Source organism: Photorhabdus tasmaniensis (assembly GCF_011189505.1).
Taxonomy (GTDB): domain Bacteria; phylum Pseudomonadota; class Gammaproteobacteria; order Enterobacterales; family Enterobacteriaceae; genus Photorhabdus; species Photorhabdus tasmaniensis.
Map to the genome: position 1 here is coordinate 1 of NZ_PUJU01000011.1, position 57,671 is coordinate 57,671.

Annotated in this window: 49 protein-coding genes, 1 tRNA gene, 1 other RNA gene and 1 pseudogene; 23 read left to right on the plus strand and 29 right to left on the minus strand. The window is 43.5% G+C overall.

What is annotated here, in order from left to right:
- From C5471_RS24270 to zapG, 4 genes and pseudogenes are all read right to left on the minus strand, one after another.
- The coding region (locus tag C5471_RS24270) for an IS110 family transposase (protein WP_166295733.1) at positions 1-95 on the minus strand (95 nt) is incomplete at its 3' end.
- Positions 96-582: 487 nt separating this feature from the next.
- Positions 583-1,488, minus strand: a pseudogene (locus tag C5471_RS06780) (filamentous hemagglutinin N-terminal domain-containing protein); the annotation flags it as partial.
- Between the two features lie 461 nt (positions 1,489-1,949).
- Positions 1,950-3,326, minus strand: coding sequence for a serine endoprotease DegQ (degQ, locus tag C5471_RS06785; protein ID WP_133815557.1), 1,377 nt, complete (start codon positions 3,324-3,326; stop codon positions 1,950-1,952).
- A 241-nt stretch (positions 3,327-3,567) separates the two neighbouring features.
- Positions 3,568-3,972, minus strand: coding sequence for a Z-ring associated protein ZapG (gene zapG, locus C5471_RS06790; RefSeq protein WP_133815556.1), 405 nt, complete (start codon positions 3,970-3,972; stop codon positions 3,568-3,570).
- 220 nt (positions 3,973-4,192) lie between these two features.
- On the opposite strand from zapG, the gene zapE reads away from it, so the two are divergent.
- The 5 genes from zapE to sspB all read left to right on the plus strand — a co-directional run bounded on the left by zapE (position 4,193) and on the right by sspB (position 7,859).
- The gene (zapE, locus tag C5471_RS06795; protein WP_133815555.1) at positions 4,193-5,323 is read left to right on the plus strand and encodes a cell division protein ZapE; all 1,131 of its coding nucleotides are present in this window, start codon (positions 4,193-4,195) and stop codon (positions 5,321-5,323) included.
- Positions 5,324-5,577: 254 nt separating this feature from the next.
- Positions 5,578-6,006, plus strand: coding sequence for a 50S ribosomal protein L13 (rplM, locus tag C5471_RS06800; protein WP_112878885.1), 429 nt, complete (start codon positions 5,578-5,580; stop codon positions 6,004-6,006).
- A 15-nt stretch (positions 6,007-6,021) separates the two neighbouring features.
- Positions 6,022-6,414 carry a 30S ribosomal protein S9 gene (gene rpsI, locus C5471_RS06805; RefSeq protein ID WP_021323578.1) on the plus strand — a complete coding sequence of 131 codons (393 nt, stop codon included), beginning with the start codon at positions 6,022-6,024 and terminating at the stop codon, positions 6,412-6,414.
- A gap of 290 nt (positions 6,415-6,704) precedes the next feature.
- A complete protein-coding gene (gene sspA, locus C5471_RS06810) occupies positions 6,705-7,346 on the plus strand; it encodes a stringent starvation protein SspA (RefSeq protein ID WP_133815554.1) in 642 nt (213 codons plus the stop codon).
- 3 nt (positions 7,347-7,349) lie between these two features.
- Complete coding sequence (gene sspB, locus C5471_RS06815; RefSeq protein WP_133815553.1) at positions 7,350-7,859, plus strand: ClpXP protease specificity-enhancing factor; 510 nt, start codon at positions 7,350-7,352, stop codon at positions 7,857-7,859.
- A 56-nt stretch (positions 7,860-7,915) separates the two neighbouring features.
- Here the strand turns inward: sspB and C5471_RS06820 are convergent, their stop codons facing one another.
- The 3 genes from C5471_RS06820 to gltB form a co-directional block, all read right to left on the minus strand.
- Complete coding sequence (locus tag C5471_RS06820; protein ID WP_133815552.1) at positions 7,916-8,428, minus strand: hypothetical protein; 513 nt, start codon at positions 8,426-8,428, stop codon at positions 7,916-7,918.
- 227 nt (positions 8,429-8,655) lie between these two features.
- Complete coding sequence (locus C5471_RS06825) at positions 8,656-10,074, minus strand: glutamate synthase small subunit (RefSeq protein WP_133815551.1); 1,419 nt, start codon at positions 10,072-10,074, stop codon at positions 8,656-8,658.
- Between the two features lie 9 nt (positions 10,075-10,083).
- Positions 10,084-14,541 carry a glutamate synthase large subunit gene (gene gltB / locus C5471_RS06830; RefSeq protein ID WP_166295736.1) on the minus strand — a complete coding sequence of 1,486 codons (4,458 nt, stop codon included), beginning with the start codon at positions 14,539-14,541 and terminating at the stop codon, positions 10,084-10,086.
- 745 nt (positions 14,542-15,286) lie between these two features.
- Between gltB and arcB the strand changes: the two genes are divergently transcribed.
- The 3 genes from arcB (at position 15,287) to mtgA (ending at position 19,249) form a co-directional block, all read left to right on the plus strand.
- Entirely contained in the window at positions 15,287-17,629 is a 2,343-nt protein-coding gene (arcB, locus tag C5471_RS06835) for an aerobic respiration two-component sensor histidine kinase ArcB (RefSeq protein ID WP_133815550.1), read from the plus strand.
- A gap of 236 nt (positions 17,630-17,865) precedes the next feature.
- On the plus strand, positions 17,866-18,519 hold the full coding sequence (elbB, locus tag C5471_RS06840) for an isoprenoid biosynthesis glyoxalase ElbB (protein ID WP_133815549.1): 654 nt from the start codon (positions 17,866-17,868) through the stop codon (positions 18,517-18,519).
- A 4-nt stretch (positions 18,520-18,523) separates the two neighbouring features.
- The gene (mtgA, locus tag C5471_RS06845) at positions 18,524-19,249 is read left to right on the plus strand and encodes a monofunctional biosynthetic peptidoglycan transglycosylase (protein ID WP_133815548.1); all 726 of its coding nucleotides are present in this window, start codon (positions 18,524-18,526) and stop codon (positions 19,247-19,249) included.
- A 98-nt stretch (positions 19,250-19,347) separates the two neighbouring features.
- Here the strand turns inward: mtgA and dolP are convergent, their stop codons facing one another.
- The 4 genes from dolP to C5471_RS06865 are packed head-to-tail and all read right to left on the minus strand — an operon-like array spanning position 19,348 to position 22,732.
- The gene (dolP, locus tag C5471_RS06850) at positions 19,348-19,923 is read right to left on the minus strand and encodes a division/outer membrane stress-associated lipid-binding lipoprotein (protein WP_133815547.1); all 576 of its coding nucleotides are present in this window, start codon (positions 19,921-19,923) and stop codon (positions 19,348-19,350) included.
- 10 nt (positions 19,924-19,933) lie between these two features.
- Positions 19,934-20,524 carry a DnaA initiator-associating protein DiaA gene (gene diaA, locus C5471_RS06855; RefSeq protein WP_036842149.1) on the minus strand — a complete coding sequence of 197 codons (591 nt, stop codon included), beginning with the start codon at positions 20,522-20,524 and terminating at the stop codon, positions 19,934-19,936.
- Positions 20,525-20,548: 24 nt separating this feature from the next.
- On the minus strand, positions 20,549-20,929 hold the full coding sequence (locus tag C5471_RS06860) for a YraN family protein (RefSeq protein ID WP_036842150.1): 381 nt from the start codon (positions 20,927-20,929) through the stop codon (positions 20,549-20,551).
- 60 nt (positions 20,930-20,989) lie between these two features.
- Positions 20,990-22,732, minus strand: a complete 1,743-nt coding sequence (locus tag C5471_RS06865; RefSeq protein WP_133815546.1) for a penicillin-binding protein activator — start codon at positions 22,730-22,732, stop codon at positions 20,990-20,992.
- A gap of 63 nt (positions 22,733-22,795) precedes the next feature.
- On the opposite strand from C5471_RS06865, the gene rsmI reads away from it, so the two are divergent.
- Both rsmI and rnpB read left to right on the plus strand, forming a co-directional pair.
- Complete coding sequence (rsmI, locus tag C5471_RS06870) at positions 22,796-23,662, plus strand: 16S rRNA (cytidine(1402)-2'-O)-methyltransferase (protein WP_133815545.1); 867 nt, start codon at positions 22,796-22,798, stop codon at positions 23,660-23,662.
- A 77-nt stretch (positions 23,663-23,739) separates the two neighbouring features.
- Positions 23,740-24,115, plus strand: an RNA gene (gene rnpB / locus C5471_RS06875) — RNase P RNA component class A.
- Positions 24,116-24,157: 42 nt separating this feature from the next.
- Here rnpB and C5471_RS06880 read toward each other — a convergent pair.
- Positions 24,158-24,859: a pirin family protein gene (locus tag C5471_RS06880; protein WP_133815544.1), complete on the minus strand. Its 702-nt coding sequence runs from the start codon at positions 24,857-24,859 to the stop codon at positions 24,158-24,160.
- Between the two features lie 110 nt (positions 24,860-24,969).
- Between C5471_RS06880 and C5471_RS06885 the strand changes: the two genes are divergently transcribed.
- The gene (locus tag C5471_RS06885; RefSeq protein WP_133815543.1) at positions 24,970-25,866 is read left to right on the plus strand and encodes a LysR family transcriptional regulator; all 897 of its coding nucleotides are present in this window, start codon (positions 24,970-24,972) and stop codon (positions 25,864-25,866) included.
- Positions 25,867-26,676: 810 nt separating this feature from the next.
- Here the strand turns inward: C5471_RS06885 and C5471_RS06890 are convergent.
- The 6 genes from C5471_RS06890 to C5471_RS06915 form a co-directional block, all read right to left on the minus strand.
- Positions 26,677-27,072: a DoxX family protein gene (locus C5471_RS06890; RefSeq protein ID WP_133815542.1), complete on the minus strand. Its 396-nt coding sequence runs from the start codon at positions 27,070-27,072 to the stop codon at positions 26,677-26,679.
- A gap of 215 nt (positions 27,073-27,287) precedes the next feature.
- A complete protein-coding gene (locus C5471_RS06895) occupies positions 27,288-27,560 on the minus strand; it encodes a YqjK-like family protein (protein WP_133815541.1) in 273 nt (90 codons plus the stop codon).
- Positions 27,553-27,954 carry a phage holin family protein gene (locus tag C5471_RS06900; protein ID WP_133815540.1) on the minus strand — a complete coding sequence of 134 codons (402 nt, stop codon included), beginning with the start codon at positions 27,952-27,954 and terminating at the stop codon, positions 27,553-27,555. Before C5471_RS06900 ends, C5471_RS06895 begins: the two co-directional genes overlap by 8 nt.
- A 1-nt stretch (position 27,955) precedes the next feature.
- On the minus strand, positions 27,956-28,261 hold the full coding sequence (locus tag C5471_RS06905; RefSeq protein WP_133815539.1) for an ElaB/YgaM/YqjD family protein: 306 nt from the start codon (positions 28,259-28,261) through the stop codon (positions 27,956-27,958).
- 191 nt (positions 28,262-28,452) lie between these two features.
- Complete coding sequence (locus C5471_RS06910) at positions 28,453-29,124, minus strand: DedA family protein (protein WP_133815538.1); 672 nt, start codon at positions 29,122-29,124, stop codon at positions 28,453-28,455.
- Between the two features lie 290 nt (positions 29,125-29,414).
- Entirely contained in the window at positions 29,415-29,645 is a 231-nt protein-coding gene (locus tag C5471_RS06915; protein WP_133815537.1) for a hypothetical protein, read from the minus strand.
- Between the two features lie 81 nt (positions 29,646-29,726).
- Between C5471_RS06915 and C5471_RS06920 the strand changes: the two genes are divergently transcribed.
- Together C5471_RS06920 and sstT are read left to right on the plus strand one after the other, a co-directional pair.
- Positions 29,727-30,689 (plus strand): TerC family protein, encoded by a 963-nt coding sequence (locus C5471_RS06920; RefSeq protein WP_133815536.1) that lies wholly within the window; start codon positions 29,727-29,729, stop codon positions 30,687-30,689.
- 289 nt (positions 30,690-30,978) lie between these two features.
- Entirely contained in the window at positions 30,979-32,226 is a 1,248-nt protein-coding gene (gene sstT / locus C5471_RS06925) for a serine/threonine transporter SstT (RefSeq protein ID WP_133815535.1), read from the plus strand.
- 131 nt (positions 32,227-32,357) lie between these two features.
- Here sstT and C5471_RS06930 read toward each other — a convergent pair whose 3' ends face one another.
- Complete coding sequence (locus C5471_RS06930; RefSeq protein WP_133815534.1) at positions 32,358-34,379, minus strand: oxidoreductase; 2,022 nt, start codon at positions 34,377-34,379, stop codon at positions 32,358-32,360.
- 570 nt (positions 34,380-34,949) lie between these two features.
- Here C5471_RS06930 and C5471_RS06935 point away from each other — a divergent pair.
- Positions 34,950-35,366 carry a DoxX family protein gene (locus tag C5471_RS06935; RefSeq protein ID WP_133815533.1) on the plus strand — a complete coding sequence of 139 codons (417 nt, stop codon included), beginning with the start codon at positions 34,950-34,952 and terminating at the stop codon, positions 35,364-35,366.
- A gap of 102 nt (positions 35,367-35,468) precedes the next feature.
- Positions 35,469-36,056 carry a GNAT family N-acetyltransferase gene (locus C5471_RS06940; RefSeq protein WP_242688608.1) on the plus strand — a complete coding sequence of 196 codons (588 nt, stop codon included), beginning with the start codon at positions 35,469-35,471 and terminating at the stop codon, positions 36,054-36,056.
- A 53-nt stretch (positions 36,057-36,109) separates the two neighbouring features.
- Here C5471_RS06940 and C5471_RS06945 read toward each other — a convergent pair whose 3' ends face one another.
- Positions 36,110-37,045 carry a VirK/YbjX family protein gene (locus C5471_RS06945; protein ID WP_133815531.1) on the minus strand — a complete coding sequence of 312 codons (936 nt, stop codon included), beginning with the start codon at positions 37,043-37,045 and terminating at the stop codon, positions 36,110-36,112.
- A gap of 520 nt (positions 37,046-37,565) precedes the next feature.
- Between C5471_RS06945 and idi the strand changes: the two genes are divergently transcribed.
- Positions 37,566-38,099 carry an isopentenyl-diphosphate Delta-isomerase gene (idi, locus tag C5471_RS06950; RefSeq protein ID WP_133815530.1) on the plus strand — a complete coding sequence of 178 codons (534 nt, stop codon included), beginning with the start codon at positions 37,566-37,568 and terminating at the stop codon, positions 38,097-38,099.
- A gap of 45 nt (positions 38,100-38,144) precedes the next feature.
- A complete protein-coding gene (locus C5471_RS06955) occupies positions 38,145-39,089 on the plus strand; it encodes an SAM-dependent methyltransferase (protein WP_166295740.1) in 945 nt (314 codons plus the stop codon).
- A 472-nt stretch (positions 39,090-39,561) separates the two neighbouring features.
- On the opposite strand, the gene nadS is transcribed toward C5471_RS06955, so the two are convergent.
- The 6 genes from nadS to rpsU form a co-directional block, all read right to left on the minus strand.
- On the minus strand, positions 39,562-39,858 hold the full coding sequence (gene nadS, locus C5471_RS06960; protein ID WP_113044380.1) for a NadS family protein: 297 nt from the start codon (positions 39,856-39,858) through the stop codon (positions 39,562-39,564).
- A 47-nt stretch (positions 39,859-39,905) separates the two neighbouring features.
- Positions 39,906-40,229 carry a type II toxin-antitoxin system RelE/ParE family toxin gene (locus tag C5471_RS06965; RefSeq protein WP_133815529.1) on the minus strand — a complete coding sequence of 108 codons (324 nt, stop codon included), beginning with the start codon at positions 40,227-40,229 and terminating at the stop codon, positions 39,906-39,908.
- A 903-nt stretch (positions 40,230-41,132) separates the two neighbouring features.
- Positions 41,133-41,209 (minus strand) — tRNA-Ile (locus tag C5471_RS06970).
- 323 nt (positions 41,210-41,532) lie between these two features.
- Entirely contained in the window at positions 41,533-43,383 is a 1,851-nt protein-coding gene (gene rpoD, locus C5471_RS06975) for an RNA polymerase sigma factor RpoD (protein ID WP_133815528.1), read from the minus strand.
- Between the two features lie 170 nt (positions 43,384-43,553).
- Complete coding sequence (gene dnaG / locus C5471_RS06980; protein ID WP_133815527.1) at positions 43,554-45,299, minus strand: DNA primase; 1,746 nt, start codon at positions 45,297-45,299, stop codon at positions 43,554-43,556.
- A 121-nt stretch (positions 45,300-45,420) separates the two neighbouring features.
- Entirely contained in the window at positions 45,421-45,636 is a 216-nt protein-coding gene (rpsU, locus tag C5471_RS06985; RefSeq protein WP_001144069.1) for a 30S ribosomal protein S21, read from the minus strand.
- A 307-nt stretch (positions 45,637-45,943) separates the two neighbouring features.
- On the opposite strand from rpsU, the gene tsaD reads away from it, so the two are divergent.
- Positions 45,944-46,957, plus strand: a complete 1,014-nt coding sequence (tsaD, locus tag C5471_RS06990; RefSeq protein ID WP_133815526.1) for a tRNA (adenosine(37)-N6)-threonylcarbamoyltransferase complex transferase subunit TsaD — start codon at positions 45,944-45,946, stop codon at positions 46,955-46,957.
- A gap of 69 nt (positions 46,958-47,026) precedes the next feature.
- On the opposite strand, the gene plsY is transcribed toward tsaD, so the two are convergent.
- Positions 47,027-47,677 carry a glycerol-3-phosphate 1-O-acyltransferase PlsY gene (gene plsY / locus C5471_RS06995; protein WP_133815525.1) on the minus strand — a complete coding sequence of 217 codons (651 nt, stop codon included), beginning with the start codon at positions 47,675-47,677 and terminating at the stop codon, positions 47,027-47,029.
- A gap of 106 nt (positions 47,678-47,783) precedes the next feature.
- Between plsY and folB the strand changes: the two genes are divergently transcribed.
- Together folB and bacA are read left to right on the plus strand one after the other, a co-directional pair.
- On the plus strand, positions 47,784-48,134 hold the full coding sequence (folB, locus tag C5471_RS07000) for a bifunctional dihydroneopterin aldolase/7,8-dihydroneopterin epimerase (RefSeq protein WP_133815524.1): 351 nt from the start codon (positions 47,784-47,786) through the stop codon (positions 48,132-48,134).
- A gap of 178 nt (positions 48,135-48,312) precedes the next feature.
- The gene (gene bacA / locus C5471_RS07005; RefSeq protein WP_133815523.1) at positions 48,313-49,131 is read left to right on the plus strand and encodes an undecaprenyl-diphosphate phosphatase; all 819 of its coding nucleotides are present in this window, start codon (positions 48,313-48,315) and stop codon (positions 49,129-49,131) included.
- Between the two features lie 93 nt (positions 49,132-49,224).
- Here the strand turns inward: bacA and C5471_RS07010 are convergent, their stop codons facing one another.
- Positions 49,225-50,451, minus strand: coding sequence for a multifunctional CCA addition/repair protein (locus tag C5471_RS07010; protein WP_133815522.1), 1,227 nt, complete (start codon positions 50,449-50,451; stop codon positions 49,225-49,227).
- A gap of 16 nt (positions 50,452-50,467) precedes the next feature.
- Complete coding sequence (locus C5471_RS07015) at positions 50,468-51,088, minus strand: TIGR04211 family SH3 domain-containing protein (protein WP_133815521.1); 621 nt, start codon at positions 51,086-51,088, stop codon at positions 50,468-50,470.
- Between the two features lie 266 nt (positions 51,089-51,354).
- Here C5471_RS07015 and C5471_RS07020 point away from each other — a divergent pair, with 266 nt between their 5' ends.
- From C5471_RS07020 to hldE, 3 genes are all read left to right on the plus strand, one after another.
- On the plus strand, positions 51,355-52,305 hold the full coding sequence (locus C5471_RS07020; protein WP_133815520.1) for a CYTH domain-containing protein: 951 nt from the start codon (positions 51,355-51,357) through the stop codon (positions 52,303-52,305).
- Positions 52,306-52,321: 16 nt separating this feature from the next.
- Positions 52,322-55,165: a bifunctional [glutamate--ammonia ligase]-adenylyl-L-tyrosine phosphorylase/[glutamate--ammonia-ligase] adenylyltransferase gene (gene glnE / locus C5471_RS07025; RefSeq protein ID WP_133815519.1), complete on the plus strand. Its 2,844-nt coding sequence runs from the start codon at positions 52,322-52,324 to the stop codon at positions 55,163-55,165.
- A gap of 95 nt (positions 55,166-55,260) precedes the next feature.
- Positions 55,261-56,685, plus strand: coding sequence for a bifunctional D-glycero-beta-D-manno-heptose-7-phosphate kinase/D-glycero-beta-D-manno-heptose 1-phosphate adenylyltransferase HldE (hldE, locus tag C5471_RS07030; protein ID WP_133815518.1), 1,425 nt, complete (start codon positions 55,261-55,263; stop codon positions 56,683-56,685).
- Positions 56,686-57,671 lie beyond the last annotated feature (986 nt).

Here is a 57,671-nt window from a genome sequence, read left to right on the forward strand (position 1 = left end):
TTTTTACGTAGCAGGGCTTTCCCCGAATGATCCTGACAATGGACATGAAAGGAATGCTTGCCGAGATCGATACCAATCAGTGCGATAGTGTTCATGATGATAACCGCTTAAAAAAATAAATCACACGGTTTAAAGCGAAAGACAGTTGCTCATTAGTGTGGGGCACTACATACATTGGTGTGTATGCCGTTATAGCCGAGAACTATCAACTGTACTGCCAGCTGGCCCATTAATTTTTGATGCTGAGATATCAACGTCCAAATTGCGTCTTTAGCTCACCATTCAGAACAGCCGTCCGGGGGAAGCATTTAAATGATTGCCCCACAGTTTTTTATGCTCTCCTTTAATATCACCGATAACAGGCACGAAGTCAGTACCAAAGCGGATAATCTCTCCGGCTTGCTTACACGCCTGCGGTGACTGCTGACAAAAGGCTCTCTTTTTCTCCTCGTAAGCTTTGATTGTACCCAGTCTTTCTTTTTCTGCCGCAGACAGAAGGTGTGCCAGCGAATTATAGACAATGATGGCTGTCATGGATAAATTATTTGATGACAGCAGTGCGGCATCATTAAGATTAATCTCTTTTTCCGAGATAATATTTAAGTCGGTTTTAGCATTGGTATTGCCTAATTCGATTTTACCGTTAGCGTTTAAAGTGATATCACGCTGGTCACTGGTTAACTCTTTCAAATTCACCCCAACACCATCTTCAGTAGCCACCAGCCGGATTTTATTGGCATACATGCCGCCCAGCGCTTTGGTATCAATGGCTAATTGTGGTTTAGCGCCTTCTCCGGCGAGAGAGTTAACCGTGCCGTCTTTTAAGCTGATGCGGTTGGCTCCCTGCGTCAGAGAGAGTGTGTTAGCCTGAATTTTTCCATTTAGTTCCGTTGCCCGGCTGATGATATCGACATAATCCGTCGCTTTGCCGTCCAGCCCTTTGCTACCAATGGTGATCTGGCCCTGTTTCACTTCGAGTGCTTCCAGCGCACCTTGTTTATCAAACTGGGGTTTACCGGTGGTCAGGGTGGCGCTGGCAGTATTGATAAAGCCACAGCCATCACAGGTGATACCGTTAGGGTTGGCAATCATCACGTTGGCTTTATTGCCGACAATTTCCAACTGACCTTGCAGTTCAGAGCGTCCGTTGCTGGTGACTTCGTTAATAATCAGTTCCGCCGCGTTGCCTTTGAGGTTAGGGTTGGCGTTAAGTTGCCCGGCCAGTTGTGATTGGGCCGCCTGAGTGGCGTTATTGAGTACGGCACCTTGAGTGGCAACGTTAAACTCTTGATAGGTGTTATGGGATATCCCGGCGTCATTCGGTGTGGCGATATTAACAACCGGCACATTACCCTGATTTTGTACCTGTGTTTGGCTGTTATCCGGTGTTATCCCAGCCGCCATAGCGGGATGAAGCGGATAGACGGCAGTCAGATAAATTAGAAGATAACTCGTGGCCCTGACCATCGAGTTGTTGCGTTGCTCCATCGTACTCTCTCTTTGCTTAAGTTAATTTGGCTTTGGTGATAAGACGATAATATTCCCATAGGAAATATTGATAATTTAATAGTGACTTAATTAAACTATTCTAATATGAAATTATTTGCCCGTCCGAATGGACAGTATAAAATGTGATCAGGATCGAGTTGTTTAATCCTGGCAATGGGGAATGAGGTATATTAAATGCTAGAAAATCGCGATAAGGTTGGAGGTACTCTCTTCTTACATCCAGCCCAAATTCTTTTAACTTCCGCGTTTAGGGGGAGAATTCCGCAGTTTCGTTAAAAAAACAGGAAAGCTCCCGGAATGATAATCGCCTTACAGGCTTATCATATTTTTAACATTGTTCATTTTTACTTTTTTGGCGATCGCAAACTCCTTTTGCATAAGACACAGTATTATGCTGTGTCTTATGCTGGAATGAGATCGCGTTTTTCAACCTAAACGTATTAATTTCTCAGTAATAGATAGATATTTTCGTCACCGCGAAGAATATTCAGCGCGATTACCGGAGGTTTAGAATCAATAAATTTGCGCAGTTCGTTAATGTTCTGTACCCGTTCATTATTGATCCCAACAATCAGGTCACTTTTCTGTAAACCAGACATCGCCGCAGGTGAGTTTTGCATGACACTATCGATTTTCACACCGAGAGTCCCTTTCACTTCACCATTACTGAGAGTTGCACCTTGCAGGGCAAGCGTTAGGTTTCCTGCTTTGGTGGTTTGACCTTCACTATTTTCCAGAATAACGGAAACGTCCATTGGTTTGCCTTTACGCAATAAGCCAATTTTAATTTCTTTACCTGGCACAGTCGTACCAATTTTAGCTTTCAGTTCAGCAAAGCTATTGATCTTCTTACCATCAACAGAAACCAGAATATCACCGGATTTAATGCCTGCTTTCGCTGCTGCGGATTTTGGCAATACTTCACTGACAAATGCACCGCGTTGAGCATCAATATTGAATGCCTTGGCGATATCGGCGTTCATTTCAGTACCTTTAATACCGAGAATACCGCGTTTGACTTCACCATGAGCGATAAGCTGCTCACTCAGGGTTTTTGCCATATTACTTGGAATGGCAAAGCCGATACCGATGTTACCGCCGCCTGGAGCCAGAATTGCTGTGTTGATACCAATTAATTCGCCGTTCAGGTTAACCAGTGCACCACCGGAGTTACCACGGTTTATAGAGGCATCGGTTTGGATAAAATTTTCTAACCCTTCCAGATTCAGACCGCTGCGTCCTAATGCCGAGATAATTCCCGAGGTTGCAGTTTGACCCAGACCGAACGGATTACCCACCGCGACAGCAAAATCACCAACTCGGAGCTTATCGGAATCGGCTATTGTAATTGCCGTCAAATTCTTGGCATCTTTCAGTTGCAGCAAGGCGATATCAGTTTGAGCGTCGCGACCTAACAGTTTAGCTTCATATTCACGCCCATCGTTCAATTGCACACGGATTTTATCTGCATTCTCAATAACGTGATTGTTGGTTAATATATAACCTTTGGCAGCGTCAATGATGACACCTGAGCCAAGCCCCTGAAATGGGCGGGTACTTTCACGGCCCATTGGCAGATTCGGGCCAAAGAAGAATCTGAACTCTTCCGGTATACTCTGCTCTTGTTGTACCTGAGTACCGGAAACATGTACGCTGACAACTGCCGGCAATACTTTCTCAAGCATCGGTGCAAGGCTTGGCAACTCCTGACCGGCAATAGCAGCAGGCAACGCAGCGCTACTGATAGCAGGAACGGAAGCTATGGATAACCCAATACTGATTGCTAACGCACTAAGGAATAAGTTTTTTCTTTTCATCTAATTTCGTTCTCTTGTATATCTAAACCAGAAGGCTAATAAGTTAATTCAGGCAAGGTGCCATGATTACTCTATGACTGTTAATTATTAAGTAAAGTTCATCTGACAAACAGACTTTGCACGATTTTTTACAGGGATTTACATGATTGAAGAATAAAAAGACAAAACTTTTTGTGAATAGAGAAGAGATCTTGCATTTGGAATTAATGCTGTGGCACAAAACATGCCACAGCAGAAATATTTACTGGTTTTTTTCATTAACCGGGCGGAACAGGCCGGAAGCACCATCAGAGTAATCTCTTGGTGGCATTTTAACCGGAGCCTGATCATTATCTGCTTCTGATTCAGTCAGTCGATAATTGAATGGATTTTCTTGTACTGGCATATTCGGCATCAGCTCATGGGAGCTTTTGACCATATGCTGATACAACTGACGATAATCGCGGGCCATATTATCGAGTAATTCTGCACTGTGGGCAAAATGGCCGACTAATTCTTTACGATACTCTTCCAGTTCTGATCTATTATTCTCCAGTTCAGTTTGTAAGGCTCCCTGCTGGCGCAGCTTGGTGTTACCAAAGCGCATGACCAGCGCTCCAATAACAAAACCAACTACTAATCCAATCAGTGCATACTCCCAAGTCATAGCTACTCCTTCATCAACATCGTTGTTCAGCAGAATGTTTCACTTAATTATCGTCACTATAACCGTTAATCTAGCTAGAGTGGAATATTGATCATGATTTACATATTGTTTGTAGACCTTATTCTGAACCTTATTGTAGACAATTGATCCGGTGATAAGGTCAATCTGAATCATAAAAACGATAAAAAACGGGCAATTATTTTTTAAGGATTTTTTTGTCATGCCATCATTGATTATCCCTTCGTCATTCTATCAGAAAGCCCTTTCTAAAGGGGAATACCAGCCAGATGATATCCAACGTCTTGTTGTCGCTCAATTGGATGTTATTCACTACGCCCTGATTAATACTTCTCCCGGCAATCCAGCGAAGCGAAAAAGCTTGAAAGGGTGCCTGAGTAAACTATTAGGCCAGCAGACTTCAACGACCTGTACACCTGTTCAAGGGCTCTATATGTGGGGCGGGGTTGGCAGAGGGAAAACGTGGTTAATGGATATGTTTTACCAGAGTTTGCCGGGTGAAAGAAAACTGCGTTTGCATTTTCATCGCTTTATGCTGCGGGTGCATGAAGAGTTAAAGGCGTTACAGGGGCATGAGGATCCGCTGGATATTGTGGCGGATGGTTTTAAAGCAGAAACCGATGTGCTCTGCTTTGATGAATTCTTTGTTTCTGATATTACGGATGCCATGATCCTTGGTACATTGTTGGAAGCTCTGTTTGTCAGGGGGATCACGTTGGTTGCAACATCCAATATTCCTCCTGATGAGCTCTACCGTAATGGTTTACAGCGGACTCGTTTTTTACCTGCTATTGAGCAGATTAAAAAATATTGTGACGTCATGAATGTGGATTCAGGTATTGATTACCGGCTGCGTACTTTGACACAGGCTCATCTCTATTTCACACCGCTGAATGAAAATAATGCACGGGCTATGGATCGAATATTTATCCGTTTGGCGGGTAAAAGCAGTGAGCAAGCACCGGTGTTGGAAATTAATCATCGGCAGATGCCGGCAATTCGCAGCGCCGATGGGGTATTGGCAATTGGATTTAAAGTTTTGTGTGAAGATGCCCGTAGCCAGGTGGACTACATTGTTTTATCAAAACTTTATCACACCGTTTTGTTATATCAGGTTCCGGCGATAATGCCTGGTAATGAAAATGCCGCCCGACGTTTTCTGGCGCTGGTTGATGAATTCTATGAACGTCGGGTAAAACTGATAATTAATGCTGCGGTGCCGATGGAACAGATTTATCAAGGGGTTTTGTTGACTTTCGAATACCAGCGTTGCTTGTCTCGTTTGCAGGAAATGCAAAGCGAAGAATATCTGAAATTACCTCATTTGCCTTAATCTTGAGCTTATTTCTGTATATTTCGGACTAAAGTTGATTTTAAATAATTCAAATTGGGGTCGATTTTTATTTGTGACTTCTCTATAATCTTGCGACCCCACGTTACAGCAATGTTTTTTTTCCCAAAAACTTGCATAGTGCCGGCATAGGCTATTCGAAGGGGTAGGTTTGCTGGACAAGAGTCGTGTGAACCTCAGCAGTTTTTGAACCTTGAGTGTTCACCAACGTGTAACTTATTATTGGGTAAGCTTTAATGAAAACTTTTACAGCTAAACCAGAAACCGTAAAACGCGACTGGTATGTTGTTGACGCAGATGGCAAAACTTTAGGCCGTCTTGCAACTGAAGTGGCTAGTCGTCTACGCGGCAAGCATAAAGCGGAATACACTCCGCACGTTGATACCGGTGATTACATCATCATTGTTAACGCAGAAAAAGTTGCTGTAACCGGTAACAAGCGTTCTGATAAAATCTATTATCACCACACTGGTCACATCGGTGGTATCAAGCAAGCGACCTTTGAAGAGATGATTGCCCGCCGTCCTGAGCGTGTAATTGAAATCGCGGTTAAAGGCATGCTGCCAAAAGGGCCACTAGGTCGTGCGATGTACCGTAAACTGAAAGTTTACGCAGGTAGCGAGCACAACCATGCGGCACAGCAACCGCAAGTTCTGGACATTTAATCGGGATCATAGGCAATGGCTGAAAATCAATACTACGGCACTGGTCGCCGCAAAAGCTCTTCCGCACGTGTCTTTATTAAGCCAGGTAGCGGTAACATCGTCATCAACCAACGTAGCCTCGAAGTTTACTTTGGCCGCGAAACAGCACGCATGGTTGTTCGTCAGCCACTCGAGCTGGTTGATATGTTGGACAAACTGGATTTGTACATCACCGTTAAAGGTGGTGGTATCTCTGGTCAGGCAGGTGCAATCCGTCACGGTATCACCCGTGCACTGATGGCATATGACGAAACTCTGCGTTCTGATCTTCGTAAAGCTGGCTTCGTTACCCGCGATGCTCGTGAAGTTGAACGTAAGAAAGTCGGTCTGCGTAAAGCACGTCGCCGTCCACAGTTCTCCAAACGTTAATTTTTTGTCTTTATGGCAATTACTTAATGTTCAAACCCGTCTTGATGGCGGGTTTTTTACTTAATTATCCATACACTTCCCCCAAAATGTACAAAATCTGGTAAACTAGTGCCAATTTTTGCCTCATCCATTTATCTGCTTACTATCTGAACGATAGCCATTGTGTCGAGTAGCGTGTTCCGTATTCACCGTTGCGGCGCAGAAACATAAGGGGTGAGAATGAATGAGTAGGAATAGTCGTTATAGCGTGGGACTATTCATTCCTTTTTTAGATAAACTTGGAGGTTTTCATGGCTGTCGCTGCCAACAAACGTTCGGTAATGACTCTGTTTTCAGGCCCGGCCGACATTTTTAGCCATCAAGTGCGAATTGTACTGGCGGAAAAAGGTGTCAGTGTTGAAGTTGAACAGGTTGAAGCAGGTCATTTGCCACAGGACCTTATCGATCTGAACCCTTATCAGACAGTTCCGACTTTGGTTGACCGTGAGCTGACGCTGTATGACTCCCGCATCATTATGGAGTATCTTGATGAGCGTTTTCCTCATCCGCCATTAATGCCTGTATATCCGGTTGCCCGTGGCTCCAGCCGTTTGATGATGCACCGCATTGAGAAAGATTGGTATTCCCTGATGCACACTATTGAGAAAGGTAATTCTCAGGAAGCCAGTGCTGCCCGTAAACGATTAGCAGAAGAATTGCTGGCAGTGGCACCAATATTTAAAGAAATGCCATTCTTTATGAGTGAAGAATTCAGTTTGGTTGATTGCTATCTTGCCCCTTTGCTATGGCGTTTACCAGAGCTGGGTATAGAGTTACCGAGTTCTGGTACCAAAGATTTACAAATTTACATGCAGCGTGTCTTTGAACGTGATGCATTCCTGGCTTCATTAACCGAAGCTGAACGTGAAATGCGCTTGCAATCCAGGAACTGATTTATGGAGCTGTCTCAAATGTCTCCTCGTCGCCCTTATTTGTTGCGTGCTCATTATGAGTGGTTACTAGATAATAATATGACTCCATATCTGGTTGTAGACGTGACTTTACGTGGAGTAAATGTACCAATGGAATATGCCCGCGATGGGCAAATTGTGCTGAATATCGCGCCGAGAGCTGTTGGTAATCTTGAGCTAACCAATGATGAAGTACGCTTCAATGCCCGTTTTGGCGGTATGCCCCGTCAAATTAATGTACCAATGGTGGCGGTTATCGCTATTTATAGCCGTGAAAATGGGGCAGGAATGATGTTTGAGCCTGAAGCAGCTTATAAAGATGAATATCTTTTTGAGTCCACTTCCGGGCATGATAAAGCTGGCGCTTCTGCGGCAGATAACTTGGTATTAGTTACGGATACCCTCCGCAATGCGGAAGACGATAGTGGAACTTCACCCGATGATGAGCCACCAAAACCGACAAGAGGGCGTCCTGCTTTACGGGTAGTAAAGTAGTAAAATAAGCGCTAAAAAGGGGGCAACTTGCCTCCTTATTTTTTCAAATTTATTGATTAAAATTCCGCATTGTAGGCTTTCTCTAACTCCCAAAAACATTCTTCTACCCTGTTTTTAGCTTCGTAGTCTGTGATAGACCCTAAGCTCTTTCTGACTTTATTGACAAACTCTATTTTATTCTCTCTGGTCTCAAGTTCTGGTGGGATTGTACAGATATCAGCCAATGATATGTTGTTTTCTTTATCGGCAGTAATAAGGACATCAACAGGATTATTAATTAATGCCATAGAGAGTGCGTAACGTATCTCTTTGGAAAAATCCAGATGTATACTTTGAGTTAATTTAAAAGCCAGTTTTATCCAGTCACGGTCACCAGTAGTAATTTTGTGAGTGATTTCTTGTCTGGCTCCTGTTTCCCCTAATTCGGCAACGACAGAGTTGATACCTCTATTGATAATCTCTTTGTTAATATTATCGGGTGTAATGTTTCGTGACAAAGCAAGCGCCGGAAGATTAGTGCCAGTAAGCAACGCCAAAGACAATAAAATTAGAGATTTAATTAATTTCATTAATGTTTCCAAAGTTTATAGTTGAACAAGTAATAGCGCTATCTGATCCAGATAGTTGGTAAAATCCACGATAACAAGATGAAATACACTTAAATGTTAATTATGACAGCAGTAAGTACGGAATGTTCATTAAATACATTCACTCTTTATATAAAAATAGTCTAGCTAATATAAATTATCGAGATGGTAATAGGAAGGTTTGGGAGCTGGAAAGCTCCCTTCGTTTATTAGATGTTGAGGTGGTCCAGAATGCCCTGTGCAGCTTTACGCCCTTCGGCAATGGCTGTTACAACCAGATCTGAACCGCGAACGGCGTCTCCGCCAGCAAATATTTGAGGATTGCTGGTCTGGAACGGTATGTCTGAGAACTCAGGTGCAACGATGCGCCCCTGCTTATCTAGTGCTATTTTATGATCATTTAACCAGCTCATTGTGTGTGGTTTAAAACCAAATGCCATAATCACGGCATCAGCTGCGAGTAGATGTTCGGAGCCGGTGATAATTTCAGCCTGGCGGCGTCCATTCTCATCAGGTTTACCTAATTGGGTCCGTACCATTTTTATGCCACAAACTTGACCTGAACTGTTGATTTCAATGCTGAGAGGTTGCAGATTAAACAGAAATTCTACACCTTCTTCCCTGGCATTTTTCACTTCGCGGCGGGAGCCTGGCATATTAACTTCGTCACGGCGATAAGCACAGGTAACTGAAGCCGCTTTTTGGCGAATAGACGTTCTGACGCAATCCATCGCCGTATCGCCACCACCGAGAACTACAACCCGTTTACCCTGCATATCAATGAAAGGCTGTGATTGCAAGGGGGGATACCCCATCAAGCGCCGGGTATTGGCAATCAGAAATGGCAGTGCATCATAAACGCCATCAGCATCTTCGTTTGCCAGTCCCCCGCGCATTGATTGATAGGTTCCTACACCAAGAAATATGGCATCAAATTGCGCTGTCAGTTCAGATAGGGCGATATCTTTGCCTATTTCAGTATTGAGCCGGAACTCAATTCCCATCTCAGAAAAAATTTTATGCCGGCGTACCATCACCTCTTTTTCCAGTTTAAATGCAGGTATGCCAAAAGTGAGTAATCCGCCGATTTCCGGGTGGCGATCAAAAACGATGGCTTGTACGCCATTACGGGCTAATACATCAGCACAGGCTAGCCCTGCTGGGCCTGCACCAATAATCGCAACTTGTTTGCCTGTTGGCTGAACTTGTGACATATCGGGCTTCCAGCCCATAGCAATCGCTTTATCGTTAATATAGCGCTCGATATTACCAATAGTGACGGCACCAAACTCATCATTCAGGGTACAGGCACCTTCACAAAGGCGATCCTGTGGACAAACGCGTCCGCAAACTTCCGGCAGGCTGTTTGTCTGATGGGATAAATCAGCGGCTTCCATGATGCGCCCTTCATTGGCAAGTTTAAGCCAATTGGGAATGTAGTTATGGACAGGGCATTTCCATTCGCAATAAGGATTACCACAGGAAAGGCAGCGATCTGCTTGGGTTTGTGCCTGAATTGCTGAAAATGACTCATAGATTTCCACAAATTCTATTTTGCGGATCTTCAACGGTTTTTTAGGCGGATCGACGCGTTGTAAGTCGATAAACTGATAGACATTCTGGCTCATCTGGGCTCCTTATTGCGCTTGAATTCGCAACTCTGCGGAAGAACGACTGCGATGTCCCAGCAGGGCTTTAACATCACTGGATTTGGGTTTCACAAGCGCAAATTTGTTCAACCACTGTTGCCAGTTAGCAAGAATATCTTCGCCGCGCTGAGAACCGGTCAGGAGAACGTGTTCAGTGATAAGTCCTCTCAAATGTTCTTCGTGAATAGCTAAGGTCTCTACTGCCAGAACTTCTACCAGCTCTGGGTTAACCCGTTTGCGGAAATCATTATTTTCATCCAGAACATAGGCAAAACCGCCGGTCATGCCTGCACCAAAGTTTATTCCGGTACGTCCGAGAATGCAGACGATACCGCCTGTCATATATTCACAGCCATTATCTCCGATACCTTCTACAACCGTAATAGCACCTGAATTGCGAACAGCGAAGCGTTCTCCTGCACGTCCAGCGGCGTACAGCTTGCCTCCAGTTGCTCCATACAGACATGTGTTGCCAATGATGGTTGCCTGATGGCTTTTGAAGGCAGAACCGACAGGAGGGTGTATGACGATGCGGCCACCAGCCATACCTTTACCAACATAATCATTGGCATCACCGATAAGTGTCAGCTCCAGACCGCCAGCATTCCAGACACCAAAACTTTGACCGGCAGTACCAGTGAAATGAATTTTTATTGGCGCAGCTGCGACGCCCTGATCACCATATCGGGCAGCGATAAAGCCGGAAAGAGAAGCCCCGACTGAACGATCGGTATTACGGATATCAAAATAGAAAGTTTTACTTTGTTGGCTCTCAATATAACAAGAGGCATGAGCCAATAAGTTTTTATTCAATGTACCATTATCAAATGGCGGGTTATTTTCAGTGCAATATAACGTTTTGCCCTGATGGGGTTCAGCTGTTGCCAATAGCGGCTCAAGGTTTAACTTGCTCTGTTTTGCTGAAATACCTTCCAATACTTCCAGTAGTTCAGTTCGGCCTATTAAGTCAGTCAGATTTCTGACCCCTAATTCCGCCATGATCTCTCTGGTTTCATGGGCGATAAAACGGAAGTAATTCATTACCCGCTCAGGCAATCCGTGGTAATGGTCGCGGCGTAATTTCTCATCTTGCGTTGCAACACCGGTCGCACAGTTATTTAAGTGGCAGATGCGCAGATATTTGCATCCAAGGGCAACCATGGGGCCGGTGCCGAAACCGAAACTTTCAGCACCAAGAATGGCCGCTTTGATAATGTCCACGCCGGTTTTCAATCCGCCATCGACCTGTAAGCGGATCTTATGGCGCAATCCGTTGGCAACCAGAGCTTGCTGGGTTTCCACTAATCCCAATTCCCAGGGGCATCCGGCATACTTCACCGATGACAGTGGACTAGCGCCAGTACCGCCATCATAACCTGCGATAGTAATTAAATCGGCATAAGCCTTGGCAACACCTGTTGCAACAGTACCAACGCCGGGCTCTGAAACCAGTTTTACTGAGATCAGCGCATTGGGATTGATCTGTTTTAGATCGAAAATCAACTGCGCCAGATCTTCAATAGAATAAATGTCATGATGCGGTGGTGGAGAAATCAGTGTTATGCCTGGTACGGAATAACGTAGTTTTGCAATATACGGTGTGACCTTATCACCCGGTAATTGTCCGCCTTCTCCAGGTTTAGCGCCTTGGGCCACTTTAACCTGAATCACATCAGCGTTGACCAGATAAGCGGGTGTCACACCGAACCGGCCGGAAGCAACTTGCTTGATACGGGAAACTTTTTTTGTACCATAACGTGCGGGATCTTCTCCACCTTCACCGGAGTTGGAAAAGCCACCCAATGTATTCATTGCTTCAGCCAGCGCTTCGTGTGCTTCAGGGCTTAATGCTCCAATCGACATCGCGGCAGTATCAAAGCGTTTAAACAGCGCTTCGGCGGGCTCCACTTCTTCAATGGGGATAGGTTCATCTTTTGTCTTTATCGCCAGCAAATCTCGGATTGTGGTTACTGGGCGCTGATTAACCAAGCGGCTATATTTCAAATAATCGTTGTATTCGCCACTGTGAACCGCAGACTGTAGAGTGCTGATGACATCTGGGTTATAAGCATGGTATTCGCCGTTATGCACATATTTCAGGGACCCTCCCTGATCAACTGGATGGCGGGGAAGCCATGCTCGCTTGGATAAGTTTCGCAGATCCTGCTCAAAATCGCTGAAGTTAGCACCGCCAATCCGGCTGACAACACCATTGAAGCAAAGCTCAGTTAATTCAGAATGTAAGCCGACAGCTTCAAACAGTTTAGAGCAACGATAGGAGGCGATAGTCGAGATGCCCATTTTCGACATGATTTTATATAGCCCTTTATTGATGCCATTGCGGTAGTTGAGCATGACATCAGCATAGGGTTTATTAATCGTGCCATTATCGACCATTTTGGCCAGTGATTCGTAAGCCAGATAAGGATAAATCGCTGTTGCACCAAACCCCAATAGCACAGTGAAGTGATGCGGATCACGGGCACTCGCGGTTTCTACTATCAGGTTGGTATCACAGCGCAGGCTTTTTTCTACCAAACGGTGCTGAATGGCCCCGACAGCCATAGGAGCCGGTATGGGTAACTTCTCTGGCGTAATATTGCGGTCAGATAATACCAGCAATACTGCACCATCTCTGGCGAGCTGTTCAGCCTGGTCACACAATACAAACAGTGCATCTTGCAGATGAGTTTCCTGCGGGTTGAAAGTTAAGTCTAAACGTTCTGCACGATAGTGCGGACTTTGTTGGGTTGTTAATTGATGAAAATCAGAGTAGAGCAGAATAGGGGATTTGAAACTTAACCGATGTGCCTGTCCCTCAGCTTCACAAAATACATTCATCTCCCGTCCAATACAGGTAGTGAGAGACATAACATGCGCTTCACGCAGTGGATCAATTGGTGGATTAGTGACTTGAGCGAATTGCTGGCGGAAGTAGTCATAAATAATCCGTGGACGGCTGGAAAGTACAGCAAACGGCGTATCATCACCCATTGAACCTGTTGCTTCCTGTCCATTCTCTCCCAGGACCCGGATAATTTGATCCAGCTCTTCATTACTGTAAGCAAATTGTTTGTGATAGACCGCCAGTGATTGATCGTTCAGATCCCGGTGGCCGGCTTGCTCTTCCAATAACGCTTCAAATGGGATTAGGCGTTTGACGTTTTTGTCCATCCATTCTTTATAGGGATGGCGGCTTTTCAGGTCATTGTCTGTTTCTTCTGCATGAAGGATGCGGCCTTGGCGGGTATCGATCACCATGAGTTCGCCGGGGCCGACTCGTCCTTTTTCTACGACTTCATCGGGCTGATAATCCCAGATGCCGACTTCGGAAGCACAGGTGATAAGCTTATCTTTAGTAATGACATAACGTGCCGGGCGTAAGCCATTACGATCCAGATTACAGGCAGCATAGCGGCCATCTGACATGACGATACCGGCAGGACCATCCCAGGGTTCCATGTGCATAGAGTTGAAATCAAAGAAAGCGCGCAGATCCTCATCCATATCAGGATTGTTCTGCCATGCAGGCGGGACCAGCAACCGCATAGCACGGATTAAATCCATTCCGCCATTGAGAAACAGTTCCAGCATATTATCCAGCGAGCTGGAGTCTGATCCTGTTTCGTTGACAAAAGGAGCGGCAGATTGCAGATCAGGGATAAGCGGGGTTTTGAATTTGTAAGCCCTTGCCCGTGCCCATTGGCGGTTACCGGTGATGGTATTTATTTCACCATTATGAGCGAGATAGCGGAAAGGCTGTGCCAATGGCCAACGTGGGACAGTATTGGTTGAGAAACGCTGGTGGAACAGGCAGATGGCTGATTCTAATCGTAAATCAGCCAGATCAGGATAGAAACGGGGCAAATCTGTCGCCATGCATAGCCCTTTATAGATAGTCACTAGATTGGACAAACTACAAACATAAAAATCACTGTCGCTGATGCGTTTTTCTATCCGGCGGCGGGCAACGAATAAACGACGTTCTAAATCACGAGCGCGCCAGCCAGCAGGAGCATTAACAAAAATCTGTTCGATACAGGGGAGGCTGGAAAGGGCTATTTCGCCCAGAATATCCCTATTAGTTGGTACTTCACGCCAGCCAACGACTGATAGCGTTTCATTTTGCAGCTCCTGTTCGACTATTTCCCGACAGTGTTGAGCAATCTGAGGGTCCTGGCTGAGAAATAGCATACCGACCGCGTAATTGCGGGCTAAACGCCACTCTTGCTCTTGTGCGACCATTTGAAAAAAACGATCGGGTTTTTGCAGCAATAAACCGCAACCATCACCGGTTTTACCATCTGCCAGGATTGCGCCCCGATGTTGCATTCGTGCCAATGCATGGATAGCGGTACGGACTACTTTGTGGCTTGGCTCCCCTTCAATATGGGCTATCAGTCCAAAACCACAGTTATCCTTTTCTTGAGATTTGTTATATAGCATAGTGTGAACCTCCCCAGGTTCTGTCCGACTCTCACAGAAACTCACAGAAATTTGTGAGATTAATATTTTTACCGGCGTCTGAATTGCGCCCTCAATCAACCGCCACTTGTTTATTGACTATGAACAGGCGGTACTGAAATGGTATTGTGTCACTGCATAATTATGGTTCAGATGAGGATCTGACGGATGGTTTCTAGTGACTTCCCAAGTTAACGAGAAATGTAGATCAGGTCAAATATAGCCGGGATAAGATAAATACAGGCAAAAAATAGAGTTAATCGCATGATTTTTCAATAAAAAAGGTAATATGAAAGTTGTGTGATATAGATCATGTTAGGATTTTAATGTGAGTTATATCACTAATATTAGTGTGATATCTGTTTTATATATACTGTTAAATGTTTATTTGTTGGATTTAAATTCTGACAAATTAAAACTAAATAGAATTAATATATATTTTTGTTTATTTATAAGAATAAAGTTTTATCTTTTTGTGGTTATCAACAGAGTGAAAAAGAATTTTATGCTTATTTTGTCAATGAATTTGATTATTTATTCATGCTTAGATTGTGCGAAAAGACCGGCAGGGGTAAAAAGCCAGAATAATGTTTGGGAAATTATCATCAAAACTATTAAATAATACTATTGTTCTATCAGATCAACAATTCCTGTATTCCTTCAACGAAGTAGCTGGCTTTTTACGGTATGATCTGGGTTGGTCATAATTAACGGGAATCTTTATGAAATGAAGCTGCTCAGGGGCCTGGCCCAATATTATGTTGATTTAATGATGAAATTGGGGTTAGTACGCTTCTCATTACTGCTTGCATCTGCGTTAGTTGTTCTTGCTATGGGTGTGCAGATGGTCGTCACTTTTTTGCTTCAAGGAGGAGTGCAAAGTATTGATTTAGTTCGCTCAATTTTCTTTGGTTTGTTGATTACGCCCTGGGCGGTCTATTTCCTTTCGGTTGTTGTTGAACAGCTTGAAGAATCCCGCCAACGATTATCCAAATTAGTTGAAAAATTAGAAGTGATGCGTCAGCGTGATCGGGAACTTAATCAGCAATTAAAAGACAACATCATCAAGCTGAATCAGGAAATTTCAGAAAGAGAAAAAGCTGAACAGGCGCATCTGATATTGTTGGATAAACTAAAAGAAGAGATGAAGCACCGTGAACAGGCTCAGATTGAATTGGAGCAGCAATCTATATTGCTGAAATCTTTTCTCGATGCTTCTCCTGATTTGGTTTATTACCGTAATGAAGATAATGAGTTCTCGGGTTGTAACCGGGCGATGGAATTGTTGACGGGTAAAAGCCAGAAACAACTTGTCGGGTTAACGCCAAATGAGGTTTATGACAAAGAAGTTGCCCGCAAAGTGATGAAAACGGATGAAAAAGTGTTCCGCCATAATGTTGCTCTGACTTATGAACAATGGCTAGTTTATCCCGATGGTCGAAAAGCCTGTTTTGAACTGCGGAAAGTTCCTTTTTATGATCGGGTAGGAAAAAGACACGGGCTTATGGGGTTTGGGCGCGATATAACGGAGCGTAAGCGTTATCAGGACGCTTTGGAGAATGCAAGCAGGGATAAGACAACTTTTATCTCAACGATTAGTCATGAGCTTCGTACGCCTTTAAATGGCATTGTTGGTTTGAGTCGTATTCTGCTCGATACTGAACTGACCTCTGAACAAAATAAATATCTGAAAACGATTCATGTCAGTGCTATCACGCTTGGCAATATTTTCAATGACATTATTGAAATGGACAAACTTGAGCGGCGCAAAGTCCAGATTGATAATCAGCCCATTGATTTTACTGGTTTTATGTCCGATCTGGAAAACCTCTCCGGGCTGCTGGTACAGCCGAAAGGGATTAAATTTGTGATGGACCCCGAATTGCCATTACCTGCCAGGATCATGACCGATGGTACCCGCTTGCGCCAAATTCTGTGGAACTTGATTGGCAATGCAGTGAAATTTACTCAAAAAGGCGAGATTAATGTTCGAATCTGGTATGAAAAGGGTGAACGTTTGTTGTTTGAAGTCACGGATACGGGGATTGGTATTCCACTTGATGAACAAGATAAGATCTTTGCGATGTATTATCAGGTGAAAGGCAGTCATGGAGGCTGTCCGGCAACGGGGACCGGTATCGGGCTGGCTGTATCCAAACGTTTAGCTCAAAGTATGGGAGGCGATATTTTGGTGGAAAGTGAGCCGGGACGAGGTTCTCGATTTACACTATCTATCACTGCTCCTGCTATGGAAGAGAGCCTCCCATACCAGGAAGAGTCAGAAGATTACCCACTGCCGGCTTTGCATATCTTGTTGGTAGAAGATATTGAGCTGAATGTGATCGTTGCTCGTTCAGTACTGGAAAAACTGGGTAACAGCGTAGAAGTCGTGATGAATGGTAAGGATGCTCTGGAGGTGTTCAAGCCAGGGGAGTTCGATCTGGTACTGCTTGATATTCAGTTGCCTGATATGACCGGATTAGACATCTCCCGGGAATTACGTAAGCGATACGCCAAAAAGGATCTGCCCCCACTTATTGCACTGACTGCAAATGTTTTAAAGGACAAAAAAGAATATCTGGATGCAGGCATGAATGGCGTGCTGAGTAAGCCGCTGTCTGTGAATGCCTTAACTGCCATTATTGAACAATTCTGGGGAGAACAGTCTGTGCATCATATGAAGCCGGTAGAAGAGGAGTCAGGATTGATAAAAGATGAAGATTTACTTGATACAGAAATGCTTAATCAATACATCGAGCTGGTTGGACCTCAATTGATTCGCGATAGCCTAAATGTGTTTGAGAAAATGATGCCGGGATACCTGTCTGTTCTGGAGTCAAACATGACAGCTAAAGACCAGAAAGGCATCACCGAGGAAGCACATAAGATAAAAGGCGCTGCGGGGTCGGTTGGATTGCGTCATGTACAACTATTGGCTCAACAAATTCAATCGCCTGACTTACCTGCATGGTGGGACAATGTTCAGGAATGGGTTGATGAGTTAAAGCAAGAATGGAGAAACGATACGGAAACTTTAAGGGAATGGTTGGCAGGTGCTGAAAAAAAATAACCCCAACCGAGGTTGGGGTGCGCGAATACTGCGCCAACACCAGGGAAAACTTTTTACCCGCCTATCTGATGCATCTTTGTTGCGGCGAGTAAATGGGGAATTCTCCGTACGTCATACAAGTACCAACATAGCAAAGATAAGATTTTTTGTTACAAGATTCATTAAAATCTGTGATGAAGATTGGTGTTTAACCCCCTAAAGGGTTAAGCAATAATCTACGACAAATGGAGTGAGCTATGAAATCAGTTGCGGTTGTCTTAAGTGGATGTGGTGTATTCGATGGTAGTGAAATTCATGAATCAGTATTAACTATGCTTTCCTTAGATCGTTTAGGTGCTAAAGTGAGCTTTTTGGCACCGGATGAGCCACAACTTCATGTTATTAATCATATTAGCGGTGAAGAAACAGGCGGAGAACGTAACGTCTTACAGGAATCAGCCCGTATTTCAAGGGGAAAAATCAAGTCTTTGTCACAAGCAAATGCAGATGAGTTTGATGCCCTGATAATTCCTGGGGGATTTGGTGTGGCAAAGAATTTATCTGACTTTGTGGTTAAGACAGTTGATTGCGAAATAAATAAAGATTTATTAAGTTTAGTGAGAGCTATGCACAAACAACATAAACCTATGGGGTTCATGTGCTTTGCTCCGGTCATGTTGCCAAAACTACTTAATAAGCCAGTGAAACTAACTATTGGCAATGATCCTGAAACGGCTGCTCAAGTGGAGGCAATGGGAGGCATCCATATAATTTGTAAGGTAAATGATGTTGTTGTTGATTTGGAAAACAAAATTGTTACAACTCCAGCTTACATGCTTGCTGAATCTATTTCTCAGGCGGAAGTGGGAATTGATAAACTTGTCAGAAAAGTATTGGAAATGACTGAGTAACTGGATGAGAAATCCTTTGCAATTTTTATGGCGCTGGCTTAAAAAAATCGTAATCTCAGTTATTATCTTGTGGATAGTTTCCGTTGTTGCGTTTTCATTTTTGCCAGTGCCATTTTCTATGATTATGGTTGAGCGTCAAATTAACGCCTGGTTATCAGTTAATTTTTCTTATGTATGCCATTCTGACTGGGTAGGGCATGAACAAATATCGCCAAATATCGTATTGGCTGTTATTGCTGCTGAGGATCAAAAATTTCCACAGCATTGGGGATTTGACTTTGATGCTATTGAAAATGCCCTTGAGCATAATCAAAATAACTCTGGAAGGTTGAGGGGGGCTTCAACGATTTCTCAGCAAACGGCCAAAAATTTATTTTTGTGGGATGGACGTAGCTGGTTAAGAAAAGGATTGGAAGCTGGAATGACCTTTGCCATTGAATTAGCATGGTCAAAAAGCCGAATTCTGACGGTTTATCTTAATATTGTCGAATTTGGTGAGGGTATTTTTGGTGTTGAAGAGGCATCCAGACACTATTTTCATAAATCAGCCAGTAAATTGACTGCATCAGAAGCGGCTTTACTCGCTGCTGTATTGCCTAACCCGCACCGCTATAAAGTTGACGCACCTTCGGCTTATGTTTTACGGCGTCAACAATGGATTTTGCGGCAAATGCGGTTGTTGGGTGGGGTGAATTACCTTAAGAAAAACGAGTTATTGAAGAATAATTGAGGGAAGAGTGGTAAAAAGGAAAAAGCGCCCGCGCCAAAGAATGACGCGGCTTAATATATCCAGGGTAGATTTATGGTGCTATCCCCCTCAGTATTGTGTTAATTCAGATAAGTAAACGCAGTTGTTACCCGCTTAACACCGTCAGTTTCGCTGGCAATTTTCGCTGCGGCGTTACCTTCTTGTTTAGTCAGAATACCCAGCAAAAAGACCTCACCGTTTTCTGTAACGACTTTTATATTGGAAGACTTAACAGTATCACTAGCCAGAATTTTTGAGCGTACTTTAGTGGTAAGCCAGGTATCTTTAGAGGCGGTGCTTAATTGAACGGGTTTCCCTTGACGAATTTCATTGTACACAACATGAGCGCCATCAACACGCGACGCTATCTGTTTTGCGCGGTCTGAAAGGCTTGAATCCGGGCTTTGGCCTGTCAGCAAAACTTTCCCTTGATAAGCAGTGGTAATAACACGGATACGCTCTTTGATCTGCTTATCTTTGTTAAGTGCATTACTGATACGTGCTTCCAGCGTACCATCGTCAACCTGTTGACCAATAGTACGGGGATCGGTTGCGGTTTTAGTTGCTACAGCAGCAGAACCTATCACCGCTGCGCCAATACATCCTTGTAACATTACAGCGGCACAAACCGTAGCTAATAGGGAGAAAAATCGCATTATTGGCTCCTTAGTCATCCTGATGGGGAAAAAGTGTATTATCGATTAAGTCACACAGGCAGTTAACTGTCAGCATGTGAACTTCCTGAATTCGGGTGCTGCGATGAGATGGGATACGAATCTCCACATCTTGTGGCCCTAACAAGCCAGCCAGTTCACCGCCATCATAGCCGGTAAGGGCGACAATCGTCATATCGCGGGTTACAGCTGCTTCAACGGCTTTAACAATATCCCGGCTATTTCCATGAGTGGAAATAGCCAATAACACATCGCCTGGCTGACCTAATGCCCGTACCTGTTTAGCGTAAATTTCATCATGTTGTTTACTGCTTGAAATCGCGGTTATTACCACATTGTCTGCGTTAAGTGACAATGCTGGCAGACTCGGGCGTTCAGTTTCAAACCGGTTGATCATATTGGCCGCAAACCGCTGGGCTGTTGCAGCAGAGCCACCATTACCACAGCAAAGGATTTTGTTACCATTCAGCAATGACTGAACCATCATTATTGCAGCCCGAGAGATAGCATCAGGTAATGCTTCTGCGGCTGCAATCTGAGTTTGAATACTTTCTGTAAAACAGACTTTAATTCTATCCAGCACGTTTATAACCTACCCAGTATCATTTTAGCGAGCGAACTCATCTTGATTGAAAGCATTTGGCAACCACACAAATTGTTGACCAGTAATAGCACAAATATCAAAGCGACAAGAAGTGGTTTCAAAACACTCACCTCGTTGAAACAGCCATACTGCGGCAGCGTGCAATAATTTTCTACGCTTGCTGCGGGTCACGGTCGCCAGTGCATCGCCATATTGCCCTTGTTTGCGAAAACGGACTTCAATAAAAACCCAAGTTTGTTTGTCTTTCATAATCAGGTCAATTTCACCGCCATGAACTTTCACATTCGCAGCGATAAAAGTTAGCCCCTGTTTTTGCAAAAACAACTTCGCCTGTGTTTCGTAGTTGCGTCCCAGCAAATAACTTGTTGGCTTTTTTATTTTCATCCTGAAAAACGTTATTTGAATTTAATTGCCGCCTGATGACAAGCGGCAATTAATGCTTAATTAAATGGCAGTGATTTGTCCCTGACGATATTGCATCCAGGAGAGTTGCCTGAAAATCGCGCAGTTATCCTGAACAGACAGCATCCCTGAGGCACCATTGAGATGGAAATCGTTTTGAAACTGCACCTGACTGAACTGATTTGCTAATGACCAGGCATCAATACCCATAGCGTAAAGGCGCATCAAAGAGTAATCATTGGCAAATTTACCGGCTGCTTGTTGCATCAGTGGCAAGTTAGCGCCAGCGATTAATGGAATGTCGCTGAATTGCATTCCTTCCATCTCCAGACGGAAATCAGGACCGGCACCAGCTTGATTACTGCGGGAGCTTGCATAAAAGGCTGGTTTATTACGGGAACTGATTGCCATATCAATCATCGGTTTAATCAGAGTCAATTCATCTAAAGTGGAAACAATATAAACTGCGTCCACTGAGCCGCCGGCAGAAGTAGGAACGACATCTGTATTTAGCTGGGGAATTTCCAGATCACCAATAGTGGTTGATACAGGTTGATTGTTTGTTGCACTGATGGCTGTTCCGGTCAGGCGAATACCTGTGCCTTTATTAATTAACTGTTTCAGTTCGGTGGAAGAGCCAAAGGTTTGTTGCAGAACAGTATGCCCACCTTGTTTTTGCCATTCCTGTGCAAATGCCTTGGCAATCCGGTCACCAAAGGTACCCCGGGGAACGAGTATCAGAGGATTCTGTTTCTGTTGTTGCCAAATATGCTCCGCGGCATTTTTCGCTTCATCTTCTGGTGATAAAGAGAAATAACAGACATTGGGCCGGGGTTGCGCATTATCTAACTCGTTCAGCACCAGCATGTTTAATGACGTATTCATATGAACCAGTTTAACCACATTTGGTTTCAGTAATGGCCCGACAACTAAATTCACGCCGTCTTGTTCAGCCTGAATCAATAAATTTTCCAGTGGCTGGCTTGCCGTATCATAGATTTTGACCTGTTGTGTGTTAACCGGCACATTGGCTATGACGGGCATTGACTGAACGGCTGGTGTTGTTGGTTCAACGGGAATCTCTGCATTTGGCAGGGCATCGGCAGAGACCACTGCATCTGACGTATTATCGTTGATTGCTGTAGATAAATTTGCCGGATTTTCTGTTGGCAGTAGTGGGGCTGGCAAACCAGCCTGAGCATCAAGAAAACCCTGGCGGATTGCTTCGCCGAATACTTTTGCCTGACCGCTTAATGGCAGGAACAGTGCAATATGGATGTCAGTGCTTTGCGATTGGATGGCGGCTGGTTGTAGCTGGGTTGGGAGTGACTGCGCGGCTGGGTTTTGTGGATAACGAATTTTCCAGTCACGGACAGCTGCTTGTAGTTTGTCAGAGTCCTGTTTGTTATCCTGATAGGTACTGAGTAAGTCCAGCCAGCCTTGCAGAATATTTTCATCAGCGTTGATGACCAACTCACTGCGATTTTGTGGTGAAAGACGGGTCAGCGTTTGCCAGGTATCATCAATATTTTTTTGATGAGCGGCATTGTCTTTCAGAAGTGGCTCCTGAGCGATATAAGCACGGATGACATCCAGAGAAGGTTCGCCATTAGCGGCATCAATGATGGATTGATAACGGGCGATTTCTGTATTGACTTTATCCTGAGTTTGCAAAGGTTGTTGTCCCTGTTGGTCAGGTATGGAACACCCTGCGATGATCATAACTGCCAGCAGAGCTGAACAGACTAAACCAGTTTTGATACGCACAAAAATTGAGGAAAGCATACTGTATCCAGCGATGTTTTTTTCAAAGATGCTCAATTTTAAATCGGTCATTCGGATGAAACAATGAATCAACCCAATCGAGCAGTGGTTACGACATCCACGCTATATGTTGTGCCAACCCCCATTGGAAACCTGGGTGATATCACTCAGCGTGCACTTGAAGTTCTTGAGCATGTCGATCTGATTGCGGCCGAAGATACGCGACATACTGGCTTGTTGCTTCAACATTTTGCCATTAATGCGCGCATGTTCGCACTTCATGATCATAATGAACAGCAGAAAGCAGATCAATTAATTACAAAACTTCAGCAGGGGCAGAGTATTGCATTAGTCTCTGACGCGGGAACGCCACTGATTAATGATCCTGGTTATCATGTGGTTCGCCGTTGCCGTGAAGCCGGTATTCGTGTTGTTCCTCTACCTGGGCCTTGTGCGGCTATAACCGCATTGTCTGCTGCTGGTCTGCCATCAGATCGTTTCTGTTACGAAGGGTTTTTGCCAGCTAAGAGTAAAAGCCGGAAAGATACCTTACGGGCTTTGGAGCAGGAGCTGCGGACGTTAATTTTTTATGAATCCACTCATCGTCTAATCGATAGTTTAGAAGATATGGTTGATGTGTGGGGAATTGAACGTTACGTCGTTCTGGCACGAGAATTAACAAAAACCTGGGAATCAATTCAGGGGATGCCGGCAGGTGAACTTCTGGCATGGGTTAAGGAAGATGAAACTCGTCGCCGTGGTGAAATGGTATTGATCGTTGAAGGTTATAAAAAACCGGATAACGATGCTTTACCGCCAGAGGCATTAAGAACGTTGGCGCTCCTTCAGCAAGAGTTGCCGTTGAAAAAAGCGGCTGCTCTGGCGGCAGAGATCCATGGTGTGAAGAAAAATGCGCTTTATCGCCATGCTCTGGGAGAGCATGAAGAGTAACAATAATTGTTGATAAACAAGGCATATAATCAGTAAACGCCTATACATCGTTTGTTAAACCTCTTATAATCCGCTGCGGAGTTGACTAGACAGTCGCTGCTTTATCATTGTCCTTTTGGACGATAGGTAGGGGAGAGGAAAGTCCGGGCTCCACAGGGCAGGGTGCCAGATAACGTCTGGGGGGTGAAAGCCCACGACCAGTGCAACAGAGAGCAAACCGCCGATGGCCTGCTTATGCAGGATCAGGTAAGGGTGAAAGGGTGCGGTAAGAGCGCACCGCGCGGCTGGTAACAGTCCGTGGCACGGTAAACTCCACCCGGAGCAAGGCCAAATAGGGGTTCATTAGGTACGGCCCGTATCGAACCCGGGTAGGCTGCTTGAGCCAGTGCGTAAGTGCTGGCCTAGATGAATGATTGTCCACGACAGAACCCGGCTTATCGGTCAACTTCACCAATTTAGCCCCATTAGGTTAGTCCTGATGGGGCTTTTGCTTTTTCAGGCGGCCAGATCAATTAACAACCCTTGGAACTCAGTATCTGCTTTTAAAACCAGATGATTTTCTTCATGAATAAAAGCGCCATCTCCACATTTAATCAAAGCGTTATCCTTCGAATTGCCTTTTATTTTTATATTGCCGTTCAAGGATTGCAGATAAGCATTTTTTCCTTTTAATTGCAGATGGTGAGATTGGCTCTTATTAAGAGAAATATGATTTACCCACACTTGCTGGCGTAATTGCATACTGCCATCCTCTGCGGTTGGAGAGGCAAGCATAGTCAATGGTTGCTCTGGTAACGCCATCCGTTGCAACGGTAAGCTTTCCTGCTGAGGGAAGGCATTTAGCCAAAGTTGTAAGCGGGTCAGTGGCTTATTTGCACTGATATTATGTTCACTGTAGCTGATGCCTTGACGGGTAGAAAACAGTAAACATTCTCCCTTGCAGGCTCTGACATGATTGCCTTCACTGTCACGATATTCTGCTTCACCTCGCAGAATAATATTTAGTATATCCACATGTGGATAAGATTTAGGCTGGAAAGCGGCTTTTGGTGCGATAACTTCCTGATTCAGTACACGCAGAGCGCCATAACCTAAAAACTTTGGATCAAAATAGTGACCAAATGAAAATGTATAACGGGCCTGTAGCCAACCATAGTCAGCTTTTCCACATTGCTTTGCTGTTCTATTTATAATCATGATGGCGGTTACCTTCAAAAAACACACACTAACGATAGTAATTATCTGGACGGCGAAATGTTAGCCAGTTAATCTGGTCACCATATTCAAATTTCCTGATTGAGAAAAATATGAGCAAAGAACGAGCGCTTACACTGGAGTCTCTACGGGTCATGGATGCGATTGACCGGCGGGGAAGTTTTGCTGCGGCAGCCGATGAGCTTGGCCGTGTTCCTTCTGCACTTAGCTATACGATGCAAAAGTTGGAAGAGGAGCTAGATGTGGTGCTGTTTGACCGTTCGGGTCACAGAACCAAATTCACCAACGTTGGCCGTATGTTGCTTGATCGTGGACGTCAATTGCTTGAAGCTGCGGATAAATTAACCGCTGACGCAGAGGCATTAGCGCGGGGTTGGGAAACTCACCTGACAATCGTTTGTGAGGCATTGGTCCCTGCTTCTTCATTGTTCCCATTGGTGGGCAAACTTGTTCAGAAATCGAATACCCAGCTCTCTTTATTGACTGAGGTTTTGGCTGGTGCATGGGAGCGGTTGGAAACAGGTCGGGCGGATATTGTTATTGCACCGGATATGCATTTCCGTGCATCGGCAGAAGTGAATTCACGCCAGCTTTACAGCATTACCAATGTCTATGTCGCCAGCCCTGATCATCCTATTCATCAAGAACCAGAGCCTTTGTCTGATGTCACGAGGGTGAAGTACCGTGGTATTGCTGTGGCAGATACAGCAAGGGAGCGCCCGGTATTGACGGTTCAGTTGTTAGATAAGCAACAACGTTTAACGGTGAGTTCGCTGGAAGATAAACGTCGGGCTCTTTTGGCCGGGTTAGGGGTTGCCACTATGCCTTATCCTATGGTGGAACAAGATATTACGGCGGGTCGTTTGCGGGTGATTAGCTCTGAATACAGCCATGAGACAAATGTCATTATGGCATGGCGGCGAGACAGTATGGGAGAAGCTAAATCTTGGTGTTTGCGGGAAATTCCTAAATTGTTTGCTAACCGCTAAGATAGATGAAAAGCTGGAAAAATCCGTTATGATCTTCCGGCTTTATTTATTATCTCCCGTGGAGAATATCTTTGTCAGGTCAGAATTATATTTATATATCACATGTTATTTTGGTGCGCTCAATATTTCCAGAATAAATTAACCTTATATAATTGAAATGTATTCTCTTAGGTTTAATTAATTCATGAATGATGTAATCAGATAATTATTTGATTGCCATATTTTATATTTATTCGGTGAAAATAAATTACATTTATATAAGTGATGCATATATACTGAAAAATTCATTTCCATTAATAAATGGAGGGAATAAAAGATTATTATAAAACTTGGTGTTATTGTAGAGATGATTTTTGATTGGAAATAATTAACTCTATTTTGTTGGATTATTTTTGTGACTTTGTTTTTATATAAATGATTGATTTAAATCATTATTATTTTTATTTTCGGTTTTTTGGTCTACTTCATGTAATTAAATTAATGATATTGAGGAGGAAAAACTTAATATAATAATAGATATGATTTTAGGGTTATAAATTTTTTATTGTTTTTAATGTGAAATCTATTTTCCTAATTTTTATATATTTAACATAATTAGATGTTTTAGTGATTTTGGTAATGAAAAAAGATGCGGTAATTTATATTTATTGCAATGTAAAATTTTCATTACTTGATTAAATAACTTATTAAAAGTAGTAATAAACAGACTGAATATCCATTAAAACAGGTGTTATTATTCATCAGGTTATATTTCAAAACAAGCCGAAAGATTTTATGGATCCTCCGGCTAATTATTTACCTTTAGATAAGTTACCAATTCTTATTTATTAGACGGTCGATACTGAATTTACCTGGTCCCGAAATAGCCAATAACAAATAGCCGCCGCCGATAGTCAAATTCTTTAGAAACATAGTTTGGTTCATGCCTTCAGCAAAGTTGCTGTGGAAAAGCAGGGCAGTCAGCATACAGAAACTAAAAGTAAATAGCGCTGTTGTACGGGTTAAGAAACCGAACAGAATGGCCAAGCCGCCACCCAGTTCAAGCAAGATAGTCAATGGTAATAAAAAACCAGGAACCCGCATGGCTTCCATATATTGTTGAGTACCAGCATAGGCATCACCTAACTTTCCATAACCTGCAACAATAAACAGGATTGGCATCAAAATACGGGCTAATAGCAGGGCTCTATCTTCAAATTTTTTCATTAATGACTCCAGGGATACAGATAAATAATGATGATTTACTTAATGATTAGGCTGCACTAACTTGAAATAGCACAATTTGCTAATTATTAACAGATGGAATGTATACTAAAGAGAGGGGCGCTTAGTTGTAAGTAAGGATTATTAACAATTTTATACAAAGTTTTTGAATGTAAGTAATGTGGTTGATAATCAATAAGATATATTATGAAGAATAATTACTTCTTTTTTTTCAGTATCTTCAATGCACCAATGGCTCGGCGGGTCCAGCGATAGAATTTCACTGGGTGACGAAGACCATATAAAGAGATGGTACTGGCTCCGAGTAGCAGATAAGGTTTTAATGACAAAAGCTTTTTCCAGCCTTTGTCATAAGGCTCGGTGATATTTCGCCAGTGCTGGGTATCGTTAGAAAGTATCAGCCGTTGTAACAGGATACTTTTGAGTAATTGTTGTTTTTTCAGTTTTCTTTTTTGGCTTTGTTTACTCATTACTGTGATCCTCCAGCATCTCTCTATCAATCTTTAATTGCTCGCGGGTTGCGTTCAGTAATGTTGAATTACGGGATTTCCTGATAGTCCATATCAGGCCAATGAGCGCCAGGGTTAACAAAGTACCTGTGGTGACGGCTAATGCAGTAAGACGCCAGGCTGGATCGACAGCCCAAAAAATCAGAGCAAGCAGGCACATCAGGCCAAAAGCGGTAAATAGCAATGTCAGACCGGTCATTAATATCAGTTGTATCAGCGTTGCCTTTTCCTTTTCCAGTTCTACAACGATCAGTTGTAAGCGGGTTTCTACCATCCCGATAATGATGGTGGCAATGCGTTGAAGAGAATCAAGGACCCCTTTACCGGGGCCTTGAGATTTGGATGGGTGGTTCATATTAGCGTTTAGCCAACAATACACCTAATACGACAGCCACGGCGGCACCAATGCCAATACTTGTCCACGGTTTGTCGTGAACGTAGTCATCAACATGACGTGCCATCTCTTTTGTTTGCATAACGACTTTGTCACTGACAGTACCAAGTTTCATGCGAGTTTCTTGGAGTACGGCTTCTATTTTTCCGCGGATTTTTTCCAGTTCGACATCGGATTTATCACCGGAATTTTTGATCACTTCCTCTAGTGTTTTCGAGAGGGATTTTAATTCAATGCGTAAGTCTTCAGCAGTTTTGTTATGTACCATGTAAATACTCCTTATGTAGGTGTGTATATTTGATTTAGTCAGTCGATTTTCCAGAGGCTGGAAAAGACTATCCTTAAATATAGCTTATATTTTAGAAGGTGAATGAAAAACATTAGCGTTATTTCACTATCCTGCCGCAAACAATACTTTTGTCTGCGACAGAAGGGGATTTAAGGATTTTTCAGAATGAACTACTTTTTTTGAGGGGATTGACACGTTTTTTTACGTAACACAACTAACAAACTACCGCTAAAACCAATAATTAGTAAAGCAAGTGGCAGTAATATCAGGAAATTCATTACCAGATCTTCATACTGACGGAAAATAGGGGTTTTACCGAGTGCATAGCCCAGAGAGGTCAGGATAACGACCCACAGGAAGCCACTGAGCCAGTTAAAAAACTGGAAACGGCTGTTTTTCAGGCCCGTTAGACCTGCAAGTGTTGGTAACAGGGTTCTTATAAATGCGAGGAAACGGCCGATAAGTAAAGCAGACAGACCGTGGCGGTGAAAAAGATTGTAAGCTCTCTGATGATAATGAGCTGGGAGGTGGGAGAGCCAACTTTGTACTATCCTGGTATTTCCTAACCATTTCCCCTGAAGATAACCGACCCAGCAACCTAAGCTTGCTCCGGTGGTCAATATAACAAGTGTTACCGGGAAACTCATTGCACCTTTGGCAATTAATACGCCAACTAATATAAGTAAGCTATCTCCTGGTAAAAATGCAGCGGGAAGCAGGCCATTTTCAAGGAAGAGTATCAAGAATAGCATGATATAAATGGCCCATAGTAGGGATGGATTGGCCAGAGTTTCATAATCCTGGTGCCAAAGTGCATATATAAGTTCTTTTACTATTTCCATCAGGTGTTCCTAAAATGCCTTTGTTCGTTCATCCTGAAAGCATAAGGCTAAACCGATTAAACTGTATCCTGTTTTAGTTATTTGGCCGGTTATAACGCCTTTTCAATCCGTTAAGAGAGGCAAATGGTGCGGCCTGCGACACTGTAACAAAATCAAGAGTGACTAAACAGAAAATTTTGGTGATCAATTGAACATTGATTGGGGTGGAATAATAAATTGATCTGATGAGATCGGTTTATTGGATTTTTAATTTAAATTAATCGCTATTTTCTCACTGTTTTATTTGCAGTTTATTGGCTATTTCTATGAGTCAATATTTTTGCGGTGATGGATTGATTCTTGAGTGAATTTGATTTACTTTTCACCACAGCAAAGGGGAGTAACTTCCTTGCCGGTTTATCGTCATTACGATGCAATAGCATCCGGTAGCCGGGCAACCTTGAACTGATACCTGATGGTACATTTTTTGTGTTGTAAGTGAGACCTTGCCAGAAGGCGAGGGTTGCTTGCAATACATTCATCTCCATTCCGTGGGGAAGAAATATAGCAACGGCTGACGTCTTCTGAGACATCAGCCGTTTTTGTTTATGTAGAGAAAGAAAATGAACTCAGTGGGTAATCCTGTTTTATGGGGAAGTTTCGCCGTTTTAATTACGATTATGTTGTTACTGGATCTGCTCTTACAAGGGCGTAAGAAAGAGCAGACAATGTCATTTCGTCAAGCTGCTGTCTGGAGCGTAATTTGGGTAAGTTTGTCACTCTTATTTGCATTAGGATTGTGGTGGTATTTCAGAGAAACTGTAGGGGAAGCTGTCGCCAATAGTCAGGCAATGGCTTTTCTTACGGGTTATTTACTTGAAAAAGCACTTGCTGTTGATAACGTGTTTGTCTGGCTGATGTTGTTCAGTTATTTTGCCATTCCGGTAAATTTGCAGCGCCGGGTGCTCATTTACGGTGTCTTAGGCGCAATTGTGCTGCGTACTGTGATGATCTTTGCAGGGAGCTGGCTGGTTTCTCAATTCAGTTGGATACTCTATCTATTTGGCATCTTTCTGTTGGTTACTGGCGTTAAGATGGTGTTGGCAAAAGAGGATAATTCTCCGATAGGGGATAAACCTTTTGTCCGCTGGTTCAAATCGTGTATTCGTATGACTGATCATCTGCACGGGGAACGTTTCTTTGTTAAAAACAATGGGTTGTTGTATGCGACGCCATTGATTTTGGTTCTAATTTTGGTTGAAATCAGTGACGTTATTTTTGCTGTAGACAGCATTCCTGCTATTTTTGCAGTCACAACAGACCCTTTTATTGTTTTGACCTCTAACCTTTTCGCTATTTTAGGGTTACGAGCAATGTATTTTCTATTGGTAGGTGTAGCAGCGAAATTCACAATGCTGAAATATGGTTTATCCGTCATTTTGGTATTTATCGGTATTAAGATGCTGCTAATGGATGTTTATCATATTCCTATGGGTGTTTCTCTGGGGACTATTGCGATTATTTTGACAATAACAATGATTATTAATGTTTGGGTAAATAAGTATAAAGCTAAAGAGATCCAGTAATCAGGGAACTATTTTTTAACAGGCAACCTTATCTTCTTGTTCAGGGGGATAGGGTTTCTTATTGTCTTAAATTACTGAAAAATGGTTAAACATAAAAGTAAATAATTGTGCTTTGTAAATGTGTAAATTGCCGTTTTGATCACACAAATGTGAATGTATTGTTAATAAGTGCTGGCAAGGTTGTATATTTTAACTGTTTCTGCTTTCCACCATTCTTGGGTTCCCTATACTGAGGCAGCAAACACAAAAAATAGAGGTTCAGCTGAACTGTTAATAAAATGGGTCAATTATGGAAAAACAAGATCGTGGCTTCGTGCATTACATTGCACAGGGGAGCTTGGTTAAACAAATTTTGGTCGGTTTAATTGCAGGGATACTGTTAGCGTGGTTGGCACCTTCGGCTGCCAAGTCGGCCAGCTTGCTTGGGTCGTTGTTCGTTGGTGCCTTAAAAGCAGTAGCCCCGGTATTGGTATGGATTTTGGTTATGTCTTCTATTGCTAATCATAAAGAGGGCCAGAAAACCAATATTCGTCCAATTCTTGTCCTCTATATACTGGGTACTTTTTCCGCCGCTTTAGTTGCTATGGCCGGTAGTTTTATGTTCCCGTCACAACTGGTGCTGGTTGTAAATGATGTTCAGATGTCTCCTCCTGAAAACATTATGGAGGTGATTAAAGGGGTATTGGGTAATGTTGTCGCTAATCCGGTGAATGCGTTACTAAATGGTAATTATGTCGGTATTCTTGCCTGGGCTATTGGTTTGGGGATCGCACTACGTCATACGAAGGATTCAACTAAATCTCTGATTCATGATATGTCTGAGGCGGTGACTCAGATTGTTCGGGTAGTAATCCGTTGTGCACCTGTTGGTATCTTCGGCTTGGTATCTTCAACTATCGCAGAAACCGGCTTTAATACTTTGCTGGGATATGCCCAACTGCTGGTTGTATTACTGGGTTGTATGTTGGTTGTCGCATTTGTTGTAAACCCGTTGATCGTTTATTGGAAAATTCGTCGTAACCCTTATCCACTGGTATTTGCTTGCTTGCGTGAAAGTGGCGTGACGGCATTTTTCACCCGTAGTTCGGCTGCGAATATTCCGGTGAATATGGCTATGTGCCGCCGGATGAATCTGCATGAAGATACTTATTCGGTTTCCATCCCGTTGGGGGCAACGATCAATATGGAGGGTGCTGCGGTGACTATCCCGGTATTGACTCTGGCTGCGGTAAATACGCTCGGGATACCAATTGACCTGCCTACAGCATTGTTGTTAAGCGTGGTTTCTGCCATTTGTGCCTGTGGTTCTTCTGGTATAGCGGGTGGTTCCTTACTGTTGATCCCTCTGGCCTGTAGTATGTTCGGCATTTCCAATGAAATTGCTATGCAGGTTGTGGCGGTTGGTTTAATTATTGGTGTATTGCAGGATTCGACAGAAACCAGCTTGAACTCTTCTACTGATGTGTTGTTCACCGCTGCGGTTTGTCTGGCTGAGGATGACCGTCTGGCGTCGGATCAGCTAACTCAGCGTGATTGACTGACGTTTTCCGGTTGAAGTTAAGAGAGATGGTAATAGGTAAGAAGAATAAAACGTCCGCGCCAGGGAATGGAGCGGTTTGAGCGTTTACTGCATCTTGGCGGTCTGCCTGTGACCGCCATTATTTATCGTCAGATTTTAAGCCCCAATCGAGTGCCCTTATTGATAGCCCGTCGGGCATCCAGTTCAGCAGCAACATCTGCGCCGCCAATAAGGTGCACGATTTTTCCCGCCTGCTGTAACGGTTGATACAGTTCTTTCAGTGGCTCTTGTCCGGCACAAATAACAACATTATCTACGGCAAGACAGCTCTGTTCCCCGTTACAGCTGATATGTAATCCCTGATCATCTATTTTCAGATATTGCATATTGTTGAGCATTTTCACGCCGCGCATGTGCAGACGGGTTCTGTGTACCCAACCTGTTGTTTTACCTAATCCTTCACCTACTTTGGTCGGTTTACGTTGTAGCAGATAAATTTTTCGGGGAGAGGGTTCGGGTTTCGGGCCTTCAGGCGATAAACCACCACGATGTGCCAGATTCTGGTCAATGCCCCATTCTTCGCTGAAAGCGGTACGATTAAGGCGGGTGCTTTTTCCCGGTTGACTCAGATATTCAGCGATATCGAAGCCAATTCCACCGGCACCAATGATAGCTACATGCTGACCGACAGTTTTTTTGTCCCTGATAACATCTAAGTAGCTCAGTACTTTTTCGTGATGAATACCATCAATAGTGAGTTGACGGGGCACGATGCCACTGGCGATGATCACTTCATCGAAACCGGCGAGTATTTCTGTCGTTGCGGTCTGATTCAGCCGTACATCAACATGATGGATTTCTAATTGACGCTGAAAATAACGTAATGTTTCATGAAACTCTTCTTTACCGGGGATCTGTTTGGCAATATTGAATTGCCCGCCAATCTGCCCATGACGTTCAAACAGAGTGACATGATGGCCACGGCTGGCAGCCGTCACGGCAAATGACAATCCAGCAGGTCCTGCACCGACAACAGCCAGTTTTTTGGGCATGGTAACCGGTTCGGCAGCCATTTCTGTTTCGTGGCAGGCGCGGGGATTAACCAGGCAGGAGGCTATTTCACCGACAAAAATCTGATCCAGACATGCCTGATTACAGCCAATACAGGTGTTTATCTCATCAGCTCGTCCTTGTTGGGCTTTCAGAACAAATTCAGCGTCAGCTAGAAAAGGCCGCGCCATGGAAACCATATCCGCACAACCTTGTGCCAGCGCTTGCTCTGCAATTTCTGGATCATTAATCCTGTTTGTTGTGATCAATGGGATTGAAACTTTCCCCATCAGCTTTTGCGTTACCCAACTGAATCCGGCGCGGGGAACCATCGTGGCAATAGTTGGAATTCGTGCCTCATGCCAGCCGATACCCGTATTGATAATAGATGCCCCCGCTTGTTCAATAGCGACGGCTAATTGCTCGATTTCCTGCCAATCAGAACCCTCTTCGACTAAATCCAGCATTGAAAGCCGGTAAATCAGAATAAATTCCCGTCCGGTTGCTTGACGGACTGCTTTGACAATCTCCACGGCAAAGCGCATTCGATTTTCAAAACCGCCACCCCATTGATCCTGGCGGTGGTTGGTGCGGGTAGTCAGAAATTGGTTAATCAGATAGCCCTCAGAACCCATGATTTCTACACCATCATAACCTGCTTGCTGTGCCAATTGCGCACAGTGAGCGAAGTCAGCAATGGTTTGCTGAATGTCTTCTTCTGTCATTTCACGGGGCATAAATGGGTTAATCGGGGCTTGAATGGCAGTAGGGGCGACAAGATTCGGTTGGTAGCTATAACGGCCGGTATGCAGGATTTGCATGGCAATTTTTCCACCAGCCTGATGAACCGCATCTGTAATAACTTTATGATGGATAAGGTCTTTTTCATCTACCAAAAATGCTGTGCCTTTTCCTATAACACCTTGTTTATTTGGAGAAATTCCGCCTGTGACAATCAATGCTACACCTCCTGCTGCCCGTTCAGCATAAAAGTGGGCAAGCCTCTGGGCGCGATCGGGATGTTCTTCTAACCCGGTGTGCATTGATCCCATCAGAATGCGGTTTTTCAGTGTGGTGAACCCCAGGTCTAAAGGGGTGAACAGGTGAGGGTAGTGGCTCATTGCAATCTCCGTCGGGTGTTTGTCAATCATAACCAGATTATTGTTATTGTGTCCGAAACCACGAGGCAAAAACATCAGGTGGTCGGATGAGATAGTGGTTCAAATCTAGATGGAATAAGGTTAATTGGGAAAAAAATGTTAAATGAATGTGACGTGTATCATAAAATCTCGTTCTGCCATAGGTTGATTAAAGAGAGTGGGAATGCAGAAGTTGTTGATGGACTCCTTGATGATTGATTTTATCATTCTCAATGACAACGATGTTGTTGGTATTTTCTAAGATATCTAGCCGATGGGTAACCGCCAATAATCATTCTGCCGATGACTTTTTTACTATCGGTGATTATTAATAATAAAAATCTATTATTGAGTTTATTAATAGTGGTGGCGGATTATGCTTTTATATTTTTTCTAAGCTTGGTATATAACAATTAGTTATTAGCATTGTTATGAAATAATAATAATTATCAAAAAATCGGGAAGTAGAGTTCAGTATGATTTGTGTAAGCTAGATTTTATGGCGAAATGGACAATATAGAGGATGATATTCGATCCCATTGAGGTGTAATTATGTTGAAACAATTTGACCAGTTTGTGAACTACCCTGATTTTGCAAAGTTATTTCTGCGGTTATCACTGGGATGTTTGATGTTATTGCATGGTATTCATAAAGTTCAACCTGATGGACTGAAAGGCATTGAAGCCATGCTGACCAATGTAGAGGTTCCCACTTTTATTGCTTATGGTGTATTGATTGGTGAAATTGTTTGCCCGGTTTTAATTATCCTTGGTATTTTTACTCGTGTTGCTGCATTGATAGTTGCTCTGACAATGGGTGTCGCAGTAGTACTTATCCACGGTTCTGATATTTTCTTCCTGAACAATGCAACGGGGGGATGGGGTGTTGAAAGTGCGGGTTTGTTTTTCCTGGTCGCATTATCCATCATGTTCCAGGGTAGTGGGCGTTTTACTTTAATAAAAGATTAATTTCTCATATATTAACCCCATTCTGGTTTTGATTCTGGAATGGGGAGATGTCTTCTATACTTAACTTATTTATTAATACCAACGGTTATTATGAGAAAACAAATGACTGAATGGGTCACTCTGGAAGGTAAAGGGGTTATTCTTGAACCTTTGACGCACCAGCGGCATGATGAATTTGTACAGGTAATTGAAGAGGGGGAATTACATAGATTGTGGTACACCAATATTCCTTCACCGGCTGATCTGAGCAAAGATATTGATCGCCGTTTATTTTTATATGAGAGAGGCACCATGCTGCCTTTTGCTGTTGTTGACCACCGGACAGGCAAAGCCGTTGGAATGACCACTTATATGAATATTGATTCTCATGCTCGCCGGATGGAAATCGGTTCTACCTGGTATGCGCGTTATGTCCAGCGGACATATATCAATACAGAAGCGAAGTATCTATTATTAAAATATGCTTTTGAAGAATTGGGTTGTATCGCCGTAGAATTTCGTACTCATTTTCTTAATCATCAGAGCCGGAAAGCGATAGAACGGTTGGGTGCAAAACTTGATGGGATTTTGCGGAGTCATACGTTATCTAAAGATGGCAGTATCAGGGATACTTGTGTTTACAGCATTATTAGTGGTGAATGGCCTGCGGTTAAAAGCCATCTTGAATGGCAGATGGTTAAACCAAGATAGACGCCATTTCAAAAACCAGGCTATGCCACACTGGGTGGCGGCCTGATTCTGATTTAATTTGAAGGCAGAGAATCCTGCATTCCATTATCCAGCTCATCCAGTAATTGATAACGGCGACGATATTCAGCTCGTTTCTTACTGGCGATATCTTCAAGAGATTTTCTTTCAATGGTTAATGGCAGATGGAAATCTTTATTTTTCCCCCTTGCTCCACCTAATGATTCCCAGAAAGAATCGTAATCAGCAACTAATTTGTCTTTCTTTTTATGCCAATAGCGCAGGCTTTTATAGATGTGGGTATCATTGCTGGCTGCCAGAATTTGTTGACAACCAAAGTGGGCAGCAAAACGGCAAACAGATTCAAGCAGTAAGCGTTTTGGAAATAATCCGTAACAATCTTTCGTTGCATGGCGGATAATTTCAAGGGTTGTATCTTCTTTGGAACCTTGTAGCCCACCAATAAATAGTGTCTTTTTACCCGCAATGGTCAGTAGCGTAAAAGCACATTTTGCTAGCGTTTTATTATCTTCTGTCCCAATAAATAAGGTAAGCTCGCCTTCTTTGTTAAAACAGTCCATAGAGTCTATAAAAATAGTATAAGTTCCGCTTTTACCATTGATAACTGCTAATGGATATGCGTTGGAACAGAAAATTTTATTGATAATAGACGTATTTAGCCCGGTAAATAACAGCTGATAATGTTCATTTATTGCACGTAACGTTTGCCCTTTGTTGAAATTGATACTCAGATAAGGGCGATGTAGTTTAGAAGGCAAACAAGGTTGTTTCTTCAAAATATCCAGATAAAACGGTGTGTTAACTATCTGGTTTAATAGTTTTAGCGTCGATATTGGCATCAGAGCACTACGTAAAGCAAACTTGGTGCGATTCTGTGCAGAATACCAGTGAGGGCTTGGACTGATTTTTTTTCCGACTAAATCTGTAAATAGTCTGATACCCGAGTTGGCAGGTTGATACATATATTCCATTCTTTTCTAATTCTGATTACGACATGGCACATGGCAGGAAAATTACTTAATTTATCGAGTATACTACTTTGGTATTAAACAATACTTCAACAAGCTCCATTTGTGTTGTTTTTAACAAAATTGTAGATATTTATTAACTTAGATTTAATAATTGATGACGTTTTTTCGTTTTAAAAGTATACAGAAGATATAAGAAGATTGATTCAGTCTTGGTGATTTGCAACGAATTTGGCAGGTCAGTATTAACGGTATAATGAGTGCTGTTAGATATGCTCGCTTTTAGGATAATTAAGTTAAAATTATTAATAATATTTCTATAGGTCTATTAGCTATTAGTTATGTGCATTATAATAAAGTTATGTAATTTATTTTTATTTTATTATTAATATCATTTGGTTAAATTATTTAATTATATTTTCATTGAATTTGTTTGACATTCTCAGGGTATAAATTCTATTTTTATTGTTAATTTATATTTACTCATTTTGTAGATTCCTTCACTTCCAAAAGGTCATTAGCAATGGATGAAATGCTTATTCTTGTTGATAAACATGACAATCCCATTGGTTCAGCGGGAAAAATGGATGTTCACAAAAAAGGTATGTTGCACCGGGCCTTTTCTATATTTGTTTTTGATAGTAAAGGAAATTTACTCCTACAGAAGCGGGCGGTGAACAAATATCATTCGGCAGGACTTTGGACTAATAGCTGTTGTGGACATCCTCGAATCGGAGAAACGCTGGAGGTAGCTGCACACCGTCGGCTTGGTGAGGAAATGGGGTTTGACTGCCCATTGAAAAAGGTTTCGTCATTTATTTATCACGCAACACTACCTAATAATTTGATTGAATACGAATATGATCATGTTTTCATTGGGAGGTTTGATAAAGAGCCGATAATTAACGCTGACGAAGTATCTGATTATAAATGGGTTAATTCGCTGGAATTGAAAGCGTTAATTGATAAAGCTCCCTGGAAATATACAGTTTGGTTTAAAGAAATCGTTTATAGCCTTTCGAATCAAGGTGTTGAAGATTGGCAAAGGCAGCTCTGATGGCAATGTAATTTATCGGATAACCGCAAAATTGGATGATAGATCATGAGTATCTTAAACAACATGTTGTACACTGATATTGATCCTGCCCAGCCTTATCACATCATCCGTGGGGAAACCACCAACGATTATGAAAGCAAAGTAGTGCAAACTTATTGTGAAGATCCAGAGCGTTGGCGCAAAGTGATTGGTAATACGCTGTTATTTCAGTTTGGTGTTTATGATGATCCCGCTTCAAAACCACCAATTTCACTGGATGAATCAGGTATTCGTTATTTTGATCGTCAACTGCTATTGGCTGGTCTGGAGACAAAGATAGAGCGGCCTGCGATTCGGCGCATTTTGGATATTGGTTGTGGCTGGGGTTATATCTTGAAGTATCTGGCTGAACGCTTCCCGGAGTGTGCTCGCTTGGATGGGGTTAACATCAGCGAGCAGCAATTGCGGTATTGTGCCAAGTTTCATGCAGAACATGGGCTGTCCAAGCGTATCAATCTATATCTATGTAATGCACAGGATATTGATCGTTTACCTGATCCACAAGAGCTTTATGATCTGGTGATTATCCGTGGTGTCATTTCGCATTTTCCTAATTTGCTGTATGAAAAGACCATGCGTGCATTGTCCAAACGCATGGAGGTTGGTGGCCGGGTGATTATTTCTGACAATCTCTATAATGTGGATCTAGGCACCTATAAATCGGATACTCCTGACATCATCGATCGCCTCGCTTGTGGTAATCGTAAAGAGTCTGCTTATTTCAGACAAGTGTTAGAGGAAAGCGGTTTTATCATTAAGGATATGAGAGTATTGCCGTCTAATGCTGATGTAGTGCATTGGCTGCTGGATGTTAAGGCCAACATCGAACGAAATTTTCCTGAAGGTGTTAATGGTGCTTTAGAGGAGCTTCGTGTGTTAGCTGAAAATTTCTTGATCGGTCAGGTGAAAAACTATGTCTCGACCTATAGCGTTATCGCACAGAAACTTTAGCAAGCAGCTTGGTTCTTAAAGCGTTAGTTGCACTTTTAGAATTGATCCGTGCATTTCTGAAATAGATAACGGAAACGTAGCTAAGGCCATCGGGGTAACCTCCCGATGGCCTTTAACATTTACCACCTGTGATCAAGCTACTGTGCCTAATTTTCTACCCTTCATAAAACGCAATCAGATGCACGCAACGTCATCTGCGTCGCGCTCATGCTGCACAATCCCCACGAAATAAAAGTAAACCTGACGTAACGCACTACACCGCACCCGCCTGCACGTTTTGGATCAAAAGAGGATCACGAAGATAATTACAATGCAATGATATTAAAGGAAAAATTCTATTTTACGTGAAAAAGAAGATCACGAAAGGAAGCCGTGCTTTATCATAGAAATCAGGTAGAGCGCGGCTTTACAGGATATACAGAACTGAAATTATTTTATCCTTTTGCATTATGACAAGGAGAAAGTGAAAGTATTAAAGTGTGCTTAATTCATTAATAAGCGCAGGATTACGTTCAAGCATCTTAAGTAGTTTCAGTGATGAACCAGAAGGAATGCGGCGGTGCTGTTCCCAGCTTTGAATTAGAGATGCAGAAACGCCAACAGCTTCGGCAAATTCACTTTGTTTTAAGCCAAAGGTTTCACGTAAGTTTTTTACATCAGGCAGGCGATGGTAATGGATATTTTCATCAGAAACAGAAAGTTCGCCTTTTTCAATTGCTACCATCTGATTCATGCTTTCAACCAGATCGTTAAAAAGTTTTTTGTCCATAGTCTCTCCTGTTGTATGAACATTGCCGCGTATCTGCGCGGTGTTAATTACTGTAATTTGTTACTGATGGCTTTAAGTACCTCTTTTTCTTTTGGAGTTAAGTCATCTTTTTTATTTTTAGGGTAAATCAAAAGGAGATAGAGCCTCCCAGTTTTGGTTATGGCATAGTAGATAATTCTTACTCCGCCACGTTTTCCTATCCTTTCTCGCTGCCAACGAATCTTTTTACATCCTCCAGTAGCGCTGATGGTACTACCCTGCTCGTGATTCTTTAGTAAGTGATCCTGTAATAGCTTAAATTCATCATCGGTTAACAGTTCTGCTCGTTCTCTACTAAATACGGGAGTTTCAATAAAAACCAGATATTCCATAAAAAACATCCTTGCCTATATATGGAAATATGATATTCGTACATAGTACGACAGTCAAGATCAAATCGTATTGGAGACTAGATCTTAATGCACATAGAAAATTGTAGTTGATCCTCTGAAAACAATTTATTATCGTTTTATGCATGGGGACTCAAAACCTCAAGTAAGCGGTCAAAACCAACCCCGTTAGTGTTGGGTTTTTTATGCCTAATTTTTAATGGTAGCTATTCGGCTATCATCTCTCTGATTCAATGTTGGGAGGGCGACTAATACAACACCCGCAAGGGGAATAAGTCCGCGGTTTCTTACTGCCGTTTTGAGCCTCCCGACACCATATTCTTAAATGGTAAACCCAATTCTCAAAGAAAAGTAAGGAGTCAGCAATGGCTAGTCTATCCGTAACTCCATTCATTTTTGAAAATCAGCAAGTACGTACATTGATTAAAAATGGCAATCTTTGGTTTGTTGCACAAGATGTATGTGATGCTATATAGGCAGGGAGAAGAGTATTTCACTAAGTCAGCTCATTATTTGTCCTTATTGTCAGAAACCAGCCAATGTTTTAAGTACAGAAAAATTGCATAGACACAGAATTGAAGTCTTGGCAATTTGTGATTCTATTCGGTGTCCAGAACAAGCTTTTAAATTTGATCTATGTTTCTCGCATTATCTTCAAGAAGAAGCAGGAATAAGGGTAGAAAAAGTGATAATGTTAAGATGATGTTAAAAGGTTGATAAATAGCCTAACTTTCTGCTCAGAAATTGAAGCTGGCTAGTGTGTTTTCATCTGGGTAATGGCTTTATGAAAAAATCTCTGTCGCCATTTTGTCGCCACTGACTACCAGAAACAAAAAAGCCACTCTTGTTTGAGTGGCCTAATGCACTGATTTATCAGCGAAAATCTGGTGGCCCCTACTGGACTTGAACCAGTGACCAAGCGATTATGAGTCGCCTGCTCTAACCAACTGAGCTAAGGGGCCGTTGGATGGGAAGGATTATACGTACAGTTTTGCTTGCGGTCTAGCTTTGCAAACTCGTATGATCACTTTGTATACAAAATTAAGTTTTTATTAAGTAGTAGAAGGGGATAGCGGTATATATTGGTTGTTTTTATGGCTTATTTAACGTTTTTATAAATCATTGGATTAATTTTTAATAAGATCTTTGGCGTTATCGGGTCATATTATTATCCCGATGATCAATATATTTTTATATGTGATTATATTAATCATCTCCCTTTATAAAAAACAAAAGCGTCCGCCGAAGCAGACGCTTTTCAGTTAGCATGACTTAAAATTGTTGATTATTCATCAAGGAAGCTACGGAGCACTTCAGAACGACTTGGGTGACGCAGTTTACGCAATGCTTTCGCTTCGATCTGACGGATACGTTCACGGGTGACATCGAACTGTTTGCCGACTTCTTCCAGTGTATGGTCAGTATTCATATCGATACCGAAACGCATACGCAGTACTTTTGCCTCACGAGCAGTCAGGCCCGCCAGAACATCGTGGGTGGCTGAACGCAGGCTTTCTGAAGTTGCAGAATCCAGCGGCAGTTCCAGCGTTGTATCTTCAATAAAATCACCTAAATGTGAATCTTCATCATCACCAATCGGGGTTTCCATTGAGATAGGTTCTTTGGCGATTTTCAGTACTTTACGGATTTTATCTTCCGGCATTAACATCCGTTCTGCCAGTTCTTCCGGTGTTGGTTCACGTCCCATTTCCTGCAACATCTGACGGGAAATACGGTTGAGTTTGTTGATTGTTTCAATCATATGAACGGGAATACGAATGGTACGTGCCTGGTCGGCGATTGAACGTGTAATCGCCTGACGTATCCACCATGTAGCGTAAGTTGAGAATTTGTAACCACGACGGTATTCAAATTTATCAACCGCTTTCATCAGACCGATATTACCTTCTTGGATCAGATCCAAGAATTGCAGACCACGGTTGGTATATTTTTTGGCGATTGAAATAACCAAACGTAAGTTGGCCTCAACCATCTCTTTTTTCGCACGGCGAGCTTTTGCTTCACCGATGGACATCCGGCGGTTGATATCTTTCACCTGTTCAATGGTTAAACCGGTTTCTTCTTCAATCTGACGAAGTCTGTTCAGACTACGTTGTACTTCTTCTTCAACTTCAAGTAATTTTTCAGACCACGGTTTGTTCATTGCTTTTGCAGCAGTGAACCAAATGTCACTGGTTTCATTACCGGAGAACAGAGTGATGAAGTTTTTCTTCGGCATTTTGCACTGCTCAACACACATTTTCATGATTTGACGTTCTTGAAGACGAACGCGATCCATCATAGAACGCATGTTGTTGACCAGATAATCAAACTGTTTTGGCACCAGACGGAACTGTTTGAAAACTTCTGAGAGCATTAAGATTTCAGCAGCCGCATTTGGATGGTTACGGCCATTTTTCTTAATTTCCTGACGGGTGATCTCATACTGTTCTTGCAGTTCCCGGAATTTCTGGCGAGCTAATTCCGGATCGATGCTGTTGTCATCATCACTATCGCTATCTTCGTCACTGTCTTCACTTTCGTCGTCTTCATCATTATCAAGTTCTTCCTGTGGGAGCTCAGAACCAACGTGAGTAGCGGTAGGTGCGAGGTCTTCTTCTGCGTTCGGGTCGACAAAACCGGTAATAAGATCTGACAGGCGGGCTTCACCTGCTTCTACACGATTATACTGTTCCAGTAAATAGGTGATTGCCTCAGGATATTCAGCAACAGAGCACTGTACCTGATTGATGCCATCTTCAATGCGTTTAGCAATGTCGATTTCACCTTCCCGGGTCAATAACTCAACGGTACCCATTTCACGCATGTACATACGTACTGGGTCGGTGGTACGACCGATTTCAGATTCAACGCTAGACAGGACTTGCGCAGCAGCTTCCACAGCGTCTTCATCTGTGTCGTTAGTGGTTTCTGCTAGCATCAGATCATCGGCATCAGGTGCTTCTTCCATTACCTGAATGCCCATGTCATTGATCATCTGGATGATATCTTCGATCTGATCGGAGTCGACGATATCTTCCGGCAGATGGTCATTGACCTCAGCATAGGTCAGATAGCCTTGCTCCTTACCACGGGTGACAAGTAGCTTTAGCTGTGACTGCGGGTTTTGCTCCATAAGACGGTATCCACACTTCAGAGTATTTGGGTTGGTGTCGGTCGGCGAAACTAATCTGCCAACAATAACTTTCAGGGGCGTTTTCGTTGTATTGCCGCTGCCCACTTATCGCGGCAAAATGTAGGGTTATTTCCCTACCTAATGCGGCATTTAAGCCGTGAATTCAGTGTTTACTTTCTGGCACGGGATTCATTAATCAAGCGAACTTCTTCGCGCTCTTCCGGTGTCAGGCCTTCGGTTCTTGCCCTGGCGATAAGAATATCTAAACGTTCTTCTAACGCTGAATCAACGAGATGATCCAACGCGTCACGAAATGTATTTTCTGCTATTTCTTCTACTTGTATATCGTTCCATGCAGCTAATTTTTCAAGTTGTTTACTAAATTTATTATCACGATATTGTTCTAGCAGCTGTCCAGTTGTCAGCCCTGGCTGAGTAAGACAAACCTCTACAAGCTCCATAAACAATGGCAAGCCTGCAATTTTGGCCTGCATAATTCCCTGCAACGGGGGAACTAAAGCCGCTAAGTGTGGGTTTTGTACCAACAGTCCTATAAGTATACGCATAGTTGTCGGTTTTAGCTGCGGCATCTGATAATTATTCCCACTTTCCAAACGCTGTGGTAATAAACGTTCCAACTGCACTGCATCGGGAATACCTAACATATTGCCGAGTTCTTGCCTCATATAGAGGCGCAGAGTTTCCCCTGGAATCTGGTTAATCAATGGTACCGATAGTGAACTGAGTTTTGTTTTCCCTTCAGGATTACTCAAATCAACTTGTGGCAATAACGATTCGAATAGAAATTCAGACAATGTGTGAGATTGCCCCATTCTTTGTTCAAATGCTTCACGGCCTTCTTTACGAACTAGTGAATCAGGATCTTCGCCATCAGGCAAAAACATAAAACGTAACTGCCTACCATCATTAAGATAAGGCAGTGCTGTTTCCAATGCTCGCCATGCTGCGTCACGTCCCGCTCTGTCGCCATCGTAACAACAGATAATGTTGTCAGTAGCACGGAAAAGTAACTGAATATGTTCCGATGTCGTCGAAGTACCTAACGAGGCAACGGCATAATCAATACCAAATTGTGCCAGAGCCACCACATCCATATAACCTTCAACCACTAATAACCGTGAAAGGTCACTGTGATTTTGTTGCGCTTCATAGAGGCCGTATAGCTGGCGACCTTTATGGAAAATTTCAGTTTCTGGTGAGTTGAGATATTTTGGGAGTGCATCTCCCAGAACCCGCCCACCAAATGCAATCACGCGCCCCCTACGGTCACGGATTGGAAACATGACTCGTTCACGGAAACGGTCGTATGTACGGCCATTATCATTAGATACCAGCATACCGGCGTCATTTAACTGTTGACGATCTTCCGTGCTGCGGGCAAACCGTTTCAAAGCGTTATCCCAGCCTGCGGGAGCGAAGCCAATTGAGAAACGGTGGATAATCTCTTCACTAAGTCCACGTTGAGCCAGGTATTGCCGGGCTTGTTGTGCAGCGGAGCTATTTAGTGAATTCTGATAGAAGCTGTTAAGCTTATCCATCAGCTGATAAAGATTTTGTCTTTGGTGGCGTTCTATTTGACTGCTGCCGGAGCCTGCTTCATAAGGGACTTCCAGCCCATGCATCGCGGCCAATTCTTCAATAGATTCGACAAACTCAAGTCTATCGTAATTCATCAGAAAATCGATAGCGTTGCCGTGAGCGCCACAACCAAAACAATGATAAAACTGCTTATCGCCATTAACAGTAAATGAAGGTGTCTTTTCATTATGAAACGGACAGCACGCGTGGTGATTTTTACCCTGTTTTTTAAGTGGCACACGAACATCGATCAGGTCGATAATATCGGTACGAGCTAATAAATCATTGATAAATGCGCGCGGAATTCGTCCAGCCATAAGCCCTTTTTACGCCTGTTGATGAACGACAATAAGCCGCGCTCCCTTTCGGAAAGCACGGCCTTTATCTGCAACTACTGTTGTCTGCAAATTCAATCACTATGCGGATCAACCGCAAGGATTAGTACAGACGAGTGCGGCGTGCGTTTTCACGAGCCAGCTTTTTAGCGTGACGTTTTACAGCAGAAGCTTTAGCGCGTTTACGTTCAGTCGTTGGTTTTTCATAGAATTCACGACGGCGAACTTCTGCTAACACACCTGCTTTTTCGCAGGAACGCTTAAAGCGACGCAGTGCTACATCGAATGGCTCGTTTTCACGTACTTTAATTACCGGCATGTGCCTCTCACCTCAATAGAAATCGGTCTTGCTGGCGTGGGATGCCAGCCATCTTAAAATGGTGCGGAATTTTACTTCAATGAACATGGCTTTGTAAAGCGCAGAAGCAAATTGAAACAACAACATTACAATGGTGACTTGCAGCGAAATTTGCCAATCAGTTCCGTAAATATTGATGATAACCACACAGGGATTTTACATAGACTACTGATTATAGACTAAACAGTAAAAATAGTCAGCATGTAAACCGCGCAAATTATCTTATTAATGATAAACTGATTCTCTTCTGTGGAATATAGGTAGTGTAATGCGAGTTTTAGGTATAGAAACGTCTTGCGATGAAACCGGAATCGCAATTTATGACGATCAAGCCGGTTTATTAGCGAATCAATTATACAGTCAGATTAAATTGCACGCTGATTACGGCGGTGTTGTGCCTGAACTGGCTTCACGTGACCATATCCGCAAAACAGTTCCCTTAATTCAGGCTGCTTTGAAAGAGGCAGGATTAACCCGTAAAGATATTGATGCAGTGGCTTATACCGCAGGTCCTGGTCTGGTTGGTGCATTATTGGTGGGGGCGACTATTGGCCGTTCTCTGGCATTTGCCTGGGATGTTCCTGCGATTCCTGTTCATCATATGGAAGGGCATTTATTGGCTCCGATGCTGGAAGATAATAGCCCTGAATTCCCGTTTGTGGCTTTGCTTGTGTCCGGTGGTCATACTCAGCTTATTAGCGTAACCGGTATTGGTGAATATGAGCTGCTTGGTGAATCGATAGATGACGCCGCAGGTGAAGCATTCGATAAAACAGCTAAATTACTTGGCCTGGATTATCCGGGAGGTCCGTTACTCTCCAATATGGCGCAGAAAGGGGAAGCCGGGCGTTTTGTGTTTCCTCGTCCGATGACAGATCGCCCTGGGTTGGATTTCAGTTTTTCGGGGCTGAAAACTTTCGCATCTAATACGATTCGCAACAACAGTGATGATGAACAGACCAGAGCAGATATTGCCCGCGCTTTTGAAGATGCGGTTGTTGATACATTAGCGATTAAATGTAAAAGAGCGCTTGAACAGACCGGGTTCAAGCGGCTGGTCATGGCCGGTGGCGTCAGCGCCAACTTCACATTGCGTGCCAGAATGAAAGAGGTCATGGCAAAATTGGGCGGCGAAGTATTTTATGCGCGTCCTGAATTCTGTACAGATAACGGCGCTATGATTGCGCTTGCCGGTATGATCCGCCTGAAAGGCGGAGTCAGCGACGCTCTTGGCGTAACGGTTAAAGCCCGCTGGCCACTGTCTGAATTACCTGCATTATAAATCTTTTATACAGTGAAAATAGAAAACCAGTCACTCAATCAGTAGCTGGTTTTTTATTTGGCAATATTATTAATCTTCTTTTCCTTGCTCTGCCTGAATTTTTTCTTCCTCAGTCATCTCTTTTTTCTTTTTGAGCTTGTTCCAGATACGACTTTCCTGGCCGCGCCACAGGCGTTGGATATTATCATGGTGACGGAGCAGTACCAGACAGCAGAGCATGGCAACCGGAAAAGTAAATTCAGGTTTAAACCACCAGACATAGAAAGGGGCTATCAAGGCGCTGACAATTGCGCCTAGAGAGGAATAACCACTCAGTAATACTGTCAACAGCCAGGTACCTGTCATCAAACCCATCAGATCCCAGCCAATTGCGGCAATAGCACCAAAAGCCGTTGCTACTCCCTTACCGCCTTTAAAATGGAAAAAGATCGGATAAATATGGCCGAGACAAGCCGCTATTGCCGTAATTCCCAGATAAAAAGGGGGAACATTAAGCTGATAAGCCAGCCAGACTGGGACCATACCTTTCAGAACATCACAAATCAGTACCACTGCCGCAGTACTACGGCCACCAATCCGCAATACATTTGTCGCTCCTGGGTTACCTGAACCATGCTGGCGGGGATCCGGCAGCCCAGCCAGACGACAGATAAGTATTGCGCTGGAGATTGAACCGCAAAGATACGCGAAGATAATCATGCCAAGCGCGATAGCACTCATAATGTCTCTCCAATAATAATGGTCGTTTTCTTAGCCTAGTCATGGATAATACGCATATTTAGTCGGAAGTGGTATCCGACAAGTTGAAAAACAGGAAAGCGACGTGATGGATATCGTATTTATTGAGGAATTAGCTGTCATCACCACCATTGGTGTTTACGATTGGGAACAGACCATTAAACAGAAGTTAGTGTTCGATATCGAAATGGGATGGGATAATAAACGCGCATCTTCCAGCGATAATATCGAACATTGCCTGGATTACGCCGAAGTTAGCAAAGCGATTATCAACCACGTAGAAAATCAGAATTTTGCTCTGGTTGAAAGAGTCGCGGAAGAGGTGGCTGATCTGCTATTAGACCGCTTTAATTCGCCATGGGTACGGATAAAAGTCACTAAGCCGGGGGCAGTGGCACAGGCTCGTCAGGTCGGTGTTATTATTGAGAGAAAAAAATAATCCGATCAGCAGTGAATTCAGTTGTCATATTATTGTCATTATTCTTGCATAGGCTGGCATACATCATTGCCAGGCGTGATAATTATGTCAATTGATTAATGGCAATGGAAAAATGGTAGCTGGATCCATCTGTGCTACCTGTTTTGGAGATTTATTTAATGGAGTGCGATCTCTCTATATGACTGACTTTTCTACCTTGTTTCATGCATTTATTCTTGGTGTTGTTGAAGGGCTGACGGAGTTTCTTCCTGTTTCCTCAACGGGCCATATGATCATCATTGGTCATTTGTTGGGGTTTACCGGCGATAAAGCTGAAACATTTGAAGTCATTATCCAGCTTGGATCGATTCTTGCGGTGGTAGTGGTATTTTGGCGTCGTTTGTTTGGGTTAATTGGTATTCACTTTGGTGAAGTTCCTCACGAAGGTAAAACCAACGGTAAGCTGAAACTGAGCCACATTCTTTTGGCGATGTTACCTGCGGTGACACTTGGGTTACTGTTTCACGATACTATTAAATCATTGTTTAACCCACAGAGTGTTATGTACGCCTTGATTATTGGTGGTGTGTTACTGATTACCGCAGAAATTCTGAAACCTAAAACACCGAAAGCAGAAGGGCTGGATGATATTACTTATCGTCAGGCTTTTATGATTGGTTGCTTCCAGTGTCTGGCATTGTGGCCGGGATTCTCTCGTTCAGGCGCGACAATTTCGGGTGGAATGCTAATGGGGGTTAACCGTTATACCGCATCAGAGTTCTCGTTTATTCTGGCAGTACCGATGATGATGGGGGCGAGTGGGCTGGATTTATATAAAAGCCTGCATTTTTTGACCGTTTCTGATATCCCAATGTTTGCTGTCGGTTTTATTACTGCATTTATTGTCGCATTGATCGCAATTAAAACCTTCCTGGCATTGATTAAACGTATGTCTTTCCTCCCATTTGCTATCTACCGCTTTATTGTCGCCGCCGCTGTTTACTGGGTATTTATGTAGTGAATGATTCCCCTGATATCGATTTAATTCAGATATCATCCAACGTTTGATATCAGGGGATGCACCGAATATTTGATCTTTCAGACAACAATACTAATCTTGTTGTTGCTTCCATTCAGCCAACGCTTGCTGACGCTGGCGTCGCAACTCATCACCAATATCCGCACCACGCAAGCCGCTGTCTACAATACTTTTCACCTGGACTTGGCTGGCAACCTTAAATGCCTGTTGCAGATAATGACCTTGTGGATAGGGGGTATCTTCAAAACCGGTACGACCCCGCGCATCTGCTTCACTGGTGATAATCAACTGATCTATTCGCTGAGGTTTACGCCACGCATCAACAGAATCAAACAACTTAAGCAATGTTTTTGGCCGCAATTGATCGACGGTATGCACTAAGTCATGATATTGAGCGACCAGTTTTGCCAGATCACGGGCAGAATTAGGCACACGCAGACGTTGGCACAATTGATCGACTAACTTAACGCCTGCTGGCCCATGTCCATAATGATGAGGCCACTGTTCCGGCGGTGTCAATCCTTTGCCAAGATCATGGCATAGAGCAGCAAAACGGCTATCTACTTCATCTGTCAGCTCAGCGACAACTTTCAACACCATCAATGTGTGAATACCGGTATCAATCTCAGGATGCCACTTTTCCGGTGCGGGAACGCCAAACAGATTATCAATTTCAGGAAACAGTACCGCCAATGCACCACAATCACGTAAAACCTGAAAAAAAACTTGCGGTGAATGGGTGGAAAGGGCTTTTTCTGTCTCTTTCCAGACACGCTCGGGTGTGAGTGCTGATAACTCTCCGTTGGTTGCCATTTTTGACATTAACGTTAATGTCTCTGGTGCGATGGTAAATCCCAAATGGGCGAAACGGGCGGCAAAACGGGCGACTCGTAATACTCTCAGTGGATCTTCTGAGAATGCATTGGAAACATGGCGTAAAATACGATTATTTAAATCATCAACCCCACGGTAAGGATCGACAAGCTCGCCTTCGAATGTTTGAGCAATCGCGTTAATGGTCAGATCACGGCGTAGCAAATCATCTTCCAGTGTGACATCCGGCGCGGCATAACAGGTAAAACCCGTATATCCCGAACCGGATTTTCTCTCAGTGCGTGCCAGCGCGTACTCTTCATGATTTTTGGGATGCAGGAACACCGGAAAATCTCTGCCAACTTGCTGATATCCTTGAGACAATAATTCTTCCGGAGTCCCACCAACAACAACCCAATCCCGTTCTTTCACCGGAAAATTTAGCAGGCGGTCGCGTACTGCACCGCCAACCAGATAGATTCTCACCTGAATATTCCTTAAATTAACTCATCCAACGGTCATTACGTTTACGACGCGGAACCATGTGTGGCAGTAACAGCCCTAAAATTAAACCTGCACCTGCAACACCACCGCCGTACATAAACCATTGCAGAATGATATTGCGTTGTTTGTCATCAAGTTGCAGATTCGCAGCATCGAGTTTTTTCTCTGCCACAATCAGTTTACTTTTCAAGTGTTCATTTTCTTTTTTCAGTCCTGCAATAACGTCATCGCTGTTTGCAACTTTTTGTTGCATATCGGCAGTACGCTGATTCCAGCTATTGTCTATATTGGCTAACTTATCCGTCAATATCTTGATTTCCTGCGCCATCTCCGGGAGGCGGGTGCGCAAGCTCGGTTTATCACTGAGTTGGTTAACGGGCAGCCAGACAAGACGGCCTTTATCATCCTTCACCTGAGCGTAATTACTGTCTTGGTTGATGCTTATCAATGTGACTGCATCACCAGCATTCAGCGTGCCAGCAATACGATATTTGTTACCCGGCCCAGCGTGTGTGTAGGTAGATAACTCATCAGATACATAGCGCTTTTCTTCCGCATGGGCAGTAAGCGAAAAGCTCAGGCTGAATAGCGCTGTAAGAAGTAAATGTAATTTTCGCATTGTCATTTCAACTATTCTTTATCTATGGTGAGTTTAGAGCTTGATAGTAAAGAGTTAAGTTTGCTAGAGCAAACAGTAAACCGAAATAGGAATTATCTTAACGGGTCGAATACGGGGTTTACGGGTTGTTTGTTTAACAGCACGTGTTTTGCCAATTACTATCATAACTTTCAGCAAAGAGAAAATGTTAATTTTTTCACTTAATCATAGAAAAAAGAGAAAGCAGAGTAAGATAATAACCAAAAATTGCCATCAATGGTGCAGATATGAGTGTTGAAATTGAATTAAAACTTACCGCTAAACCACGAGCTATTCCTGTCATCCGTCAGCAATTATTGTTATTTCCTCATCACTACTTTGCGCCGCAAAAGTTGACCAATATCTATTTTGAAACGGCGGAGAACCAACTGCGCGGTCTTGATATGGGATTGCGTATCCGTGGTTTTGACGACCAGTATGAGATGACAATCAAAACCGCCGGGAAAGTGATCGGTGGGCTGCATCAGCGACCGGAATACAATGTGCCATTGTCAAAACCGGAACTGGCGTTGACATTGTTTCCTCCTCATATCTGGCCTGAAAACTGTGATGTAGAAGCGCTGCAATCTCGTTTAAATGCGTTATTCAGCACTGACTTTATGCGCGAGAAGTGGGTGGTTACTTACGGGCAAAGTGAGATTGAAGTTGTGCTTGATCAGGGAGAAATCATTGCAGCAGACGGCAAAGAGCCAATCTGTGAGTTTGAGCTGGAGCTGAAACAGGGAACTGTCACGGATGTATTAGCGTTGGCCGTTGAGTTGGCAAAGTCAGACGGCTTGCGACAGGGAAATAAAAGTAAAGCGGCTCGTGGTTATCAATTAGCTCAGGGGAAACCAAAGGCCGTTTTGACTTCTGTTCCAACAGAAATTGATATGCAGCAGCCATTACCTGCTGTACTTTCGTCAATATTGACCCATTGGCAAGAGCAGGAAGAGTACTGGCTGGCTGGCTTATCAGAAGGTCGGCATGGTTTGAAGCAAGTACTCACTTTAGTTCAGCGGATGATCGACTATGTTAATGAACCGATAAGCAGGTCGGAACTGTTGGATAATCAATGGATGGCTATTGACCAGACATTATCAGCAGCGGAAACAGTGGCTGAAACGCTGTGTTACAGCTCGAGCTATTTGCAATGTAAGTTAGCACTGACTATGTGGTTAGTTCGTCTCACTGCTTGAATAACAGGAATTCTCTATGTTGCCACTTTCGACCCCGCTTCTGGCTCAGTTACAGAGTGTGGCCAAGCATTTTCAGGAACTGGCTTTGCGTGTTAAAGATCTTGCTCCTCATGAGCAGGCTGTGTTGTCACTGAGTGATTTTGTTGTTGATAATCTGCAAATTCACCCAGAATGGTTAACCGAAATCCGCCAGAATCCACCGCAAGCGCAGGAGTGTCATCAATACGCGGAATGGCTGCAACAGGGACTTTCATCAGTAGAGAATGAAAATACCCTGATGCGGGTTTTACGTCAGTTCCGTAACAAAATTTTGGTCAGAATCGCCTGGTTACAGGCGTTGCACCGCAGTACGACTCAGGAGACGTTGCAACAGCTCAGTATGTTGGCTGAAACGCTGATTATTGCTGCTCGTGACTGGTTGTATCCGCGTTGTTGTCAGGATTGGGGAACCCCTTGCAATGATCAGGGCGAACCACAACCCCTGTTAATTCTGGGCATGGGGAAACTTGGCGGTGGCGAGCTGAATTTCTCTTCCGATATTGATCTGATTTTTGCCTATCCTGAAGACGGTATTACCTGCGGTGGCCGCCGTGAAATGGACAACGCTCAGTTTTTTACCCGTTTGGGGCAGCGTCTTATCAAAGTGCTCGATCAGCAAACGGTGGATGGTTTTGTTTATCGGGTTGATATGCGTTTGCGCCCATTTGGCGACAGTGGTCCACTGGTATTCAGTTTTGCCGCATTGGAGGATTATTATCAGGAACAGGGACGTGATTGGGAGCGTTATGCGATGGTCAAAGCGCGAATTATGGGCGCTGGCAGCGAATCGTATTGTGACGAATTACGCCGGATGTTAAGGCCGTTTATCTTCCGCCGTTATATTGATTTCAGTGTGATTCAGTCTCTGAGAAACATGAAAGGGATGATTGAACGTGAAGTTCGTCGCCGTGGTTTGAAAGACAATATCAAACTGGGGGCGGGAGGTGTCCGTGAAATTGAATTTATCGCGCAAGTATTCCAGCTTATTCGTGGTGGCCGTGAGCTGTGTCTGCAATCTCCGGCGCTGTTACCCACGCTTCAAGTAATAGAAAAATTGGAGCTTTTGTCGTCATCACAGGTAGAACAACTTGCTGACAGTTACCTCTTTTTGCGGCGGCTGGAAAATCTTTTACAGTCAATTGACGATCTGCAAACTCAGACGTTGCCGGAAGATGAACTGAACCGTTCACGGTTGACGTGGGGAATGGGATTTGAAAGCTGGGATGAGTTGATGATTGCATTGAACAGCAAGATGGGCGCTGTTCGGGTCATCTTCACGCAATTAATTGGTGATGACAGTGATAACAATGAAGAAGAAGCGGGTCATGTGCCATTTAAGAGTTTATGGCTGGAAAGTCTCGAAAAAGAAGAGCTAATCATGCTGGCTCCGCATTTGGATGGATCAGTTGCACAGCAGATATTACATATCATTGCTGTATTCCGTCAGGATGTGGGAAAAAGAACCATTGGCCCTCGCGGACGTGACGTCCTTGATCATCTGATGCCACGTTTGTTGGCAAAAGTTTGCTTGCGACAAGATACCAATACGGTGCTGGAGCGGGTTATTCCGCTGTTGTTGAGCATTGTCAGCCGCACAACTTATCTGGAACTGATGTTGGAATCAGAAGCCGTACTAACACACGTTATCCGGCTGTGTGCGGCTTCACCGATGATTGCCACTCAGCTTGCCCGCCACCCCTTGTTGCTGGATGAACTGCTTGATCCCCAATTTCTGAATAAACCCTTACCACTGACTGCCTATAAAGATGAGCTGCGGCAATATTTGTTACGGATACCAGAAGATGATGAAGAGCAGCAATTAGAGGCTCTTCGCCAGTTTAAACAGGCGCAATTACTGAGGATTGCGGCGGAGGATATCACCGGCGTGTTACCGGTGATGAAAGTGAGTGATCATCTGACTTATTTGGCCGAGGCAATTATTGAGGCGGTGGTTCAACAGGCGTGGGGACAAATGGCAAAACGCTATGGTATTCCATCACATCTGAATCAGCGGCAAGGGTTGGGATTTGCTGTAATTGGTTATGGCAAACTGGGGGGATGGGAACTGGGTTACGGCTCCGATCTTGACTTGGTTTTCCTGTTGGATTGCCCGATGGATGTCATGACTGATGGTGATCGATCGATTGATGCCCGGCAATTTTATTTGCGTCTTGCCCAACGCATTATGCACCTGTTCAGTGCCCGAACTTCCTCTGGTGTGTTGTATGACGTAGATGTCCGCCTGCGACCTTCGGGCGAATCAGGAATGTTAGTCAGTACCATCGGAGCGTTTGCTGATTATCAGCGGAATGACGCGTGGACTTGGGAACATCAGGCATTGGTCCGCGCCCGTATGGTCTTTGGCGATGAAAATTTGCATCAGGATTTTGAGCGGATACGCCACCAGACGTTATGCACGGGCCGAGAACCGGCTTTATTACGTCAGCAAGTCAGGGAAATGCGGGAGAAGATGCATAAACATTTAGGCAGCGGCCATTCAGATCAATTTGATATTAAAGCTGATCCGGGTGGGATCACGGATATCGAATTTATTGCACAGTATCTGGTACTGCGTTACGCCTCTGAAAATGAACGCCTGACGCGCTGGTCGGATAATGTACGGATTTTTGAGTTAATGGCGGCTTATGGAATTATGGATGAAGATGAAGCTGCCGCGTTAACTCAGGCTTATGTCTCCATGCGTGATGAATTGCATCATTTGGCGTTACAGGTGTTTTCCAGCCGAGTACCCGCTGATTGTTTCCGAAAACAGCAGGAGCGGGTAGGTCATAGCTGGCAGCAATGGTTGGGTGAACAATAACGGGTTATAGCGGTTTGGTGCATGGATTTTACTGGCATTTTCCTGAGCTATGGTAATATTTATCACCAGTTAATATCTGATATTTGGAGTAGGGGATGAAAGTGACACTCCCGGATTTTCACCATGCGGGTGTTTTAGTCGTTGGTGATGTGATGTTAGACCGCTATTGGTATGGGCCAACCAGTCGGATTTCACCGGAAGCGCCGGTACCTGTAGTAAAAGTAAATACCATTGAGGAACGTCCGGGAGGGGCGGCCAACGTTGCTATGAATATAGCTGCTCTTGGGGCGAATTCACATTTGGTTGGTTTGACAGGGATTGATGACGCGGCGCGTGCACTGGATAAAAAACTGAGTAGTGTTAACGTGCGCTGTGATTTTGTTGCTGTGCCGACTCATCCGACAATTACCAAACTGCGGGTACTTTCCCGTAACCAGCAGTTAATCCGCCTGGATTTTGAAGAAGGTTTCGATAACGTCGATGCGCAACCGATACTTGAGCGCATTGAACAGGCGTTACCTCATATCGGCGCATTGATTTTATCTGACTACGCCAAAGGCGCGTTGAGCCGGGTCCAGAAAATGATCAAACTGGCGAACGATGCTAACGTGCCGGTGTTAATTGATCCGAAAGGGAGTGATTTTGAGCGTTATCGTGGTGCAACTTTACTCACGCCGAATTTGTCTGAATTTGAAGCGGTCGTGGGCCACTGCAAAGATGACGACGAATTGGTTGAGAAAGGCACTAAACTGGTTAAGGACTTAGATCTACAGGCATTACTGATCACCCGTTCTGAACAGGGGATGAGTTTGTTGAGCGTTGATCAGCCACCATTACATTTGCCAACACAGGCGCAGGAAGTGTTTGATGTTACTGGTGCCGGCGATACGGTGATTGGTGTGTTGGCAACCGCGATTGCGGCTGGAAGACCATTGCATGAAGCTTGTTTTCTGGCGAATGCCGCAGCGGGTGTTGTGGTTGGCAAATTGGGAACCTCGACGGTTTCGCCAATTGAGTTAGAGAATGCTGTTCGGGGCCGTGCTGAAACGGGTTTTGGTATTATGAGTGAATTTCAGCTTAAACAGGCCATTGCTCATGCTCGTCAGCGTGGCGAAAAGATTGTGATGACCAATGGTTGTTTCGACATTCTGCATGCTGGTCATGTTTCTTATTTGGAGAATGCTCGTAAACTGGGTGATCGGCTAATTGTTGCTGTTAATAGTGATGTTTCTACCAAGCGGCTGAAAGGTGAGACTCGCCCTGTTAATCCACAAGAACAGCGAATGATTGTGTTATCTGCTCTGGGAGCTGTGGATTGGGTTGTTCTGTTTGAAGAGGACACACCGCAGCGATTGATTGCCGATGTTTTGCCGGATGTATTGGTGAAAGGAGGTGATTATCAGCCTGAGGAGATCGCTGGCAGTGAAGAAGTTTGGGCGGCGGGTGGTGAAGTCAAAGTGCTGAACTTTGAAAAGGGTATTTCAACAACCAACATCATCAAGGCGATTAAAAAGCAGTGAATGACTCGTTATAAAACAGAGCTTGTTGGGAAATAAAGTACTGGCCGGAGCATGCCGATTGGAGTGAAAAAGAGAACACTCCAGCGGCATGGTTTTGTGAGCAGGGCAGGGCGGGATTTAACTTTGTTTATCTTGCCATATTTAATTCATTTACCCGTGATTTTACACACGATTTATTTTACATTTACCTAACCTGCCATGAGTATTTAAAAATGCAAGTGAAAAGGTATTAAAGCTTTTGGCTTTTTTATCAAGGTCGGATTTAACTCGGTAAATGCGAGTTTTTAGCTGCGGATTTAATGGTATTTAATCGGAAATGATTAACCGTTAAAAGAGAGTTGAAAAGAAATCCACATATAAAAGAATATTATCCGAACGGAACAGGTATTAAAGCGTTTTATCGACGGTTATTTTACGAATAAAACCCTAAAAACAATGCAATAAAAAAGGGATAAAACGGTTAATGTGGCAGGATTTAAACTCTGAAAAAGGTGGGTAAAACAGCGTTGGTAAAGATAAAAAGTGGAGAGGTTTAAGGTTTTATTAGACCACTACAGTTAAACGTAAAACATGATAGCGGATGATGATTAAACTTAATAAAAAGCAGGCGTTAAAAGGGGTAAAAAAACGGTTAAAACTTTATACCGATTAAAATCATCAGTTAAAAAAATGAAGTTTAATAACAGTTTAAAGCCTGCCTTGTGTTTTGTGGGTATTTTAATTAATGGCTTTGGAGTTTGATCTTTATGACCGTACCTTTAATTGACAGGCTCCGGTCGGGCAACCAATTGTTGTTGGTTTACCAAATCGAGCCAACAAGGTGCGCATTATTTACTTCAGACACGCACAGCGGTACTCAATGATGATTTAAAACCCGATTTGAGCATTGGTATCCGGGAATAAAATTAGGTGAAGAAATGGAACATTATTTGATAGAGGCGGTTGCCGTATAAGTTCCTCACACATTTTTATGCCATCGGTTATTT

What these genes read in the sequence shown, in the direction of transcription:
- degQ (WP_133815557.1), bottom strand. Translation starts at nt 3,326, where the DNA reads ATGAAAAGAAAAAACTTATTCCTTAGTGCGTTAGCAATCAGTATTGGG.
- zapG (WP_133815556.1), bottom strand. Translation starts at nt 3,972, where the DNA reads ATGACTTGGGAGTATGCACTGATTGGATTAGTAGTTGGTTTTGTTATT.
- zapE (WP_133815555.1), top strand. Translation starts at nt 4,193, where the DNA reads ATGCCATCATTGATTATCCCTTCGTCATTCTATCAGAAAGCCCTTTCT.
- rplM (WP_112878885.1), top strand. Translation starts at nt 5,578, where the DNA reads ATGAAAACTTTTACAGCTAAACCAGAAACCGTAAAACGCGACTGGTAT.
- rpsI (WP_021323578.1), top strand. Translation starts at nt 6,022, where the DNA reads ATGGCTGAAAATCAATACTACGGCACTGGTCGCCGCAAAAGCTCTTCC.
- sspA (WP_133815554.1), top strand. Translation starts at nt 6,705, where the DNA reads ATGGCTGTCGCTGCCAACAAACGTTCGGTAATGACTCTGTTTTCAGGC.
- sspB (WP_133815553.1), top strand. Translation starts at nt 7,350, where the DNA reads ATGGAGCTGTCTCAAATGTCTCCTCGTCGCCCTTATTTGTTGCGTGCT.
- C5471_RS06820 (WP_133815552.1), bottom strand. Translation starts at nt 8,428, where the DNA reads ATGAAATTAATTAAATCTCTAATTTTATTGTCTTTGGCGTTGCTTACT.
- C5471_RS06825 (WP_133815551.1), bottom strand. Translation starts at nt 10,074, where the DNA reads ATGAGCCAGAATGTCTATCAGTTTATCGACTTACAACGCGTCGATCCG.
- gltB (WP_166295736.1), bottom strand. Translation starts at nt 14,541, where the DNA reads ATGCTATATAACAAATCTCAAGAAAAGGATAACTGTGGTTTTGGACTG.
- arcB (WP_133815550.1), top strand. Translation starts at nt 15,287, where the DNA reads ATGAAGCTGCTCAGGGGCCTGGCCCAATATTATGTTGATTTAATGATG.
- elbB (WP_133815549.1), top strand. Translation starts at nt 17,866, where the DNA reads ATGAAATCAGTTGCGGTTGTCTTAAGTGGATGTGGTGTATTCGATGGT.
- mtgA (WP_133815548.1), top strand. Translation starts at nt 18,524, where the DNA reads ATGAGAAATCCTTTGCAATTTTTATGGCGCTGGCTTAAAAAAATCGTA.
- dolP (WP_133815547.1), bottom strand. Translation starts at nt 19,923, where the DNA reads ATGCGATTTTTCTCCCTATTAGCTACGGTTTGTGCCGCTGTAATGTTA.
- C5471_RS06860 (WP_036842150.1), bottom strand. Translation starts at nt 20,929, where the DNA reads ATGAAAATAAAAAAGCCAACAAGTTATTTGCTGGGACGCAACTACGAA.
- C5471_RS06865 (WP_133815546.1), bottom strand. Translation starts at nt 22,732, where the DNA reads ATGCTTTCCTCAATTTTTGTGCGTATCAAAACTGGTTTAGTCTGTTCA.
- rsmI (WP_133815545.1), top strand. Translation starts at nt 22,796, where the DNA reads ATGAATCAACCCAATCGAGCAGTGGTTACGACATCCACGCTATATGTT.
- C5471_RS06880 (WP_133815544.1), bottom strand. Translation starts at nt 24,859, where the DNA reads ATGATTATAAATAGAACAGCAAAGCAATGTGGAAAAGCTGACTATGGT.
- C5471_RS06885 (WP_133815543.1), top strand. Translation starts at nt 24,970, where the DNA reads ATGAGCAAAGAACGAGCGCTTACACTGGAGTCTCTACGGGTCATGGAT.
- C5471_RS06890 (WP_133815542.1), bottom strand. Translation starts at nt 27,072, where the DNA reads ATGAAAAAATTTGAAGATAGAGCCCTGCTATTAGCCCGTATTTTGATG.
- C5471_RS06895 (WP_133815541.1), bottom strand. Translation starts at nt 27,560, where the DNA reads ATGAGTAAACAAAGCCAAAAAAGAAAACTGAAAAAACAACAATTACTC.
- C5471_RS06900 (WP_133815540.1), bottom strand. Translation starts at nt 27,954, where the DNA reads ATGAACCACCCATCCAAATCTCAAGGCCCCGGTAAAGGGGTCCTTGAT.
- C5471_RS06905 (WP_133815539.1), bottom strand. Translation starts at nt 28,261, where the DNA reads ATGGTACATAACAAAACTGCTGAAGACTTACGCATTGAATTAAAATCC.
- C5471_RS06910 (WP_133815538.1), bottom strand. Translation starts at nt 29,124, where the DNA reads ATGGAAATAGTAAAAGAACTTATATATGCACTTTGGCACCAGGATTAT.
- C5471_RS06915 (WP_133815537.1), bottom strand. Translation starts at nt 29,645, where the DNA reads ATGAATGTATTGCAAGCAACCCTCGCCTTCTGGCAAGGTCTCACTTAC.
- C5471_RS06920 (WP_133815536.1), top strand. Translation starts at nt 29,727, where the DNA reads ATGAACTCAGTGGGTAATCCTGTTTTATGGGGAAGTTTCGCCGTTTTA.
- sstT (WP_133815535.1), top strand. Translation starts at nt 30,979, where the DNA reads ATGGAAAAACAAGATCGTGGCTTCGTGCATTACATTGCACAGGGGAGC.
- C5471_RS06930 (WP_133815534.1), bottom strand. Translation starts at nt 34,379, where the DNA reads ATGAGCCACTACCCTCACCTGTTCACCCCTTTAGACCTGGGGTTCACC.
- C5471_RS06935 (WP_133815533.1), top strand. Translation starts at nt 34,950, where the DNA reads ATGTTGAAACAATTTGACCAGTTTGTGAACTACCCTGATTTTGCAAAG.
- C5471_RS06940 (WP_242688608.1), top strand. Translation starts at nt 35,469, where the DNA reads ATGACTGAATGGGTCACTCTGGAAGGTAAAGGGGTTATTCTTGAACCT.
- C5471_RS06945 (WP_133815531.1), bottom strand. Translation starts at nt 37,045, where the DNA reads ATGGAATATATGTATCAACCTGCCAACTCGGGTATCAGACTATTTACA.
- idi (WP_133815530.1), top strand. Translation starts at nt 37,566, where the DNA reads ATGGATGAAATGCTTATTCTTGTTGATAAACATGACAATCCCATTGGT.
- C5471_RS06955 (WP_166295740.1), top strand. Translation starts at nt 38,145, where the DNA reads ATGAGTATCTTAAACAACATGTTGTACACTGATATTGATCCTGCCCAG.
- nadS (WP_113044380.1), bottom strand. Translation starts at nt 39,858, where the DNA reads ATGGACAAAAAACTTTTTAACGATCTGGTTGAAAGCATGAATCAGATG.
- C5471_RS06965 (WP_133815529.1), bottom strand. Translation starts at nt 40,229, where the DNA reads ATGGAATATCTGGTTTTTATTGAAACTCCCGTATTTAGTAGAGAACGA.
- rpoD (WP_133815528.1), bottom strand. Translation starts at nt 43,383, where the DNA reads ATGGAGCAAAACCCGCAGTCACAGCTAAAGCTACTTGTCACCCGTGGT.
- dnaG (WP_133815527.1), bottom strand. Translation starts at nt 45,299, where the DNA reads ATGGCTGGACGAATTCCGCGCGCATTTATCAATGATTTATTAGCTCGT.
- rpsU (WP_001144069.1), bottom strand. Translation starts at nt 45,636, where the DNA reads ATGCCGGTAATTAAAGTACGTGAAAACGAGCCATTCGATGTAGCACTG.
- tsaD (WP_133815526.1), top strand. Translation starts at nt 45,944, where the DNA reads ATGCGAGTTTTAGGTATAGAAACGTCTTGCGATGAAACCGGAATCGCA.
- plsY (WP_133815525.1), bottom strand. Translation starts at nt 47,677, where the DNA reads ATGAGTGCTATCGCGCTTGGCATGATTATCTTCGCGTATCTTTGCGGT.
- folB (WP_133815524.1), top strand. Translation starts at nt 47,784, where the DNA reads ATGGATATCGTATTTATTGAGGAATTAGCTGTCATCACCACCATTGGT.
- bacA (WP_133815523.1), top strand. Translation starts at nt 48,313, where the DNA reads ATGACTGACTTTTCTACCTTGTTTCATGCATTTATTCTTGGTGTTGTT.
- C5471_RS07015 (WP_133815521.1), bottom strand. Translation starts at nt 51,088, where the DNA reads ATGCGAAAATTACATTTACTTCTTACAGCGCTATTCAGCCTGAGCTTT.
- C5471_RS07020 (WP_133815520.1), top strand. Translation starts at nt 51,355, where the DNA reads ATGAGTGTTGAAATTGAATTAAAACTTACCGCTAAACCACGAGCTATT.
- glnE (WP_133815519.1), top strand. Translation starts at nt 52,322, where the DNA reads ATGTTGCCACTTTCGACCCCGCTTCTGGCTCAGTTACAGAGTGTGGCC.
- hldE (WP_133815518.1), top strand. Translation starts at nt 55,261, where the DNA reads ATGAAAGTGACACTCCCGGATTTTCACCATGCGGGTGTTTTAGTCGTT.